A 56,926-nucleotide genomic window follows, 5' to 3' on the forward strand; every position below is an offset into this window, starting at 1 on the left:
AGGACGGCGGCGAGGGCGAGCGAGGCGGCCAGTCCGGCTCCGGTGCGGGTGACGCGGGCGGTGGACTGGGCGTCCGGGGTGCGGTTCGGCATGGCGGTTCTTCTCCTGGTGTGTGCGGATGTGACCGTTTGCATGGCGATGAGGCGTGGGTGATGGGTGGTGAGAGATGAGCGGCAAGTCCCGCGCTATGCGGGCTGAGTGATAGCTACTGCTGCTCGTTAGAGGTTGTAACTCATTGAGTGAGTGAGGGTCAAGCACTTCAGTGATAGCCTCTAACCACCCCAGCCCCACTCCCGTTCCCACTCCCGTTCCCACTCCCGCTCCTACTCCTCCGCGATCCAAGCCCCCCGCTCCGATCGCACCGGCACGGCAGGGAGTCAGACGGCCGTCGGACAGCCGGCAGGCATCGGCAAACAAAGGTGCACCCCATGGACCACACACCCGACGACACCGGCAGGACCCCGCGCGAGCGCTACCGCGCCCAGGTCCGGTCGGAGATCAAGACCCACGCGTGGGAGCAGATCGCCACGGCCGGTACCTCCGCGCTCTCCCTCAACGCCATCGCCAAGCAGATGGGTCTCAGCGGCCCCGCGCTGTACCGGTACTTCGCCAACCGGGACGAACTGATCACCGAGCTGATCAGGGACGCCTACCGCAGCCTCGCGGACACCGTGCGCGGAGCCGCCGATTCCGGTGCCGACCTGACCACGCTGGCGCACACCCTGCGCACCTGGGCGCTGGCTGACCCACAGCGCTACTTCCTGATCTACGGCACGCCCGTGCCCGGGTATCACGCGCCGGACGACATCACCGCGATCTCCGGCGAGATCATGGCCGTACTGCTGGACACCGCCGTCACGCTCGTGGGGCCGGACGCGGGATCAGCGCTCGGGGCGCATCTGGACGGGCATCGGGAGTGGGCCGGCGACCATCCCGCGTCCCCGACGGCGCTGCACAAGGCGCTGGTCTTCTGGACCCGGTTGCATGGTGTGCTGTCCCTGGAACTCGCCGGTCACTTCGGCGGGATGAGGTTCGATCCGGCGGTGCTGTTCGAGGCGGAGGTGGAGAGCCTCCGTATGCCCTTGGCCTGACCGAGGGTTGTTGCCCGACCGAGGGTCTGCGCGGGACCGGGGTCTCTGCGCGACCGGAGACTTGTGCCCGACCGAGGACCTCAGCCTGACCGATGACCTATGCCCGACCAACGACCTCAGCCCGACCGAGGGCCTCAGCCTGACCGATGACCTATGCCCGACCAACGACCTCAGCCCGACCGAGGGCCTCAGCCTGACCGAGGATCAATCCCTCACCAAGGGCCTCCGCCCCTCCCCTACCCCCTCCCCCGACCCCCATCGATCGCCCACCCCACTCGCTCCCCCACTCACTCCCCCCGCTCACTCCCCCCGCTCACTCCCCCGGACTTCCCCCCGCCACCGTCTCCGGCAGGCCGCGCAACGCGTCCAGCACCACCCGTACCGCCGCGCGCGGCGGCGCCCCGCGGCGGATCGCCGCCGTGATCGTCCGGGACACCGGGGTCGCGAGGTCCCGGGTGGTCACCCGGTGGCGGCCGTCCACGGCGAGGCTGGGCAGCAGCATGATGGACAGCCCGGCCTCGACATGCTGGAGGCCGAGCATGTAGTTGCTGAAACGGCAGACGACCCGGGGTTCGAAGCGGGCCTGGCGGCACAGACGCAGGGCCAGGTTGGCCATGTAGGACTGGGGCATGTCGAAGGCCCAGGGCTCGTCGGCGTAGGCCGCGAGGTCGGCGGGGCCGCGGCCCGCCGTGGGATGGTCGGGCGGGAGCACCAGGACGATCCGGTCGCCGGCCAGCGGCACGAGGTCCAGGTCCGGGCCGAGCGGAAGGTCGTCGACGTCCGTCGTGGTGATGATGACGTCCGCGTCACCGACCCGCAGGGCGGGCACGCTCTCGTGCGGCTCCAGTTGCAGCAGTTCGACGTCGAGATGCGGGTACGTCCGCGCGAGCCGGGTCACCGCGGGGACCGCCACCGTATGGATCGCGCTCTGGAAGGCGCCGAGCCGGACCAGTCCGGCGGGCTCCGCGCCGAAACCCCGCAACTCGGTCTCGACGCTGTCCATATGGTCGAGGATCGCCCGCGCGCGGCGGGCGAGGATCAGCCCGGCGGAGGTCAGCCGGACGCGGCGGCCGGTGCGTTCCAGGAGTTGGGTACGGGTCTCGCTCTCCAGAACCGCGAGTTGCTGGGAGACGCTCGACGGACTGAGCCGCGCGGCCTGCGCGACCGCCCGCACCGTACCCAGCGTGTCCAGTTGGACCAGCAGCCGCAGCCTCCAGGGATTCATCACGGGCGCCATTGTCGTGCGGCGCACGATCGTTGTACGGCTCTTCCGAACAGGAGAGCCGGAATCGTGTGATGGACGTGTCGCTGGGCCGGTCCTACGGTCGGGTACATGACCACGACGCCCTCCGTCAGCTCCACCTCCCCCGCACCGGTCTCCTCCCCCGCCGTCTGGGCCGACGCCGAGCGGCATCTCGTGCGCTACGGCGGCGGGATGTTCACGCCGGAGATCATCGAACGCGCGGCGGGCAGTTTCGTGTTCACGACGGACGGCCGGAAGATCCTCGACTTCACCTCCGGGCAGATGAGCGCGATCCTCGGCCACTCGCACCCGGAGATCGTCGCGACGGTCCAGCGGCAGGTGGCCACCCTCGACCATCTCTACAGCGGGATGCTCAGCCGCCCGGTGGTCGATCTCGCCCGGCGGCTGGCGGAGACACTGCCCGCGCCGCTGGAGAAGGCGCTGCTGCTGACCACGGGCGCCGAGTCCAACGAGGCGGCGCTGCGCATGGCCAAACTGGTCACCGGCAAGCACGAGATCGTGTCGTTCGCCCGCTCCTGGCACGGGATGACCCACGCCGCCGCGTCGGCGACGTACAGCGCGGGCCGCAAGGGGTACGGTCCCGTCGCGCCCGGCAACTTCGCGATTCCGGTGCCCGACTCGTACCGTCCCGCCCTCACCACCGCCGACGGTTCGCCGGACTGGCGGCGGCAGCTGGATCTCGCCTTCGATCTGGTCGACGCCCAGTCGACCGGCGCGCTCGCGGCGTGTCTCGTGGAGCCGGTCCTGTCCTCGGGCGGTGTCGTCGAACCGCCGCCCGGCTACCTCGCGGCGCTCCAGGTCAAGTGCCGTGAGCGCGACATGCTGCTGATCCTGGACGAGGCGCAGACGGGGCTGTGCCGGACCGGCACGTGGTACGCCTTCGAACGCGACGGCGTGGTCCCCGACATCCTCACGCTGTCCAAGACGCTCGGCGCCGGGCTCCCGCTCGCGGCGGTCCTCACCAGCGCCGAGATCGAGCAGGAGGCGTACGACCGGGGGTTCCTGTTCTTCACCACGCATGTCTCCGATCCGCTGGTGGCGGCGGTCGGCAACACCGTCCTCGATGTGCTGACCCGCGATCGGCTGGACGAACGCGCCCGTCACCTCGGGACGTTGCTGCGCCAGGGGCTGCTGGAGATCGCCGGGCGGCATCCGGTGGTCGGCGACATCCGGGGACGGGGTCTGCTGGCCGGTCTGGAACTCTCGGCGGAGCGTGCCGACGGGCGTACGTCGGACGAGTTGGGCGCTCAGATCACCCGGCGGTGTCTGGAGCTGGGGCTGCACATGAACATCGTCCAGCTTCCCGGTCTGGGCGGGGTCTTCCGGATCGCGCCACCGCTGACGGCGAGCGAGGAGGAGCTGTCGTTGGGGCTCGCGCTTCTGGACGAGGCGATCGGGGATGTGGTCGCGAGGGTTTGAGGCTCGGTGGTGTGCTGGGGCGACGGGTACCGGGGGCTGGGGCGCGCCGGGGGGGCGGGCTGGGTCCGGGGGTGCTCCTGGGGCTCCGAGCTGGGCCGGAGTCGGGGTGGTTCGGGGTGGTTCGGGGCGGGGCTAGACGGTTCGCGTCCGGTCGGGTCGGGGGCGAGACGGTTCAGGTCGGAGGCGGGGGCGGAGGCGGCCGGGGCGACGGTCAGCCGAGGAAACTGAGGCGCACCTGACGATGTGGATTGTCCCGGTTGGTATCCACCAGGCACACCGACTGCCAGGTCCCCAGCTCCAGTCGGCCACCGACCACCGGCAGTGTCGCGTGCGGCGGCACGAACGCGGGCAGGACGTGGTCGCGACCATGGCCGGGGCTGCCGTGCCGGTGCTGCCAGCGGTCGTCCGCGGGAAGCAGGGTGTGCAGCGCGGCGAGGAGGTCGTCGTCGCTGCCCGCTCCGGTCTCGATGACGGCGATGCCCGCCGTGGCGTGCGGGACGAAGAGGTTGAGAAGTCCGTCCCGCCCCTCGGACACCTCCCGCAGAAAGCTCTCGCAGTCCCGGGTGAGATCGTGGACCGTCTCCCGGGAACCGGTGGAGATGTGCAGGACACGGGTCGTGAAGGCGTCTGGCATGTGCCCATCCTGGCGCATGGGATCGAGGTGGGGCACCGGAGTCTGCCGCCGTCCGGGGTCGACGGCCGTGGATGGCGGCCCCGCCCAGGACGAACCGGCGTCGCCGGGAAGAGCGGCGGGCTCCCCACCGTTGGTAGAAACGTGAACAACACACATGAGGTCGAGGTGGTCGTCATAGGCGCCGGACAGGCCGGACTGTCCAGCGCCTTTCACCTGCGGCGGGTCGGCTTCGAGCCGGGCCGCGACTTCGTGGTGCTGGACCACTCCCCCGGTCCGGGCGGCGCCTGGCAGTTCCGGTGGCCGTCACTGACGTACGGCAAGGTGCACGGGATGCACTCGCTGCCGGGCATGGAACTCACCGACGCCGACCCGACGCGGCCGTCCTCGCAGGTCATCGCCGAGTACTTCACGACGTACGAGGAGACCTTCGGGCTGCGGGTGCGACGGCCGGTGGACGTGACGGCGGTCCGCGCGGGGGACGGGGGACGGCTGCTGGTGGAGACGGCGGGCGAGGGGGGACGGCCGCTGGCCGAGACGGCGGGCGGGGACGGACGGGGGTTGGCGGGGACACTGGGCGGCGACGAACCGGGGCCGGCGGGGGCAGCGGGCGGGGACGGACACGGGCTGGTGCAGACGGTGGGCGGCGCGACCTGGTCCGCGCGGGCGCTGATCAATGCAACCGGCACCTGGGACCGGCCGTTCTGGCCGCGCTTTCCGGGCCAGGAGACCTTCCGGGGGCGCCAGTTGCACACCGCGCAGTACTCGGGGCGGCCCGAGGAGTTCGGTGGGCTGCGGGTCGTCGTGGTCGGCGGGGGCGCGTCCGGGACGCAGCATCTGCTGGAGATCGCCCCGTACGCGGCGGAGACGACCTGGGTGACGCGCCGGCCGCCGGTCTTCCGTGAGGGACCGTTCGACGAGGGCGCCGGGCGTGCGGCGGTCGCGCTGGTGGAGGAGCGGGTCCGGCAGGGGCTGCCGCCGCGCAGTGTGGTGTCGGTCACCGGGCTGCCGCTGAACGACGCCATCCGCCAGGGCATCGCGGACGGGGTCCTGGACCGCCAGCCCATGTTCGAACGGATCACGCCGGACGGGGTGGAGTGGGCCGACGGGCGGCGGGTGGCCGCCGATGTGATCCTCTGGGCGACCGGGTTCCGTCCGGCGATCGACCATCTGGCGCCGCTGCGGCTGCGCGCCCCGGGCGGCGGAATCCAGCTCGACGGCACCCGCGCGGTCGCCGACCCCCGGGTCCATCTGGTCGGCTACGGCCCGTCGGCCAGCACCATCGGGGCCAACCGGGCGGGCCGCGCGGCGGTACGGGACATCCGGCGGCTGCTGGCCGGGGAGCTTCCGGCCGCCGCGTGACGGCCCAAGCGGGCGGGCGGGGTCAGGTCTTGGCCCCGGGCTGCGGGCTGCCGCTCTGCCGTGCCTTGGTGAGCTTGTTGAACTCCGCCACATTGCGCTGGTGCTCGGCGTAGTCGTCGGTGAAGCGGGTGTCGCCCGGCTTGACGGTGACGAAGTACAGCCAGTCCCCCGCCGTCGGGCTGATCGCGGCCCGGACCGCCTCCTCGCCCGGGTTGTCGATCGGCGTCGGCGGCAGCCCCATGCGCTGGTACGAGTTGTAGGGGCTGTCGATCCGGGTGTCGTCCAGCGTGGTGTTGAGGGTGGAACGGTCGAGGGCGTAGTTGATGGTCGAGTCCATCTGGAGCGGCATACCGCGCTCCAGTCGGTTGAAGACGACCCGGGCGACCTTGCCCATGTCCGTGCTGGTGGCGGCCTCGGCCTGGACGATGCTGGCGATGGTGACGGCCTGGTAGACGTTCATGGCGTTGCGCTGGGCCCCCGCGGCGATGGGGGCGCCGTTGAACCTCTGGTTGGCCGTGTCCACCATCTGCCCGAGCAGCGCCTCCGGGGTGGAGGTGTCGGTGAGCGGATAGGTCGCCGGGAAGAGATAGCCCTCGGGGTTGCCGTCGGCGTCGTTCGGCAGTTTCAGCCCGGCCTTGGTGAGGGACTTCTTGGTGGTGCCCGGGGGCAGTTCGAGGGCCTTGTCGACGGCCGGGTAGATCTGGCTCGCGCGGTAGCCCTCCGGGATGACCAGGCTGGTGGGTTTCGCGGGCTCGTCCTCGCCCAGGGTCAGCAGCGGTACCGCCACGGCGGTGCCGGCCACGACGGCCCCGGTCGCGACGAGGGCGATCCGGCCCCTGCGCGTCAGTCGAATCGTGCTCCGTGGCGGAGTGTTCATCTGCATGCGGGCACGGTAACCCGCATATCGTCACAATTCCGGCATATCTTCATCTTGTCGCTCGCGGTCTCACACGTGGGGAGGCGTGGGGGTGTGGGTGGGGTGGGTGTAGGTGTGGCGGGGGTACAGGTGGGGCGGAGGCGTGAACGGGGCCGGGGTCGACGTAGGGCCCGACAGCACGGGTTCCCGAAGGCCCGCTCCAGGGAGTCACCCTCCAGAGGATCGCCATGCACAGGCCCCAGCGGGAACCGGACCCCAGGGGGGCCGTCAGCCCGTCGGTTCGAGCTGTGCGTCCCGGCGGACCAGATCCGCGTACCGGCCGTCGAGGGCCAGCAGTTCGTCGTGCGTCCCGCGCTCCACCGCGCGCCCGGCCTCCAGGACCACGATCTGATCGGCGGCCCGGATGGTGGACAGCCGGTGGGCGATGGTGAGGGTCGTACGGCCCGCCGAGAGGGCGTCGATGGCCTCCTGCACCGCGTACTCGGTGCGGGTGTCCAGCGCGCTGGTGGCCTCGTCGAGCAGAAGCACCGGCGGATCGCGCAGTATCGTGCGGGCGATGGCCAGCCGCTGCTTCTCACCGCCGGAGAAGCGGTGGCCGCGCTCGCCCACGATCGTGTCGTAGCCGTCGGGCAGGGCCGCGATGTGGTCGTGGATCTGGGCCGCGCGGGCGGCGGCGTGCAGTTCCTCGTCGGTCGCGTCGGGCTTGGCGAAGCGCAGGTTGTCGGCGACGGAGGCATGGAACAGATAGGTCTCCTGGGAGACCACGCCGACCCCCCGCGCGAGGGTGTCGAAGTCCAGGTCGCGGACGTCGGTCCCGTCGAGCGTGACCCGGCCGCCCGTGACGTCGTAGAGCCGTGGCACCAGGTGGCCCAGGGTGGACTTGCCCGCGCCGGTCGTGCCGACGATGGCCAGGCTGCCGCCCGCGGGGACGGTGAGGTCGATGCCGTCGAGGACGGGGCCGGAGACGTCGTCGTAGCGGAACTCGACGTTCTCGAAGCGGATCTCGCCCTTGATCTGGTCGAGGTGGACCGGGCGCTCGCGCTCGGTGATGTCGATGGGCAGGTCCAGATACTCGAAGATGCGCTGGAACAGGGCGAGGGACGCCTGGATCTGCACGCCGGTGCCGAGCAGGCTGACGGCCGGGCGGAAAAGGCCCTGCTGGAGCGAGACGAAGGCGACGATCGTGCCGATGGAGACGTCCGGGCCGCCGGTGTGCAGGGCCAGGCCCGCGGTCCAGTAGATGACGGCCGGCATGGCGGCCATCACGATGGTGATGACGGCCATCCGCCAGCGGCCCGCCATGTTGGAGCGGACCTCCAGGTCGACCAGGCGCTCGGACTCGCTCGCGAAGGAGGCGGTGAGCGAGTCGGAGCGGCCCATCGTGCGCCCGAGGAGGATGCCGCTGACCGAGAGCGACTCGGTGACCGTGGCGGCCATCGCCGCCATCTGTTTCTGGCGCTTGGTGGTGATCTTCCGGCGCTCGTCGCCGACCCGGCGGCTGATCCACACGAAGACCGGGAGCAGGACCAGCGAGACGACCGTCAGCCGCCAGTCGAGGGCGACCATCGCGACGACCGTGGCGACCACGCTGGTGACGTTGGAGACCAGGGAGGTCGCGGTGGAGGTGACGGTGGCCTGCATGCTGCCGATGTCATTGGCGATGCGGGACTGCACCTCACCGGTGCGGGTGCGGGTGAAGAAGGCCAGCGACATCCGCTGGAGGCGGCCGTAGACGGCCGTGCGCAGATCATGCATGACGCGCTGGCCGACGGTGGTCGAGATCAGGGTCTGAAGAACGCCGAAGACGCTGGTCAGCACGGCGCTGAGGATCATGCCGAGGGCGAGCAGCGTGAGCAGTCCGGTACGGCCCTGGGGGATCGCGGTGTCGAGGATCGCCTTCAGCAGGAACGGCGTGGCGACGGAGACCAGCGCGGCGGCGCCGACCAGCAGACCGACGACGGCGAGCCGCCCCCGGTAGGGCCGGAAGAGGGCGAGGATACGGCGGACCTGGCGGGGCTGTTCCTGGCTCTCGCCGGGGTCGCCCCGACCGTCCGGGTCTCCCCCGTCACCGGGGCTGCCAGGGGTCGCGGGTTTGGCCCGGCGGCGAGGTTCACCGGCCAGGTCGGGGAAGCGGATCGGGTCCGGACCTCGGTCGGGTCCGCGGCGCGGTCCGCGCTCGGGTGCGTGATCGGGGTGCATGGGCTCCTTCGGAGGGGAGTCGACGTCATCGAACGGAGCATAGCTCATTGTTACCTATATTCACAATGAACAAAGTCCTGATATTGTTCCCGTATGACCTCCCCCGATCCCGACGGGCAGCTCGCCGATCAGCTGCTGCGCTTCACCCGCCGGGTGCACCGCATCCAGAAACGCCATCTGGAGCAGAGCGCGCTGGGCATCACCCCGGCCCAGTCCCGGCTGCTGCGCACCCTCGCGCACTTCTCCGCGCCCCCGCGCATGGCCGATCTCGCCACCCGCCTCGAAGTGGTGCCGCGCGCGGTCACGAGCCTGGTCGACGGCCTGGAGGCACACGACCAGGTGCGGCGCGTCCCGGACCCGGACAACCGCCGGGTGATCCGGATCGAACTGACGGAGGACGGCCGTAAGACCCTGCGGGCACTGCGGGACTCCCGCAGAGCGGCGGCACGGGAGATCCTGGCGCCGCTCACCATCGAACAGCGGGCGGATTTCAGCGGACTTCTGGACCGGCTCATCGACGGCGCGCCGCGACCGGACTGCTGACCAGTTCCTGACCAGCGGGACTCGCGGACTTCGACCGAGGCGCCGGGCGTACGCCGGGCGCCCGGTGTGCGCCGGGTGCAGCAGCGCGCAGAGCAGTGGGCCCAGGACAGTCGGCGCCGGGCAGCGGACACAGGGCAGGCGGTACCGACACCGGGCACCGGGCACCGGGCACCGGGCACCCGGCCTACGCAACGCCACATACGCACGGAACCCCAGCTCAGACGGCGCCGACCGCTGCCCGACGCCACGCGCGCACCCATCCCGGACATCGGCGCACCCACCGGGAAAACCGTTTGCCTTCGACGACGGGACGGAGCGAACCTTGCACGGTTTGCTGCCGACGCGCGCGGCGACCGACCGCCCCTGCCCCTCACTCCCCGTAGTCGACCGCTGCCTGTACGACACCGTCCGCCCTTGATACGAACCACTGGGACACCATGCAGATCCAAGACCTTCCCTACGCCGACCCTGGTGTGCCGGACGCGCGCTCAGGGCCCCGGTTCCTGAGGTGGCTGTTCCGGAACCAGTTGGGCGGTCAGCTCAAGGCACTGGCCTGGGGAGTGCTGCACTTCGTGTCGGTCTCCGCGCTGCCGTTCTGTGTCGGCCTCGCGGTCGAGGCCGTGGTGGACCGCTCCGGCGCGCGGCTCGCCGCCGCGGGCGGACTGCTGGCGCTGGCCGGGGCCGGGATCGCGATCGGCGACACCTTCCTGCACCGCACCGCCGTCACCAACTGGATCACCGCCGCCGCCCGGGTCCAGCAACTGCTGGCCCGCAAGACCGCCCAGCTCGGCTCCGCGCTGACCCGGCGGGTCGCGGCGGGCGAGGTCGTCGCGGTGTCCACGGGCGACGTGGAGAAGATCGGCTGGTTCGTGGAGGCCGTCTCCCGGTTCACCGCGGCCCTGGTGACCGTCGTCGTGGTCGCCGTCGGCCTGGTCGTCTACCAGCCCGCACTGGGCGTCGTGGTCGCCGTCGGACTGCCCGTCCTGGCGCTCTCCGTACTGCCGCTGCTGCCCCGCGCCACCCGGCGCGCCGACTTCCAGCGCGAGAAGGCGGGCCACGCCACCGAACTCGCCTCGGACACCGTGGCCGGACTGCGGGTGCTGCGCGGCATCGGCGGCGAGGAACTCTTCCTCGACCGCTACCGCAGCGCCTCCCAGGAGGTCCGCCACGCGGCCGTGCGCAGCGCCCACATGTGGGCCCTGATAGCCGCGATCCAGATCCTGCTCCCGGGCCTGCTGCTGATCGGCGTGGTCTGGTACGGCATCGGCCTGGCCCGCGAAGGCACCATCACCGTCGGTGAACTGGTCACCGTCTACAGCGCGGTGATGATCCTCAGCTACCCCCTGCGGCACTTCGAGGAGATCGCCATGGCGTACTCCTTCTCACGGCCGTCCGCGCGGCGGGCCGCCCGTGTGCTGGCCCTGGAGCGGGCCACCGACACCCGCGGCTCCCGCGAGGCCGAGACGCCGAGCGGCGACCTGTACGACCCGGAGACCGGGCTGCGGGCGCCGACCGGCGAGCTGACGGCCGTGGTGTGCGGCGATCCGGACGCGGCCGGGCGGCTGGCCGAGCGGCTCGGCGGGCACCCCTCCGAGCAGGGCACGTCCGTGCAGCTGGACGGCGTACCGCTGGACGAGCTGCCGCTCGCCTCGGCGCGTACCGCCGTACTGGTCCAGGACAAGGACCCGGTTCTGCTCTCCGGCACGCTGCGCCATCTGCTGGACGTGCCCGGTTCCGGGCGGATCGCACCGGAGGCGGCGCTGTCCGCGGCGCAGTGCGACGACGTGCTCGCGGCCCTGCTCCAGGGCTCGCTGGACGTGACCGACCCGCTGGACGCCCACCTCACCGAACGCGGACGTTCCCTGTCCGGCGGGCAGCGGCAGCGGCTGGCGCTCGCCCGCTCGCTGATCACCGACCCGGAGGTGCTGGTCCTGGACGAGCCGACCTCGGCCGTCGACTCGCACACCGAGGCCCGGATCGCGCGAGGCGTCCGTGACCTGCGCAAGGGGCGCACGACGGTGGTGTTCACCTCCTCACCGCTGCTGCTCGACCGCGCGGACCGCGTGGTCCTGGTCCATGACGGCACGGTCGCCGCGGTGGGCGTGCACCGCGAGCTGGTCCACAGCGAGCCCCGCTACCGGGCGGTGGTGACCCGCGAGCCGGACGAGGAGGCGGCGACGGCACTCGCCACGCCCGGAACCGGCTCCAGAACGGGCTCCAGGACAGGCGTTCAGAACGACGGCACGTATGACACGCGTACCGAAGAGGGCGGCACAGCCGCCGACGACATCGAGGAGAGCGCATGATCGGCGTGGCGCCCCCGGCGTACGACCCGGCGGCCCCGACGACCGCGAGCACCCTGCCGGTCGGGGCCCCGGCCACCGTGCGCGCGTATGTGAAGGAACTGTTCCGCCGTCACCGCGGGGCCTTCCTGGTGCTGATGGGGGTGAACACGGCCGCCGTCGTCGCCTCGATGGTCGGCCCCTATCTGCTCGGCGGCCTGGTCGAGCGGGTCTCCGACCGCGCCTCCGACCTGCGCCTGGGGCCCACCGTCGGGCTGTTCCTCGCCGCCCTGTTGATCCAGGCCGTGTTCGTGCACCAGGTACGGCTGCGCGGGGCGATGCTCGGCGAGCGGATGCTGGCCGATCTGCGCGAGGACTTCCTCGTGCGGTCGGTCGGGCTGCCGCCCGGCGTCCTGGAGCGCGCCGGGACCGGCGACCTGCTCTCCCGGATCACCACCGACATCGACCGGCTCGCCAACGCCATGCGCGAGGCCGTGCCCCAGCTGGCCATCAGCGTGGTGTGGACCGCGCTGCTGCTCGGCGGCCTGGTCGTCACCGCGCCGCCGCTCGGCGCCGCCGTACTGCTGGCGCTGCCGCTGCTGATCGTGGGCTGCCGCTGGTACTTCCGGCGGGCGCCGTCCGCGTACCGTTCCGAGTCGGCCGGATACGCGGCGGTCGCCGCAGTGCTGGCCGAGAGCGTCGACGCGGGCCGCACCGTCGAGGCGCACCGCCTCGGCGAGCGGCGCACCGCGCTGTCCGACCAGCGGATCAAGGAGTGGACCGCCTGGGAGCGGTACACGCTGTGGCTGCGCTCGGTGCTGTTCCCGGTCATCAACATCACCCATGTGACGGTCCTCGGATCGGTGCTGATGATCGGCGGGGTCTTCGTCCTCCAGGGCTGGATGGACGTCGGCCAGCTCACCACCGGCGCGCTCATCGCCCAGATGCTGGTGGACCCGGTGGGTCTGATCCTGCGCTGGTACGACGAGCTTCAGGTGGCACAGGTGTCGCTGGCGCGGCTGGTCGGTGTCCGCGACATCGAGCCGGGTACCGGGGACGCCTCCCTGGCCCCGGACGGCCGACATGTACAGGCCGACCAGGTGCACTTCGGTTACATCGACGGCGTGGACGTCCTGCGCAAGGTCTCCCTGGAGGTCGCCCCCGGCACCCGGCTGGCCCTGGTGGGCCCGTCCGGCGCGGGCAAGTCCACCCTCGGCAGGCTGCTCGCGGGCATCTACGGCCCCCGCACCGGCCACGTGACCCTGGGCGGCGCCGAACTCTCCGGCATGACCGCCGAGCGGGTGCGCTCCCATGTGGCCCTGGTCAACCAGGAACACCATGTGTTCGTGGGCTCCCTGCGCGACAATCTGCGCCTCGCGCGCGCCGCCGCCGAGGACGCCGAGCTGTGGGCGGCGCTCGGAGCGGTCGACGCCGACGGCTGGGCCCGCGCCCTGGACCAGGGTCTCGACACCGAGGTCGGCTCCGGGAGCCTGGCCCTCACCCCGGCCCAGGCCCAGCAGATCGCCCTCGCCCGCCTGGTCCTGGCCGACCCGCACACCCTGGTGCTGGACGAGGCGACGTCCCTGCTCGACCCGCGCGCGGCCCGGCACCTGGAACGCTCCCTGGCCCGCGTCCTGGACGGCCGCACGGTCGTCGCCATCGCCCACCGCCTGCACACCGCCCATGACGCCGATGTCATCGCCGTCGTCGAGAACGGCCGCATCAGTGAACTGGGCAGCCATCAGGAACTGGTCGCGGCGGACGGGGCGTACGCGGCGCTGTGGAAGTCCTGGCACGGATGAGGCGACGCCGGGGAGGCCGGCAGCCGCTCGGTACGCGGTAGGTTCGCGTACAAGGCGCTCGGTCGCAGTACCCGGCACATGTACAGGGTGCTCAGTGCTCGGTGCTCGTCCCGGGCCGCCTCCGAGCGGTCTGACCACCAGGGCGGCACCGAGGGCCGCCGTTCCTCGGTGCCGTCTGCCCCGCGTACTCTCCGTCACCCCCCATCTCGTGGCGTTGCGCGGTCCCGAAGAGGGGTGGAAGGCTGGATATGGGCAGCGGCAACGGCTCGTTCGCGACGCCGGCCCGCGCTGTGCCGGGAACCGGGAAGCCTCCGGTCCTCTGCCGGGCGGGCGCTCCCCGCGCACGGGGCCGCCGCCGCGCCCGGCGGCCTTGGCGAGGCCCGCTCGACGGGACCGTCCCCACCACCTGGAGGTATCTGTGAACAGCGCCGAGGGATGGGGGGACGACGTCTACCAGCCCGACGGGTCCGAGGTCCAGGACGACGCGGGACTGCTCGATCCCGAGGACACACTCCTGGACGACGGCGTCGAGGACCCCCTCGACCGCGGCTGGTCCCCACCGGAACGCCCCTGGGCGGTGGAGCGCGACGACGTCACCGCCGCCGAACGCCACGCGGGCGAGACCCTGGACCAGCGACTCGCCGAGGAACTGCCCGACCTCGCCGCACCCGACGGCGACGGACTGGGCGACACCGACGGCACCGACGGCGAACTCTGGGACAACGAGGTCGGCGCCGACCGCTCCGGCCGCCTCGTCGCCCCGGACGAAGGAGCGCACGAGGACGAGGAGAGCGCCCTGGTCGCCACGGATGTCGGCATCGACGGCGCGGCGGCTTCGGCGGAGGAGGCGGCGATGCATGTCGTGGACGAGGACTCGCTCGGTTGACGGGGAGGGGGCCCCTCCCCCCCCGCCCCCTCCCTCCCCCACCCGCCCCTCCCCCCACCTCCCTGGTGTCCGCCGTCCCCCCGCCCGCCCGGCCATCGTGCCGCCGCAGTGACAGGAGCCCTCATGCAGCAGGACAAGCACCCCGACTACCACTCCGTCGTCTTCCGCGACCGCGCCGCCGGATATGCCTTCCTCACCCGGTCCACCGCGACCAGCGACACCACCATCGAGTGGGACGACGGCGAGACCTACCCCGTCGTGGATGTCGAGATCTCCTCCGAGAGCCACCCCTTCTACACCGGCAAGGCCCGGACCGTGGACTCCGAGGGCCGGGTCGCCCGGTTCGAGAAGCGCTACGGCACCGGCGACGGACCGTCGTCCGGCTCGGCCTCCTGAGCCGACGCGTCCGTTCCGCCCACCGTCGAGTCCCCGGGCCATCGGGGATTCCGCCGGACGTCATCCCGCCCCGAGCACCGCGAACGCGATCTCCACCGCGCATCGGCAGCGACACGACCGGCCCCCTCGACGCGACGCCTCAGCGCACCGGAAGCCTCGGCACCCACATGCACCGCGTATGCGAATGTGCCTGTTCGACGGAGCCCGCCCAGCCACCGGACGACACTCGGCGTTCCCTGACGCCCCTGGCCGAGTGCCGCGCGCCCTACCAAGCCGTCGCTGATCCAGCTCATCCAGCTCATCCAGCTCATCCAGCTGATCCGGCTGATCCCGCCGATCCCCGTCGCCCCGCCCTCCGCGATGGCCCGGTCGGCGTCACCGCGCCGCCCGGTCCACGCGGCCCGCGCCCCTCCCCCGCCCGGCTCTCCTCCCCGCCCGGCCTTCCGTCCAGGTCAGATGACGTTGAGCGCCGCCGCCCCACCCACTCCGCCGAGCAGTATGAACACCGGCATCAGGACCTTCAGCTCCACCCAGCTGCCCGCCCGGAACCGGAGAGCCTTGGGCGGGCCCAGCGGGTACCAGCGCTTGCGGCCGATGGGGATCGGCCACAGGATCGGGCAGCCGGACACGGTCAGCGCGTCCCCGACGCAGTGCACGAGGGCGCCGAGCACGATCGGCAGGCCCAGCCACAGGTATTCCTGGCCCGGGTCCGTGAACAGCCAGTCGGCTCCGTTGCCCGGCTTGTCCAGGACGCCGGCGAGAATCCAGGCGCTGGTGGCGGCGAGCAGCCAGACCAGGACGTCGCTGCTGGGGCGGGCCGCGCGCCACAGGAGGCCCTCGATGGCCAGCACCATGTGGACGAAGAGGATGGCGAGGACGGCCCAGCGTCCGCCGGTGATGGCCAGGGCGGAGGCCCCGCCGCCGATGAGTACGGCCCAGACCCAGGTGTGGGTGAGGGTGCGGTGGCCGCCGGTGCGCCGTGGGTCGCCTTGTTTCCTGGTGGCCTTGTAGACGGCGAAGGACAGCTTGTCGACGATCTCGCACAGGGCGCGGGAGATCGGCCCGAAGGCCCGCGAGATGGTGGCCGCCTTGTGGTCGAGGTCGGGGGCGAGGGCGGCTCCGGCGCAGATCAGGGTGCCGACGAGGAGGACCGGCCAGGGCATGGTGTGCCCGGCTGCGGCGGAGGCGGCGCCGACGCCGAGCCAGGCGGCGGCTCCCGACAGTGAGTGTGCTGGTCCCATCATCGCCGCTGCCCGCCCCATTCTTCCTGTGCCGCTGTCCAGTTGGCCGTGTGCGCTGACGCCACGTCGGCGACACAGCGTAGCGTTCGCGATCTTCGGGTCGGCAGCCGATTCCCCGCTGGGCGGTCGGGCCAGGCAAGATGGGGGCGTGACGCTCATCGATCAGCTGCCGCCGACCGCCGACCCCGACGCCCTCTATGACGCCTTCGAGTCGTGGGCCCAGGAGCGCGGTCTCACGCTCTATCCGCATCAGGAGGAGGCGCTGATCGAGGCCGTGTCGGGGGCGAACGTGATCGTTTCCACGCCGACCGGTTCCGGGAAGAGCATGATCGCGGCGGGCGCGCATTTCGCGGCGCTGGCCCGGGACGAGGTGACGTTCTACACGGCTCCTATCAAGGCGCTGGTCTCGGAGAAGTTCTTCGAGCTGTGCAAGATCTTCGGTACCGAGAATGTCGGCATGCTCACCGGTGACGCTTCCGTGAACGCGGACGCGCCGGTGATCTGCTGTACGGCGGAGGTGCTCGCGTCGATCGCGTTGCGTGACGGCAAGGGCGCGGATGTCGGTCAGGTGGTGATGGACGAGTTCCATTTCTACGCCGAGCCGGACCGGGGCTGGGCGTGGCAGATCCCGCTGCTGGAGTTGCCGCAGGCGCAGTTCGTGCTGATGTCGGCGACGCTGGGCGATGTCTCGATGTTCGAGAAGGATCTCAAGCGGCGCACGGGTCGGCCGACGTCGGTGGTCCGGTCGGCCACCCGCCCGGTCCCGTTGTCCTACACGTATCGGCGCACGCCGCTGACGGAGACGCTGACCGAGTTGCTGGAGACCCGGCAGGCGCCGGTGTACATCGTGCATTTCACGCAGGCCCAGGCGGTGGAGCGGGCGCAGGCGCTGATGAGCATCAACATGTGTTCGCGTGAGGAGAAGGAGCAGATCGCCGAGCTGATCGGGAACTTCCGTTTCACCACCAAGTTCGGCAGGAATCTGTCCCGTTATGTCCGGCATGGTATCGGGGTGCACCACGCGGGGATGCTGCCCAAGTACCGGCGTCTGGTGGAGAAGCTGGCCCAGGCCGGTCTGCTGAAGGTCATCTGCGGTACGGACACCCTCGGGGTGGGGGTGAATGTCCCGATCCGCACCGTGTTGTTCACGGCGCTGACCAAGTACGACGGCAGCCGGGTCCGTACGCTGCGCGCCCGGGAGTTCCATCAGATCGCCGGGCGGGCGGGCCGTGCGGGATTCGACACGGCGGGTTACGTGGTCGCGCAGGCTCCGGAGCATGTGATCGAGAACGACAAGGCGCTCGCCAAGGCCGGTGACGATCCGAAGAAGCGCCGCAAAGTGGTCCGCAAGAAGGCGCCGGAGGGTTTCGTCGCCTGGAGCGAGGACACCTTCGAGAAGCTGATCGGGTCCGAGCCGGAGCCGCTGACGTCGCGGTTCCGGGTCACGCACACCATGCTGCTGTCGGTGATCGCCCGGCCCGGCAATGCCTTCGACGCCATGCGTCATCTCCTGGAGGACAACCACGAGCCGCGCAAGCAGCAGCTGCGGCACATCCGGCGGGCCATCGCGATCTACCGTTCGCTGCTGGACGGCGGCATCGTCGAGAAGCTGGACCAGCCGGACGCGGAGGGCCGCATCGTGCGCCTCACGGTCGATCTCCAGCAGGACTTCGCGCTGAATCAGCCGCTGTCCACGTTCGCGCTGGCCGCGTTCGAGCTCCTCGACCCGGAGTCGCCGTCCTACGCGCTCGACATGGTGTCCGTGGTGGAGTCCACGCTGGACGATCCCCGTCAGATCCTGGCCGCCCAGCAGAACAAGGCGCGGGGCGAGGCGGTGGCCGCGATGAAAGCGGACGGCGTCGAGTACGAGGAGCGTATGGAGCGGCTCCAGGACGTCACGTACCCCAAGCCGCTGGAGGAGCTGCTCTTCCACGCGTACGACACGTACCGCCGGAGCCACCCCTGGGTCGGGGATCATCCGCTGTCGCCGAAGTCGGTGGTGCGGGACATGTACGAGCGGGCGCTGTCGTTCACGGAGCTGGTCTCGTTGTACGAGCTGGCCCGTACCGAGGGCATCGTGCTGCGCTATCTCGCCAGCGCCTACAAGGCTCTCGACCACAACATCCCCGACGATCTGAAGTCGGAGGACCTCCAGGACCTCATCGAGTGGCTGGGGGAGACGGTCCGCCAGGTCGACTCCAGTCTGCTGGACGAGTGGGAGCAGCTCGCCAACCCGGAGGAGATGACCGCCGAGGAGGCCCAGGAGAAGGCCGACGAGGTGAAGCCGGTCACCACCAACGCGCGTGCCTTCCGTGTGCTGGTCCGCAACGCGCTGTTCCGCCGGGTGGAGCTGGCCGCCCTGGATCATGTGGACGAGCTGGGCGAGCTGGATGCCGAGGCGGGCTGGGACGCGGATGCCTGGGGCGAGGCGATGGACAAGTACTGGGACGAGTACGACGATCTGGGGACGGGTCCCAACGCGCGCGGACCGAAGCTGCTGGTCATCCAGGAGGAGCCGCAGAACGCGCTGTGGCGGGTCCGGCAGATCTTCGACGACCCGCGCGGTGACCACGACTGGGGCATCAGTGCCGAGGTCGATCTCACCGCCTCGGACGCCGAGGGGCGGGCCGTCGTCAAGGTGATCGACGTCGGCCAGTTGTGAGCCCTGGTTCCGGCGCTTTTCCCTCCCTCGCAGGACATCGTTGAGGACGGTCATGACGAACCCGGCTGAACGGCTCGTGGATCTGCTCGACCTGGAGCAGATCGAGGTCAACATCTTCCGTGGCCGCAGCCCCCAGGAGTCGCTCCAGCGGGTCTTCGGCGGGCAGGTGGCGGGGCAGGCGCTGGTGGCGGCCGGCCGCACCACCGAGGGCGACCGCCCGGTGCACTCGCTGCACGCGTACTTCCTGCGTCCGGGGCGCCCGGGGGTGCCGATCGTGTACCAGGTCGAACGGGTGCGGGACGGCAGGTCGTTCACCACCCGCCGGGTCACCGCGGTGCAGCAGGGCCGCACGATCTTCAATCTCACCGCCTCCTTCCACAAGCCTGAACAAGGTTCTTTCGAGCACCAGTTGCCGCCTGCCCGGGTGGTCCCGGATCCGGAGTCGCTGCCGACGGTGTCGGACGAGATCCGGGAGCATCTGGATGCGCTCCCCGAGCGGTGGGAGCGCATGGCGCGCCGTCAGCCCTTCGACATCCGCTATGTGGACCGGCTGCGCTGGACGCCCGAGGAGGTCGAGGGCGCCGAGCCGCGCAGCGCGGTGTGGATGCGCGCGGTCGGTCCGCTCGGTGACGATCCGCTGGTGCACACCTGCGCCCTGACCTACGCCAGCGACATGACGCTGCTGGACGCGGTGCGACTCCCAGTCGAGCCGCTGTGGGGTCCCCGGGGTTTCGACATGGCGTCGCTGGACCACGCGATGTGGTTCCACCGGCCGTTCCGTGCCGATGAGTGGTTCCTGTACGACCAGGAGTCGCCGATCGCGACGGGCGGGCGGGGGCTGGCCCGGGGCCGGATCTATGACCGCGAGGGGCGTCTGCTGGTGTCGGTCGTGCAGGAGGGCCTGTTCCGGGCGCTGTAGGTCAGGGGGTGCGCCTGCGGAACCAGCTCAGCGGGCCTCGGGGTCGGCGTGCGACCCTGCCGGGTCCGGGGCCGGCGGGCCCGGCGGTGGCGGGCGGGTGTGTGAGGGGGCCTCGGGCGGTCGGCCGGGGCGGCGGGGGCGCGTGGTGGGGTCCTGTCGGGTCGGGTGCCGGGTGGGGTGCGGGGTGTGCGGTGCGGGCGTCGGCGAGTGCCTGGGCGAGGTCGGTGCGCAGCCAGTCGATCTCGTCGGTGTCGGTGGCGGTCATCACCCAAGCCGCGGTGTCCGCCGCCGGGGAGCCCGGTGAGCCGTGGACGGGCGGCAGGGGCCGGAACCGGTTGAGGTGGGCTCGTTCGTATGGGTCGCGGACGATGTCGCAGACCAGGGCCCGGTCGAGGAGGGAGGCGATGGCCGCGGCCTGGGCCCAGGGGTCCTCGGTCTGGCGGAGCAGCAGGCCCAGATGGCGTCCGCGCCAGTTGCGGGGGCGTAGATCCAGTCCTTCGTTGACCAGGGTCACCATCGCCTTGGGCAGGCGCTTGGCGAGATGGCGGGCGTTGCGCTCGTCGGCGGCGAAGTCGCGGAGTTCCTCGGCGAGGTACAGCCAGACCAGCGAGCGGTAGCGGTTGACGTAGAAGGACACGGGGACCAGGAGGCCCAGTTTGGCGAGGCGGGTGAGCCGCTCGGGGGTGATGCCCAGCAGTTCGCCGCCGTGGGAGGCGGCGACCGCCCGGACGCTGTCCCTGAGGGTGTCCGGGAAGCCGTCCTGGGCGCGGAGCCGGTCGATCTCGGCGCGGGTGACGCAGCGGCCCGGACCTGTCGGGTCGGCTACGGAGCGGACGCGGCCGAGGCGGACGGCCAGGTCGAGGTCTTTCTGGTGGAGGCCCAGTTCCCGGGCGGTGCGGCCGGTGCTCCAGAATGTGCTGTCGGGCTGGGCGAGCGTGGTGAATGACATGATCGGTCTCCCCCGTGGAGTCGTTCGCTCACGCTGTGTGCGTTCGCGGTCACTCCACGGTAGCCGCCCCGGCCGATCTCGTGTCGAGCCTGTGGATAACTTTCCGCGAGGGGGAGAATCCGCAGGTCAGCTGTCTGCGGTAGGGGTTTTCTCGGGTTGTCTGGCGTCCACGCCGAGGTGTTCGCCGACCCGGTTGACGAGCAGCGTCATCTCGTAGGCGATGCGGCCGATGTCGGCTTCGGCGCCGCTGAGGACGCACAGGCAGCTGCCGCTTCCGGCGGCGGTGACGAACAGCACCGCCTCCTCGAACTCGACCATGGTCTGGCGTACTCCGCCCGCGCCGAAGTGCCGTCCGGAGCCCTTGGCCAGGCTGTGCAGTCCGGAGGCGACGGCGGCGAGATGCTCGGCGTCCTCGCGGCGCAGTCCGGTGCTCGCTCCGGTGACCAGCCCGTCGTTGGACAGGACCAGCGCGTGGCGTACGTGGTCGACGCGTTCGGTCAGATCGTCGAGCAGCCAGCCGAGTCCTCTGCCGGTCCGTGCCATGGTCTCGTCCTCCCCTGGTGGCTTCGCCCCCTGCCGCCGGATCTCCGCGGCACCGGGGGAATCCCCCCGCCAGCCTTCCCCACCCAACGTGCCGCGGGCAAGCAGGATGGAGCGCATGGCACAGAAGATGACTGACGACGAATGGCGGGCGTTCGTCTCGCACGGCACCCGCACCGGGAAGCTGGCGACCGTACGCGCCGACGGAAGCCCCCACGTTGCGCCCATCTGGTTCGTACTGGACGGGGACGAGGTGGTGTTCAACACCGGCAAGGAGACGGTGAAGGGACGGAACCTGCTGCGGGACGGCCGGATCTCGCTGTGTGTGGACGACGACCGGCCGCCGTTCGATTTCGTGATCGTGCAGGGCCGGGCCCGGGTCTCCGAGGATCTGGAGCAGTTGCGGCTCTGGGCCGGCCGGATCGGGGGCCGGTACATGGGTGAGGAGCGGGCCGCGGAGTTCGGCGAGCGCAATGGTGTGGCGGGCGAGTTGCTGGTGCGCGTCACGATCGACAAGGTGCTGGCGCAGAAGGACATCGCCGACTGATCCGGTGGCGTCCGCCCGGGTGCGGCGGGGAGTCCGGTGTGCGGTGCGCCGGCCTGCCCGTGGCATGGGTGGCTGGTGCGGTGGGCGGGACACCCGGCCAGGGGTTTCCCGCCGCACCGGCTCGGGGTGCCGGGTCAGCTGACCGAGTCGAGGAGGCGGGCGGTGTGCATGCGCCCGGCGTACTCGACCAGCCGGATGAGCACCTCCTTGCCCGAGTCGCGGTCGCGGGCGTCGCAGAGGACGACGGGGGTGCCGGAGTCCAGGTCGAGCGCCCGCGAGACGTCCCGGGCGCCGTAGGAACGGGCCCCGGGGAAGCAGTTGACGGCGACCACGAACGGGATGCGGCGGTGCTCGAAGTAGTCCACCGCCGGGAAGCAGTCCTCCAGGCGGCGGGTGTCGGCGAGGACGACGGCACCGAGGGCGCCCAGGGAGAGTTCGTCCCACAGGAACCAGAAGCGGTCCTGGCCCGGCGTGCCGAACAGGTACAGGGACAGGCCGGAGCGGATGGTGATGCGGCCGAAGTCCATGGCGACGGTGGTCGTGACCTTGTGGTCCACGCCGTCGGTGTCGTCCACCAGTTGGCCCGCCTCGCTGAGGAGTTCCTCGGTGCGCAGCGGCCTGATCTCGCTGACGGCGCCGACCAGGGTGGTCTTGCCCACGCCGAACCCACCGGCGACCAGGATCTTCAGCGCCAGGGCGGTCGGGTCGGCGGGGGTGGCGTCGGATGTCTCGGTGACCATCGATCACTTCTCTCGGAGGGGCCGGCGTGGGCGACGCCGAAGGGCGGTTCGGACGTATGTCCCGCTCGGGACTGTGCGACCGGAGGACGGGCGGTTCGGCCGCGTGTGCGAAGGCAGCATCATGGCAACGGCGGAGGGGCGGCGCCGGGAGGGACCGGTATTCGCCCCATGTGACCGATCCGGGCCCTCAAGTTGGCCGGTTGAGCACGTTTGTCGACAAGTCGGTGCCCGATTGGCGGTGCTGCGACGCACCACGCGTCCTGGGCGCCGGGGCTCCGGCATACGGCGCACCGCCGAGTGCCGGCCAGGGCGGGTCTGACCGTTCCCGTCGCGGGCGGGCAGGGTCAGACACCCCCTAGAGGGCTCGCAGTCCCGCGATCACCTCACGCAGAATCCGTTCGTCGGGCAGCTGCGCGGGCGGTACGGGGCGGGTGACGGTCACCTGTCCCCGTTCCAGCAGGTCGCCGAGGAGCACCCGGACGACACCGACCGGAACGTCGGCTCCCGCGGCCAGTTCGGCGAGGGACTGGGTCTCCTCCCGGCACAGGTCGATCAGGGTCCGGTGCTCGGGCCCGAGCACCGGGTCGTCGTCGAGGGCGGGGGCGCCGGGTTCGAGGGTGACCAGGGTGATCAGGTCGAAGTGGACGCCGGCCGGTCCGGACTGGGTACGTCCGCCGGTCATGGCGTACGGACGGACCAGGGGCCCGGCCTCGCCGTCGTACCACTGGCTGCCGGGCGCGTCCTCGCGCGGGGCGTCGTGCGCTGCGTCGTTCACTGGAGGCGTCTTCCGCTCTCATCCGGCGGTGGACGGCAGGCCGCCGACACGCGGGGCGGTGTACAGATGCTCGCCGACACGCCGGACCAGGCGGGCCATCTCGTAGGCGACCAGGCCGATGTCGGCGGTCACGGCGGTGAGCAGGGCGAGGCAGGAGCCGTCGCCCGCGGCGGCCACGAACAGGAAGCCGTCGTCCATCTCCACCATGGTCTGGCGTACCCCGCCGGTGCCGAAGTGGCGGCCGGTGCCCTTGGCGAGGCTGTGGAAGCCGGAGGCGACGGCGGCGAGATGCTCGGCGTCCTCACGGTGCAGACCGCCGGACGCGCCGACGGCGAGCCCGTCGTTGGAGAGCACCACGGCGTGCCGTATCTCGCCCACGCGGGTCACCAGGTCGTCCAGCAGCCAGTCGAGTGCGCCGGACCGCTGTGCGGTGCCGGGGCCGGGGTCCTGGATCATGCGGGATCTCCTTCGGTGCGGGGACTGCCGGGATGGGGTGCGGGGGCGGTGGGGCGGCCCGGGTGACGCCCTCCGCCGCGCGTCCAGCCATCGCGGTAGGCGGCCATGCGGTCCCTCGCGAGTTCGGGGGTGCGTGTGTCGTCGGTGGCCGGGGCGGGGTGCTGCGGGGGCTGCTCGGTGGGCTGGGTGCGCAGTTGCGGGGCGAGGCTGGCCTGGCGGACCCGGCGGGGCAGGTCGTCGTCCTCGGCCGCCGGGGGGTCCTGCGGGGGGCGGTGCAGCCGCAGGGCGGTGACTCCGGGGGGCGGCGGGGCGGCGGGCTCGGGCGTGGCGGGGGCCACGAGGACGGGGCGCCCGCGGTAGCCGTCCGCGGTGTCCGGGGGCGTGGGACCGCCGGGTACGCGCGCGGGGGCGTGTCCCGGTGGACGGGTCCGCCGCGCGGACTCGGTGACCGGCTGACCGGCGGAACGTTCCACCTCGAGGGTCGTCGCCTCAGGGTTCGTCGCTCCAGGGGGCGTCGCCTGCGGGGTCGCGCCGGTGTGCAGCAGGGCCGTCGGGAGCAGGACGACCGCCGTGGTGCCGCCGTAGGGGGAGGTCTTCAGGTGCACCCGGACGCCGTGCCGGGCCGCGAGTCGGCTGACCACGAACAGGCCGAGCCGGTCGCTGTCGAACAGGTCGAGCGCCTCGGACTGGGCGATCCGCCGGTTGGCGTCGGCGAGGGTCTCCTCACCCATGCCCAGGCCGCGGTCCTCGACCTCCAGGGCGTAGCCGTTGCCGACGGGTTCGCCGGTGATCCGGACACGGGTGTGCGGGGGCGAGAACTGGGCCGCGTTCTCGACGAGTTCGGCGAGCAGATGGGTGAGGTCGGCGACGGCCTCGCCCGCGAGGGACGTCTCGGGGAGCCTGCGCACCTCGACGCGCGCGTAGTCCTCGATCTCGGAGACGGCCGCGCGGGCCACGCTGGTCAGGGAGACCGGCGTCCGCCAGGCCCGGCCCGGGGCGGCGCCGGACAGGATGATCAGGCTCTCGGCGTGGCGGCGCATCCGGGTGGTGAGGTGGTCGAGGCGGAAGAGGTCGCTGAGTTCGTCCGGGTCGTCGGAGCGGCGCTCCATGGTGTCCAGCAGGCTCAGCTGGCGGTGCACCAGGACCTGGCTGCGGCGGGCCAGATTGACGAAGACCCCGGAGATCCCGCTGGCGAGTTCGGCGCGTTCCACGGCGGCCCGCAGCGCGGCCCGGTGGACGGTGGTGAGCGCCTCGGCGACCTGTCCGGTCTCGTCCTCGGCGGGCGGTCCTGGCGGGGCCTCCGCGCGGATGTCGATCTCGTCGCCCGAGCGCAGCCTGCGCATGGCCTCGGGGAGCTTGCGGCGGGCGATCTCCAGGGCGCTGTTGCGCAGGCTGACCAGTTCGACCACGAGGGCGCGGCCGATGCCTACGGAGATGACGAGCGAGGCGGCGACGGCGGCCAGGCCGAGCAGCACCGCGGCGCCCGCCGGGGTGAGCAGTCCGCGGCTGAAGGGGTCGGCCCGCTCGGCGACGCCCCGCGCGGCGTCCCGTTCGATGGTCCGCATACCGCCCTGCACGCGCGTGTAGGCGTCGTTCCAGTCGTCTTCGGGGGCGGCGGCCAGGGCACGGGTCCCGGAGCCGCTGGTGAGGATCTTGTCCTCCAGGGTGAGGAGAGCGGCGTGGTCGGTGCCGTCGGCGAGCCGCTGCCATGCGGCGCGTTCGGGGCCGCGCAGGTCGGCCACGGCGGAGCCGGTGAACGCGCGGCGGGTCTCGGTGGCGCCGGTGAACAGGCGCAGCCGCTCGCCCGACAGCCCGTCCGCGCGGCGCGCGCCGGCCAGCAGCGCGTCCTCCTGGGCCAGGGCCTCGCCCGCGCGGGAGAATTCGAGGAGCACGCGCGCGTCGGAGCCGAGTTCGGAGTCCTGGATGCCGGTGAGCGCGCCGCCGACCGCGAAGGCGGCGGAGACGTTGCCGGTGTACGTCCGGTAGGTCTGCTCCCATCCGGTACGGCCGTCGAGGACGGAGGCGCGCAGCGCGGGCAGGCGTTCCGCGCCGCTGACGAAGGCCTCCAGGCGCCGTGCCACTCCGGCGGGCAGTTCCCGGGCGTCGGCGACGGTCGCGTCGTCGCCCAGCCGCAGGGCGGCGATCGCCCGGTCGGTGTTCCCGGCGAGCCGCTTGATGTCGTCCGCGTCGCCGTCGGCGGGGGCCGTGGCGTGGCGTACGGCGGCGGCGCGTTCGGCCTGGAGCGCGACGACGGCGGTGGCCACCGGCGTGCGGACCTCGGCGTCCACGCGCTGCAACTGGCGCAGCCGTGACACGTCCTGGGCGGTGGTGACGGTGGCGTACGCCCACAGGGCGAGGAGCGAGACGACGGGGACCATCAGCAGACAGATGATCTTGGCGCGAACGGTACGGGGGCGCATGCGGCGGCGCCCGGCACGCGGGGACGTGCTCCGGGCCCGGTGTGTGCCGGACGGGCCCGCCTGCGCCGGTGACTCCGCCGGTTCGGGCGGCGCCGGGCTGCCGTCCGCCGCCGTGGCCCCGTCCGGGGACTCGTCGGCCGGGCGCCCGGCATGGGCGCGGCGTCCGCGTACGGGGGGCGTGGGCGGCGGGCCGCCGTCGGCCGTGATGGCTCTGCGGGGTGTACGCATGGCCTCCTCGCTCGTCAGGGGTCTTGGGGGCGGGCCTGTCAGGGGACTTGTCGGAAGGGGGCGGCTGTCCGGCCGCGGGAGGGCTGGCTTGGGGAGTCGACGCTGAGCACCAGGGGCGCTGGGCGGGCTTCCACCGGGCTGTGAGCGGGACATACGGACGGCGCTCAGGTGTCCGGCGTACATGTCCGGCCTCCGGACCCGGCCCGGTGACCGGCTCGTTCGGCGCCGGGCAGCGTCCGCGCCACGCTCCCGGTCCTCCGGAGCCGTGCCGGACGGCGTCCGCGCCGCACTCGCGAGCCCTCCGGACCCGTGCGGGACGGCCTCCGCGCCGAGTCGGGGACGGGCAGGCGTTCAGCGCGCCGCGCCGACGACCGGCCGCTGGGCCGAGGCGGACGCCTCACGCTCGCCCGTGGTGGGCGACAGCGCGACGAAGGCCGAGGTCAGGAAGAGGTACGACCCGAGGCCGACGGCGAGGGGGAAGATGAACTGCATCGCCGTGGCGCCGGGCAGGGCCGCGTCGGAAGGCGTCACCCGCACCTCGACCGCGAACATGCCGGTGTAGTGCATGCTGCTGACCGCCAGGCCCATCACGAGGGAGGCGACGGTGACGGCGACGGGTGAGCTGATGTTGAGCGCCGCCCACAGCGCCGCGGTCGCCGCGACGACCGCGATCACCACGGAGAGCGCGACCAGGGCGGGGTCGTAGCGCACATCCCCGTGGAGCCGGACCGCGGCCATGCCGAGGTAGTGCATGCTCGCGACGCCGAGCCCGGTGGTCAGCCCGCCGAGCAGCAGCGCGCGGTTCCGGTCCCGGCTGTAGCCGACGGCGAACACACCGGCGCAGACGACGACCATGGCGACGGCGAGACTGAGGATGGTCAGCGGCACGTCGTAGCGGATGTCGGTGCCGCTGACGCCGAAACCGAGCATGGCCACGAAGTGCATGGTCCAGATGCCGGTGCCGATGGCGGAGGCGGCGGTGATCAGCCAGTTGCGGCGGACGCGGCCGGTGGTGGCGAGCGCGCGGACGGTGCAGCGCAGTCCGAGCGCGGCGCCTATGCAGGCCATCGCGTACGACAGCGCGGGGGTGAGCCAACCGAAGGTGGCGTGGTCCAGGTGTCCCATGGCCAAGGGACGCTAGTCCGGACAGGGCCGCACAAAGGGAGCGCGTTTCGATAACTGGTGGAATATGACACAGCTATGTACCCGTTCGATCACGTCACGTTCGAACGTGTGCGCACAGTCGTCGTCCCTGTCGGTGAGAGATCATGCGGGCATGAGCGACGACCGTACGCATGTGCAGGAGTTCTTCACCGCCCGCGCGGCCGACTGGGACAGCAAGTTCCCGGACGACGGGCCCGCCTACGCCGCCGCGGCTGCCGCGCTCGGTCTGCGCGAGGGGGGCCGGGTTCTGGACGCCGGATGTGGCACCGGCCGCGCCCTGACGCCGCTGCGTGCCGCCGTGGGCGCCTCCGGGCTGGTCCTCGGGGCGGATCTGACCCCGGCGATGCTGGCCGCCGCCGTACGGGCCGGACGGCACCGCGACGGCCGTCTGCTGCTCACCGACGTCTCCGCGCTGCCGCTGCGCACGGAGTCCCTCGACGCCGTCTTCGCGGCCGGACTGATCGCCCATCTGCCGAACCCGGCGGACAACCTGCGGGAGTTGCACCGCGTCGTCCGGCCCGGCGGTCGGCTCGCCCTCTTCCATCCCATCGGCCGCGCCGCCCTCGCGGCCCGCCAGGGCCGCCGGATCACCCCGGACGACCTGCGCGCGGAACCCAACCTCCGCCCGCTGCTGGCCGCCTCGGGCTGGCGCATGACCTCGTACGTGGACGAGGACGCCCAGTTCCTGGTGCTGGCCCAGCGGGACGGCTGACCCCGGCCACGCGTCGGCGCACCGGGAGTCGGCCGTCGGATTCGCTCTCGGCGCGGTGAGCGCTTCGGCCGCCTGACCATCGACCATCTGGCCCGCGCCCCAGGTGCTTCGGGGCTACGGAGGGTTCCCGCAGGGTGATCCGTCCGGGAGATCCCGTCGTCACGGCGGTCGTCAAGTGGGCTGCGGCTTCCCGCCGTTAAGTTCGTTAAGAGCGGGTGAGCACTGCGCCAGGGACGGAAGGGTCACCTGGTGGGCCCTCGGAGTCGCCTGGCCGGTCATGTCGTTCGGGGTGGTCGATTCGCCCGGTCCAGCCCGATCGTCCCAGCTCCGCGCGGTCGGGAAGTCGTGACAAGGTGCCGCCGGTCGCACTAGGGTGCGCGCGATTGGACGAACCTGGGGAGGCTGGCATGTCCGGGACGGGCGAGAACGCCGTCGCCGCCGAGGACGACGCACTCTATGTGCTCACCGCGGTGCTGCTGACGCCCGCGCAGTTCCCGAGCGTGCTCGGCGACGACTACCCCGCGGCCTGTACGGCGCTCGGGCTCGCACCCCTCGCCGACGGATACGGGCTGGTGCTCGGCCAGGACGGCGAAGGTGCCCGCTGGACCGTGGCGACCGACGACGTCTCACTGGTGGCCGTGGCCGTCGCCGCCTGGGACTGCGGTATGGAGTACGACCTGTCGCCGGACGAGCGGTCGGTCGTGGCCGCGCTGCCGGGCTGGCCGCTCGCGGTGGCCGTGGCCGCCCCCGGGGTGCCCGCGCCGCACGATCCCGCCCCCGAGATCGCCGGTGGCCCCGCCCTGACGCCGCCGGACACCTCGGTGTGGGGTCCCGCTCAGCGACGTCTCGGCGCCGACGAGATCGCACTGCACTGGAGCGTGTGGCGCGAGCAGATCGACGACGCCGACTTCGCCCAGGGCGCCGCCGGGTCCGGAGCCACCACGCCGGGCGGGACGGGCACGCCGGACGAGGCAGGCAAGGCAGGCCCTGCCGACGAGGCGAGCGGCACGACGACCCCCGGCCCGCACGGCGGTCCGGACGCCGGGCGGCCGAAGACCACGGACCCGGCACAGGCAGCGCCCATGACCGCCACGGCAACCGGGACTCCCGGGACGGTCGAAGCACCCGCGGCGTCCCGGCCCCTCACCTCCGACGCGGCCACCTCCGCCGAACCCCGGGCGGCGGCGACCGCGACGGCGACGAGTGCCCCGCCGACCACCGGGCACAGCGGCATACGCCGGGTGCTCGCCGAGGCCCGCGCCTATGTGGACTCCCCGCCGCCCCTGGGCCGGGTCCGCTCCTCCTTCGCCCCGGGCGACGCCCGCACCCTGCGCGCGGACGGTCCCGGCTGGTCGCTGGTGGCCCGCACCGACGACATCGCCTTCGTGCTGCTGGACGAGGAGCCCGGTGAGGTACTGCCCGTGGGCCGCGGCCGGGAACTGCCCGGTCTGCTGGCGGCGCTGGACAGGATGGCCGTACGTCCCAGCTGACGGGGCCGGGGCCGCGCGGCGGCGGGATGTCGGCCCGGCGGTCGGTTCAGCCCGTGGCCGGGCCCCGGCTCAGCGGCCGATCTCCTTGCGAGTGACCCGGCGCAGCCTGCGGCGCTGCGCGGGGTCGAGCGTGAGATACGCGGCGGCCGGTACTCCGAGCACGATCAGCAGCGCCGCCCACCAGGGCAGCCATATCAGCAGGATGATGCCGACCGCCACACCACCGGCGGCGATCTTGGCGTTCTTCGACATGGTGTCGCCTCCTCCGCGGCCCTTGCCGCTCTCTGTTCTGAAAACGGGCCCGCGCTCCCCGCGGTTCCGGACGGCTACCCTGATACGTCCCTGACTCATACCCCTGAGCCGTCCCTGACTGTTCCGGGACCTTTCTGGGGCTGTTCTGGCCGACGCCCCTCCATCAGCGCCTCCGTGACCCGGATCACTGCGCGGTCATGCCAGGAAGCCCCCTTCGATCCTGTACCCTCGGCGACTCCGACGCCACGTAGTCAAATTTGAGGAGCATGGCAGAGCTGTGCAGAGCACGCCGATGGCCACCCCGCCCGAGACCGACGAACTGATCCGCTGCTGCTCCCTGTTCCTTCCCGGTGATCCGGCCCGCGCGGGCACGGTCGCGTTCTGGCACGCCGACGGCGGTGATCCGCCCCTGGTCGGTGCCGGATCGGCCGGGGAACTGACCGTCGTCGTCCCCACGCCCATCGGTGTGGCCGCCGCCGAGGTGCCCGCGGTGCTGCTGCCGGTGCGTGCCGCGCTGCCCGTCCTCACCCGGGCCCGGACCGACCCGGCCGCCCACCGGTCCACCGCGTTCTGGGGCGCGGCCTCCGTGCTGGCGCTGCACCTCACCGCGCGGGGCCTGCTGCTGCCCGGCCTGTCCGCCGAAGACCTGGACGCCTGGCGGGCGGGTCCGCTGCGCGCCGAGGACGCCGAGCGGGTCCGCGCGCTGGCGGCTGCCATGCCGCCCGAGGCACACGCCGTACCGCTGCCCGGCGCCGCTGCCCCGTTGCGGCTGCCCGCGCCGGAACGGCTGCTGCGCGCCTTCCTGGACGCCGTCGCCGACACCCTGCCGCGCTCGCCCGCGGCGACCCTCGTCACCGGAGGCCCGGCCTACGCGGTGCCGCAGCCGCAGCACGTTCCCGGTCACCGCGCGTGGGCCGACGACGTGGCCGCCGGTCATGACGCGGGGGTACGGATCTCGCTGCGGATCGAGGTCGGGACGCCGCCCTGGGAGCCGGAGGGCGGCACCGTGGACAGCGGGGCGGGACCGCGGTTCCGCGCGGTGCCGCAGGTGCACGGTGTCGGTGACCCCACGCTGCTCGCGGACGCCGCCGCCGTATGGGCGGGCGGGGAGGACACGGTCGGGTTCGGTGCGCGCGCCCGGATGGATGTCCTCGTGGCGCTGCGCCGCGCCGCGCGGGCCTGGCCCGCGCTGACCCCGCTGTTGTCGGCCGCCACACCGGACGCGATGGAACTCGCCGACGACGAGGTCGGGGAACTGCTCGGTGAGGGCTCCCGCGCCCTGGCCGCCGCGGGGGTAGAGGTGCACTGGCCCAGGGAGCTGGCCCGGGAACTGACCACCCGCGCGGTGGTCGGCCCGCCCGACGGCGAGGGGCCCGGCCGGGCGGCGTCCGGCACGCCGTCGTTCCTGTCCACCGACGCGCTGCTCGCCTTCAACTGGCGGTTCGCGCTGGGCGGCCAGGAGTTGACGCGCGAGGAACTGGACCGGCTCGCGGAGGCCGGGCGGCCAATGGTGCGGCTGCGCGACCAGTGGGTGCTGGTCGACCCGGAGGCGGTACGGCGGGCCCGCGCCCGGCAGGACGGCAAGATCTCTCCCGTCGCCGCGCTGAGCGCCGCCCTGACGGGCTCAGCGGAGGTGGACGGGCGGCCGGTGGACGTACAGCCCACGGGCTGGCTGGCGGCCCTGCGGGAGCGCCTCACCGACCCCGAGGGCCAGGAGCCGGTGGAGCAGCCCGCCGCGCTGGCCGCCACGCTGCGGGACTACCAGCGGCGCGGGCTGGACTGGCTGGCGCGGATGACGTCCCTGGGGCTGGGCTGCTGTCTGGCCGACGACATGGGCCTCGGTAAGACGATCACGCTGATCGCCCTGCATCTGCACCGGCAGTCCGATCCGGCGTCCGCGGGCGCCACCCTGGTGGTCTGTCCGACGTCCCTGATGAGCAACTGGCAGCGGGAGATCGAGAGGTTCGCGCCCGGGACGCCGGTGCGCCGCTTCCACGGTCCCCGGCGCGATCTGGCCGACCTCGCGGACGGCGAGTTCGTGCTCACGACGTACGGCACGATGCGGCTGGACGCGGCACGGCTCGCCGAGGTGCCGTGGGGGCTGGTCGTCACGGACGAGGCGCAGCACGTGAAGAACCCGTACGCGGCGACCGCGCGGGAGCTGCGCTCCATCGGATCGCGCGCAAGGGTGGCGCTCACCGGCACTCCGGTCGAGAACAACCTGTCGGAGCTGTGGGCGATCCTGGACTGGACGACACCGGGTCTGCTGGGGCGGCTCGGCACCTTCCGCACCCGGTACGCGCAGGCCGTCGAGGGCGGCCGGGACCCGGTGGCCGCGGAGCGGCTGGCCCGGCTGGTGGGCCCGTTCCTGCTGCGCCGCCGCAAGGGCGATCCAGGGATCGCGCCCGAGCTGCCGCCGAAGACGGAGACGGACCGCGCGGTGTCGCTCACCACGGAGCAGACGGGCCTGTACGAGGCCGTGGTGCGCGAGACGCTGGAGCGGATCGCCGCCGCCGACGACATGGCGCGGCGCGGGCTGATCGTGAAGCTGCTGACCGGTCTGAAGCAGATCTGCAACCATCCGGCCCAGTACCTCAAGGAGGAACAGCCGGTCATCGGGGGGCGGTCCGGGAAGCTGGAGCTGCTGGACGAGCTGCTCGGCACGATCCTGGCCGAGGGCGCGAGCGTGCTGGTCTTCACCCAGTACGTCGCCATGGCGCGGATCATCGAGCGGCATCTCGCGGCGCGTGGGGTGGCGTCGCAGTTCCTGCACGGCGGGACGTCGGTGGCCGCGCGGGAGGCCATGGTGCGGCGGTTCCAGGACGGTGCGGTGCCGGTGTTCCTGCTGTCGCTGAAGGCTGCCGGTACGGGCCTCAACCTCACCCGCGCGGAACATGTCGTGCACTACGACCGCTGGTGGAACCCCGCCGTGGAGGCGCAGGCCACCGACCGCGCGTACCGCATCGGGCAGACCCGGCCGGTGCAGGTGCACCGGTTGATCGCCGAGGGCACGGTCGAGGACCGTATCGCCGGGCTGCTGGAGCGCAAGAAGGAGCTGGCGGAGGCGGTGCTCGGTGGCGGTGAGGGGGCGTTCACGGAGCTGACGGACGCGCAACTGGCGGACCTGGTGGAGCTGCGAGGGGGTACCCGATGACCGGATACGACACGTTCGGCGGGGACGCCGACGAGCGGACGTTCTCACCGCTCCCGCCCGCGCACGGGCGCGGCTTCGCGCAGACCTGGTGGGGTCATACGTGGCTCAGGGCGCTGGAGGGCGGGGCGCTGGACAACGGACAGATCAAGTCGGGCCGTCGGCTGGCCCGCGCGGGCGCGGTCGGCGCGGTCTCGGTGCGGCCCGGCCGGATCACGGCCGTGGTCCAGGACCGCGACGGGACGCGGCACCGCGCGGACGTGCTCCTGGAACAGCTCTCCGACGGACAGTGGGACCGGTTCCTGGACATGGCCGTGGAGCGGGCCGGGCATGTGGCGGCGCTGCTGGACCACGACATGCCGCCCGATCTGGTCGAGGACGCGGCGACGGCCGGTGTGGAACTGCTGCCGGGGCTCGGCGAGCTGGAGCCGGAGTGCGACTGCGGCGCCTGGGACCACTGCGGGCACACGGCGGCGCTCTGCTACCAGCTGGCGCGGCTGCTGGACGAGGACCCCTTCGTCCTGCTGCTGATGCGGGGACGCCCCGAACGGGCCCTTCTGGAGGCACTCCAGGAGCGCAGCGCGGCTCCTGCCGTGGCGGCGCCGGAGCCGGAGGGGGTGGACGCCTCCGAGGCGTACGCGGCGGGTGAGGCGCTGCCGCCGCTGCCCGACCCGCCGGACCTGCCCGGCGCGCCCGGCACGCCGCCGTCGCTGGACACCGACACGCCGCCGCCGTCCGGTGTGGACGCGGACGCGCTGGAGTTCCTCGCCGCGCGGGTCGCCGCCGAGGCGCACCGGCTGCTGGCGGAGGCGCTGCGGGCCGCCGACGGCGGTGCCGATGTCCTGGAGCTGACGGTGGCCCAGGACGCCGTGCGCCTCGCCGTGGATGCCGGGCCGGACATGCGGGAGCGGCTGGCGGCCGGGTCGGGGCGCGGTCCCGGGGAGCTGGAACGGGCGGTTCTGGCGTGGCGGTACGGCGGGGCGCCCGCCTTGGCGGTGTGCGAGGAGCGGTGGGACGTGGACGGGGAGACCGCGGCTCGTGCGCGTGCCGCGATCGACTCGGCCTGGGACGAGGACGAACGGCCCGTGCTGCGGACCGAGGCGAACCATTGGACGGTCGTCGGTGAGCCCGCCCAGGTCCGGTGGGGCCGGGACGGCCGCTGGTGGCCGTACCGCGCGGAGGGCGGCCACTGGGTGCCGGCCGGACCGGCCTCCAGGGACCCGGCCGCGGCGCTGGCGACGGCGCGTCCGGTGCCGGAGGAGGACGGCGGCTGAGGCCCGACGAGGCGTCAGGGGCGGGGCGCGACGCGAGGTGCCCTGCCCCGCCGCGAGCCGCCCTGAAGCGTGCCGAACCTCCAGCCGCCCTGGGGGGCCGCGCGGGTCGGCTCGCGGAGGCGGTCCATGGCGCCTCCCCCGCACCCGCGCGGCCGAGTCCACAGCAAGGGCGTCGGTCCGACGAGCGGTCGACGCCCGCCGTTCACGCGTCCGTGATCCGGCGTTCCGCCGCAGGAGATCGAATCTGGCCGCTGTCAGAAATTTGATCCCCTGGAGGACCAGATGTCCCCGCACTCCGCCGGTCGGCGCCGCGTTCGCCGTTCCGTCGCCACCGGTCTCCCGCTGGCCGTTCTGGCCTCCCTCGCGGCGGCCTACCCCGCGTCCGCCGGTCCCCACCACCAGCGGGAGCCCGAGGTCGTGCGCACGGCGACGCTCGGCGAGATCCCGCTGGGCACGTTCAGCAACGGACTGCTGCCGGGCACCGTCGCCGACGACCGCGGGGTGGACCTCGGCGGCATCGGCAGCGACATCTACCCCGCGGGCCGCAAGGACGAGTTCTGGACCGTCACGGACCGTGGCCCCAACGGGCAGATCAAGGTGGACGGCGCCAAGCGCCGCACGTTCCCGGTGGCCGGATTCGACCCGGCGATCGTGAAGATCAAGGTGACCGGCGAGACCGTCAAGGTGCTGGACGCGATCCCGATCACCACCCGTTCCGGCAAGGCAGTCACGGGTCTGTCCAACCAGGCGAGCCGCGACGAGGCGCCGTACGACTTCAACGCGCGGCAGCCGCTGGCGTTCAACCCGAACGGGCTGGACACCGAGGGCATAGTGCGCGCGTCGGACGGCGGTTTCTGGCTGGTCGACGAGTACGGTCCGTCGCTCGTGCGCGTCTCCTCCACGGGCAAGGTGCTCACGCGGTACGTGCCGAAGGGGCTGAACCTCGAGGGCGCGGACTATCCGGTGGTCGAGGCGCTGCCGTCGATCCTGCTCAACCGGAAGATCAACCGGGGCTTCGAGGGGCTCGCCCTGATGCCCGGCGGTGACCTGGTGATGGCCGTGCAGAGCCCGCTGTCGCTGCCGGACCAGGACGCCGGTGAGGAGTCGCTGACCACCCGGCTGCTGCGCTTCTCGCCGAAGAAGAGGGCCGTCACCGCCGAGTACGCCTACCGCTTCGACCCGGTGGGCGTCGTCGACCCGGGCGAGGACGACACGTCCGAGCTGAAGATCTCCTCGGTGGTCGCGATCGGCCGCGAGGAACTGCTGGTGGAGGAGCGCACCGACAAGGCGGCTCGGGTGCACCGGGTGCGTCTGGAGCGCTCCTCGGACATCCTGGGCGACCGCTGGGACGACGCGGCGACCTCGCCGTCCCTGGAGGAGCTGGACGACCCGTCCGCGGCGGGCGTGCCGGTGCTCGGCAAGAGGCTGGTGGCCGACTTCGGCACGGTCGAGGGGGTGCCCGGCAAGATCGAAGGCATCGCGCTCGTGGACGACCGGACCCTCGCCCTGATCAACGACAACGACTTCGGCATGACGGACGGCACCGGGGCGTTCGACGCGCAGGGCCGGCTCGTGGACAGCGGGATCGAGACGCAGGTGACGTACGTGCGGCTGCCGCGCGGCATCTGATCCCGGCCTGGCGGTTCGTGCCCGGAGGGACGGGCGGGCGCGTGTCCCGCGCGGGCCGATCTCCCGGCCACACCGCGCGGGGCGCCTGTCACGCCCCGCGCGGTGCCGTGTCCGCGGACGCCCTTCCTCGGCCGTGCTCCCGTCGCCGCTCTCCGTCCTCTCAGGGCCGGTCGCTGAACTCGAACGACGGGAGGCCGGACGGGAAGAAGGATTCGAGCCCGCTGGGCAGGTTCGTGGGGAAGCCGCTCGGAAACGCGCTGGGGAAGTCGCTCGGGAGGTCGCTTGGCCAGCCGCTCGGGAAGTCGCTGGGCAGGTCGCTGGGGAACCCGGAGGGCTGGGGCGGCACGCCGCTGGGCAGACCCGTCGGAAGGTCCGGCAGGAGGTCGGAGGGCTCCTGGGACGCCCCGCCGGACGCCTCGCCGGAGCCGCCCGCCGGGGGCCCGGGATCGGACGGGCCGTCACCGTCGTTGGCCATGACCACGATCACCACGACGGCCGCGATGGTCACCAGCACCGCGAGGGCCAAGGACAGCGGACCACGGCCCCTGGGGCGGCCTCCAGGCCCGCCGAAGTCGTCGGACGGTGGACCGCCGAAGCCGCCCGAGGGCGGTGTGTCACGCGGCGGCTCGGGCGGCTGAGGCGGTACTGGTGGCGTGGCCATGCCGTCCAGGATCGCCGTCGGCGAATCACCGGGCGCCTCCCGCGCGGGGGTTGCTACGGACCTGTGAAGGTCGGCGGCGGTGCGGCCGTGCGGGTCGAGAACGGCCTGTCTGCTCCGTCCCTGGAGTGGACGCCACCGTGCCGGACACGGCGGTGGCGGGTGTGGCCGTGACAGGTGAAGGAGACCGGTGTGACGCTCTTGCGGATGGACAACGTCCTTGTCGTCGTCGAGGACCTCGACGCGGTGATCGCGTTCTTCGTGGAACTGGGGATGGAGCTGGAGGGCAGGGCGCCTCTTGAGGGCCGGTGGGCGGAGCGGGTCATCGGCCTCCACGATGTCCGGCAGGAGGTGGCCACGCTGCGGGTGCCGGGCGGTTCCGGCCGGATCGAGCTGGCGCGGTTCCAGCGGCCGAGAGCCGTCCGCTCCAAGCCCGCGGACCCTCCGGCGAACACGCTGGGCCTGCGCCGGGTCATGTTCGCCGTCGACGACCTCCAGGACGTCGTCACCCGGCTGCGGGCCCACGGCGCGGACCTCGTCGGCACCGTCGAGCAGTACGAGAATCTCTACCGGCTCTGCTACGTCCGGGGCCCCGAGGGCATTGTCGTCGGCCTGGCCGAACGGATCGGCTGAGGGCAGCCCGACGCCACGGAAGAGACCGGGCGTGTCGGGCTCCTCGCCGGAGCGGGGACACGCGCGAGCCGCGCCACCGGGCCGCCGCCCGCGCGTGCGCCCCCTTCGCCCGGGGCGGGTGCTCAGTCCCGCGCGCCCAGCAGATGGTCCATGGCCAGCTGGTCGAGGTGCTCGAAGGCCATCCCCCGCGCGGCGGCGGCCTCCACGTCGAAGTCCTCGAACGCGGTGCGGTCGGCCAGCAGCGCCTGGAGGCCGTCCTCGGCCGTGGGACGGGCCAGTTCGTCCAGCCGGGAGTCCTTCAGGGCCTGCTGGACGTCCGGATCGGCACGGAAGGCGGCGGCGCGCTCCTTGAGGATGAGGTAGTTGCGCATACAGCCGGCGGCCGACGCCCAGACGCCGTCCAGGTCCTCGGTCCGCGGCGGCTTGAAGTCGAAGTGGCGCGGACCCTCGTAGCCGGCCGTCTCCAGCAGGTCGACCAGCCAGAACGCGGCGCGCAGATCACCGGCGCCGAAACGCAGGTCCTGGTCGTACTTGATGCCGTTCTGGCCGTTGAGGTCGAGGTGGAAGAGCTTGCCCGACCACAGGGCCTGGGCGATGCCGTGCGGGTAGTTGAGCCCGGCCATCTGCTCGTGTCCGACCTCCGGGTTCACGCCGTACAGCTCCGGGCGCTCCAGGCGCTCGATGAAGGCGAGGGCATGGCCGACGGTGGGCAGGAGGATGTCGCCGCGCGGCTCGTTCGGCTTGGGCTCGATGGCGAAGCGCAGGTCGTAGCCCTGGTCGGTGACGTACGCGCCGAGGAGGTCGAACGCCTCCTTCATCCGGTCGAGGGCGGCCCGGACGTCCTTGGCCGCGCCGGATTCGGCGCCTTCCCGGCCGCCCCAGGCGACGTAGATCTTCGCGCCGAGTTCGGCGGCCAGATCGATGTTGCGGATGGTCTTGCGGAGCGCGTAGCGGCGTACGTCGCGGTCGTTGGCGGTGAAGCCGCCGTCCTTGAAGACGGGGTGGGTGAACAGGTTGGTGGTGGCCATGGGGACGGTCATGCCGGTGGCGTCGAGGGCCTGCCGGAAGCGCTTGATGTGGGACTCGCGCTCGGCCTCGGACGCGCCGAACGGGATCAGGTCGTCGTCGTGGAACGTCACCCCGTGCGCCCCCAGCCCGGCCAGGCGGCGGACGGTCTCGGCCGGGTCGAGCGCCGCGCGGGTGGCGTCGCCGAATGGGTCCCTTCCCTGCCAGCCGACGGTCCACAGGCCGAAGGTGAACCTGTCCTCGGGGGTGGGCTGGTAGTTCATGCCGCGGCTCCCTTGCTCGCTGTCATGGTCCTGGCGCCGTACCGGTGGATGGTGTCCGGCGCCGGGCCGGTACGCGGCGGCTGCCCGCACCGGCGTGCGTACCCGGGTACGCGTGGTCGCCGACCGCTATTTCGTCATGGCGCTTTACAAATTAGTATGCCGTCGCGTTCCTGGGAAGAGAGACAGGTGTCCCGGGGCCGGGAAACAGGTCGCTGCCGGGCGGCCGACCGGGAGAGCCGGTCGTGTGGCGCGGCACGCGACCCGCCGACGTCAGAGCGCGCCGTACAGCCGGGTAAGGGCCGTACGCGCCGTACCAGAGGGAGAGCCCATGTCAGCAGCCGATGGTCCGCTCGTCGTCGGCGTGGACACATCCACCCAGTCGACGAAGGCGCTGGTGGTGGACGCGGCGACCGGCCAGGTCGTGGCGAGCGGGCAGGCCCCGCACGACGTGAGCGCGGGAGCGGGCCGCGAGAGTGATCCGCGGCAGTGGTGGGACGCGCTGGGCGAGGCGCTGCGCCAGTGCGGGGACGCCGCGCGGGAGGCGTCCGCGGTGTCGATCGGCGGTCAGCAGCACGGGCTGGTCACGCTGGACGCCGCCGGGGAGCCGGTCCGACCCGCGCTGCTGTGGAACGACGTGCGGTCGGCGCCCCAGGCCCGGCGGCTGACCGAGGAACTGGGCGGCGCGAAGTTCTGGGCCGAGCGCACCGGGTCGGTGCCCACCGCGTCCTTCACGGTCACCAAGTGGGCCTGGCTCACCGAGCACGAACCGGAGGCGGCCCGCGCGGTGCGGGCCGTACGCCTGCCCCACGACTACCTCACCGAGCGCCTCACCGGCGTGGGCACCACGGACCGCGGGGACGCCTCCGGCACCGGGTGGTGGGCGTCGGCGACCGAGTCGTACGACGAGGAGATCCTCACCCATGTGGGGCTGGACCCCGCGCTGCTCCCCCGGGTAGCCCGGCCCGGCGAGGTCGTCGGCACCGTCCGCGACGGCCATGGGCTGCCGTTCGCCAGGGGCACCCTGGTCGCGCCGGGGACCGGCGACAACGCTGCGGCGGCGCTGGGACTGGGACTGCGGCCCGGCACGGCGGTGCTCAGCCTCGGCACGTCGGGCACCGTGTACGGCGTGTCGCAGCACCGTCCCACGGACCCGACCGGGACGGTGGCCGGCTTCGCCGACGCTCGGGGCGACTGGCTGCCGCTGGCCTGCACGCTGAACTGCACCCTCGCCGTCGACCGGGTGGCCGCCCTGCTGGGCCGGGACCGCGAGGCGGTCGAACCGGGCACGTCCGTGACCTTGCTGCCGTACCTGGACGGCGAGCGCACCCCCGATCTCCCGAACGCCTCGGGGCTGCTGCACGGTCTGCGCCACGACACCACCGGGGGCCAGCTCCTCCAGGCCGCCTACGACGGGGCCGTGCACGCCCTGCTGGGCGCCCTGGACCTGGTCCTGGAGCGGGACGCGGACCCGTCCGCGCCGCTGCTGCTGATCGGCGGCGGGGCCCGCGGGAGGGCCTGGCAGCAGACCGTACGGCGGCTGTCGGGACGCCCGGTGCAGGTGCCGGACGCGAAGGAACTCGTCGCCCTCGGCGCGGCGGCCCAGGCGGCCGGTGTGCTCACCGGCGAGGACCCGGCGGCGGTCGCCCGGCGCTGGAACACCGCGCGGGGACCGGTCCTGGAGGCCGTCCCGCGCGACGAGGCGACGCTGACCAGGATCTCCGGGGTACTCTCCGACGCGGCGCCGCTGCTGGAGCGGCGTCCGGAGAGCGGCTGACCGGGGCGCGGGCGGCTCCCGCACACCCGGGGTGGGGACCCGGCGTCCGAACGAACCACCGGACACGCCGCCGACAGGCCGCCGGACCGCCCCCAGGAGACGTCCGGCGGGGCACCTGGCCCGCCCTACGGGCGCCGCTCCGACCGGGCGTCCGTCAAGGACATCGGCCGGGCAGAGGAGGACGGCGTACGGATGGCGACCTGGCGTCGTCGTCGAGAAACCCGCCCGCGCGTGTGCGCGGGCGGCCGGAGCCAGCAAGGACTGACGAAGGCATGACCGCACCGCTGCACGAGGCACACTCAGCCGGTCCCGGACGCGCCCTGCCGGACACCCAGCAGGGCATGCGGCGGCGCAATCTCGCGCGGGTGATGCACACCGTGCGCGCGGAGGGCCCGCTCTCGCGTGCCGCGGTCGCCTCCCGCATCGGGCTGACCCGCGCGGCGGTCTCCACGCTGGTCGACGAACTCGTCCGCGCCGGACTGCTCGACGAGCTGGGCCCCGAGCGCCCCGGGCGGGTCGGCCGCCCCGGCTCGGCGCTGGCCGTCAGCGGACGCGGGCCCGCCGGTATCGGCGCGGAGATCGGCGTCGACCACCTCGCGGTCTGTGCCGTGGACCTGCGCGGCCGGGTGCGCGCGCGGGCCGTACGCCAGGGCACCAACCGCGGGCGTGCGCCGGAGCCCGTGGCCGGGGAACTCACCGAACTGCTCCACCGGGTCGTCGCCGACGCGGAGCGCGAGGGGCTGTGGGCGGCGGGGCTCGCCGTGGCCGTACCGGGTCTGGTCGCCGGGGACGCCCGTACGGTCGTCCGCGCGCCGAACCTGGACTGGCGCGACACCGACCTGGCCGCCCTGTTCCCGCAGGAGCTGCCGCCCGTCGTCGACAACGAGGCGAACTTCGGCGGCCTGGCCGAACTCTGGCTCGGCGACGACACCCCGCGCGACTTCCTCCATGTCTCCGCGGAGATCGGCATCGGCGCGGCCGTGGTCGTGGACGGCCGGCTGCTGCGCGGCACACGGGGGTTCGCCGGTGAGCTGGGCCATGTGCCGGTACGGCCCGACGGACCGGCGTGCGCCTGCGGCGGGCGGGGCTGTCTGGAGCAGTACGCGGGCGAGGAGGCGGTGCTGCGCGCCGCGGGTCTCGAACCCGGCGAGAGCCGTGTGGAGTTGCTCGCCGAGCGGGCCGAACGCGGCGACGCCTATGTGCGCCGGGCGCTGCGCGAGGCGGGCCAGGCCCTCGGCATCGCCCTGACCGGCGCGGTCAACCTCCTCGATCCCGGGAGCGTGGTCCTGGGGGGCGCCCTGGCGGCCCTGGCCCCGTGGCTGCTGCCGGCGCTCCGCGAGGAGCTGGAGGGACGCACGGCGGGCCGGGCCTGCCCGGTCACGGTGTCGCGGCTGGGCTCGCAGGGTCCACTGCTGGGGGCGGCGCACTCGGTGGTACGCGGGGTGCTGGACGATCCGGGAGCGGTGGCGGGGCGGGCGTAGCCGCGGTGAGGGGAGATCTGGGCGTCGGAGCATCTGGTCCGGCCGTCCGGCCCGGCCTCCCAACCGTCTGACCCAGCCGCCCCCGTCTGCTCCGGCCACTCGACCGACAGGTTCGACCGCCGGTGGACCGCTCCCCCGGTCCTGGCGGGAAGCCTTCCCATTCCCCGGCAGCCCGCTCACCGAGCCCCCGCGATCCGCAGCCGACCGTCACCGAGCCCCCGCGCATTCCTTCCGCCGCGCCGCAGGCACGCACGCAGACACGCAGACACGCAGACACGCAGACACGCACGCACCAGAAGCGGAACCCCGGCAACCGTCAACCCCTCCCCACTCGTCACCCCTTCAGGTGACCGAGTTATCCACAACCCACCGCCTGTCCACGGATCTCAAGCCGTCCCGCCACTCGCCCACCAGGCCATCTACCGTGAATCGCACGCGGCGCGCACCGGCCCGGTACGCGACCGAACCGCCCTGGCCACGACCCGCCTGACCACGCCACGACCCGGCCGACCCGGGCCGCAAGCACGAGGAGCAGCGCAGTGACGAGCAACCGGCGACATCCCGCCGTACGACCCGAGCCCCATCCTCCGCCGACCCCCGACCCCGGCCCCGGCCGGCCGCGCAGCCGTCGGCATCTCCTCAAGGGCGCCGCCCTCGCCGCTGTCCCCTATGCCCTGTTGCCCGCCCCGCGAGCCGGTGCGCTCGCCCAGGCGCCCGACTACCCGCCCGGCGAGTGGCAGCCCGCGCATCCCGCCCACTCCACCCCGGCCGACCGTCCCACGGACCACCCCGTCGACTTCGTGGTCATCCACGTGGCCCAGGCGAGCTATGCCACCACGCTCTCCGTCTTCCAGCGCCCGGACAAGGCCGTCTCCGCCCACTACGTGGTCCGCTCCCACGACGGTCATGTGGCCCAGTGCGTCCGCGAGTCCGACATCGGCTGGCACGCGGGGAACTGGGAGTACAACACCCGCAGCATCGGCATCGAGCACGAGGGCTGGGTGGACCGCCCGGCCTACTTCACGGACACCATGTACGACAGCTCCGCGCGTCTGACGGCCGCCATATGCACCCGGTACGCGATCCCCCGGGACCGTGCCCACGTCATCGCCCACTACGAGATACCGGGCACGGACCACACGGACCCGGGACGGCTGTGGGACTGGGAGCGCTACATGAGACTGGTCCAGCGCTACTAGGGGGTGTCGGATGGATCTCCGTGGCGTCGCGACGCCCGGCACGCACTCTCGCCGCACCGGACAAAAGCCCTAGTAGCTCCGCTACGAGCCCCGGCCGCCCCCGGTTTCCGGTCCGTTCGTGCGCGGGCGACGCGTCGGCATACCGGTGGCCACGGCCGTCTGCTTCACTCCCTCTGATTCCCAGGACAGTTGACGGGACCTCAGGGGGTTCGATGACACGTCGGCGGCGATCCACGGTGTGCGGCAGAGCGGTCTTCGCGGTGGTCACGGCGTTCGGTGCCCTGGTCGGCACGGTCGTGGTGGGAGCGGCACCGGCCAGTGCACGGCCGAGCACGGTCACCGCGGTCGCCCCCGGTGTCACCTACGAGTCCCGGGACCTACAGGTCGCCAAGGGTCCCACCCGGGTCCATCTCCTCAGCGTCGACCTGCGCGCGCCCGGTGTCCGGCTCGGGCTGCTGTACCCGGGGAAGGTCGCCTCGCGGGCCGCGGTGTCGGTGATGGCGGACGGACAGGGGGCCGTCGCCGGGGTCAACGGGGACTTCTTCAACATCAGTGAGACCCAGCATCCGGGGGTCGAGGCGACGGGAGCGAGTGTCGGGCCCGCGATCGCGGACGGGAAGGTGCTCAAGAGCGCGGTGCCGGACGGGCAGCGGTTCGGGCCCGCGCTGCCGCCCGGCACCGGGACCGAGGACGTGCTCACGGTCGGCTGGGACCGGCGGGCGCGGCTGGAGCGGCTGACGCTGAAGGGGTGGGCCGGCGGCGGCAGGGACAGGATGGCGCTCGGCGGGCTCAACCAGTACGCCCTGCCCGTCGGTTCCATCGGGGCGTTCACGGCGGACTGGGGCAGCGCGTCGCGGGTGCGGGCGACCTGCGGCACGGACAGCGACCGGGGTGCGCCCTGCACCACCGACACCTACGAGGTGACGGTGCGCGGCGGACGTGTGGTGAGCACCGCCGAGCGGCCCGGCGGCGGGGCCATCGCCGCCGGGAGCACCGTGCTGGTGGGCCGGGAGGCGGGCGCGCGCCGGCTGCGGGCGTACGAGGTGGGCGAGCGGCTGCGGGTCGGGCACCGGCTGGTGGCCACGGGGCGCCGGCAGCCCTACCGGCTGGCCGTCGGCGGGTATCCGGTGCTGCGGGACGGCCGGCCGCTGCCCGGGCTCGACGACCGGACGGCGGCGGTGCGGACGGGCGCCGGGATCGCGGACGGCGGACGGCGGCTGCTCCTGTTCGCCGTGGACGGGTCGCCCGGGTACGCGGGGCTGACCATCGCCGAGGTCGCCGGGCTGCTGCGGCAGTGGGGGGCCGTACAGGGGTTCAGCCTGGACGGTGGGGGGTCCTCCACACTGGTCGCCCGGGACGCGGGGAGCGCCTCGGTGACCGTGCGGAACCATCCGAGCGGTGGGGCGGAGCGGGCCGTTCCCAATGGGATCGGGGTCTTCTCGGCCACGGCATCCGCATCGGCGGGCTAGGTTTCGCCCCGTCCACCGCCCCGGGCGCCAGGCGTCGGGCGCAGAACGTCGGGGGCGCAGGACGTCTGGGGCGCAGGGCGTCAGGGGCGCAGGCTGCTCACGATGTCCGCCGTGGCCGTCATCCCGCTGTAGATGGTCGGCGCGACGCTCGTCCCCGCGAGGGAGAAGCCGAGCAGCGCGCAGACCACCGCGTGGGTGAGCTTGAGGCCCCCGTTGCGCAGGAAGACCGCGGCGAGGATCAGCAGCAGCAGCGTCGCAGAGATGGAAATGGCCATGGTGAACCTCCTCCGCCACGTCCCGTTCGCGGCGTTCGGCCGCAAGTGTGGCGTAGCGGAGGGTTCGTCCGTGCGGCTGGCCTGTCCGCCGAACGTGTGGTGTTGCCCGGGGCCCTCCCGGGTCAGCGCCGGGCGTCGAGGAACGCCTCCAGGCCCAGCAGGTCGTCGGTGTTGATGAAGTCGACGTCCGCGGCGAGCAGTTCGGTCCAGAGGGCGTCCCGCGCGGGACCCGCCAGGTCGGGGGTCGCCCAGAAGCGGATCTGCTGGCCGCGCGCGTGCGCCGCGCCGGTGATCGCGTGCAGCTTCCGCCGTTCGGCGGCGGGGAACGCGCCGACGCCCCGCCAGGTGAAGTGCAGCGTCCAGTTGTCGCTGATGAGCGGGACGAAGGAGGCGGGGGCCGACGTGCCGAGGTCGGCCAGCCGGCCGTCGTAGAAGGCGCGGCGGCTGGTCTGGGCCTCCATCGGGCCCCGGGCCGCGCGGTCGCCGGAGATCACGGCGGTGACGGGGCCGGGCCGCACCCGGCCGTCCCGGTAGGTGGTGAAGAGGTTCTTGTAGCGCTGGAGGTGACGGTCGAGTTCGCGGTACGTCGAGGCGCCCTCCGTCTTGATGTCGACAAGCAGTTGGAGGGAGCCTCGGTGACCCCGGTACACGGACCCCTTGTTGGCCTTGACGCGCGCGGCGAGCGTGTCCAGGTAGAGGGACTCAAGAGTGCGGGCCGGGTCGAGGTCCTCGGGGTCGTGGGCCACGAGGAGCTGGTCGCCGACGAGGTAGATGTCCGCCTCGACACTGCCGAAGCGATGGTCGAGCGCGTCGAGCAGGGGACGGGGGTGTTCGTAGTCGTTGTGGGCGTGGGCCCGCCACAGGGGACGCGGGCCGCGGTGCTTGTTCTCGCCCGCGAGCGCGGTCGCGCCGGGCAGGGCGACCGTGCCCGCGAGGGCGGCGCCGAGGGTCGTGAGGGCTCTGCGACGAGTGGTGAGGGCCATGCGCTGCCTCCCTGGTGGGCCGGACGGAACCGCAAGGAGTATGCGGTTCCGGGGCCGCCAAGGGGCAGAGCCGGGCGGCGAGTTGGCCGGACCGCCGCCGGACGTTCACTTCATCCGCGCGGCGCACACCGGGCGGTCCGCCCCTGGTGGGACGGGCGTCGCCCGCGCGTCGCCCCGACTTCCGCGGAACGTACCCTCGTGAAGATCGGCGGACGGACACCGCTGGAAACGCCCGGGACTCCGGGCCCCGGGGGTCCTGGGGTCCTGGGGTCCAGAGGTCCAGAGGTCCTGGGGTCCAGAGGTCCAGGGGTCCGGGGGTCCAGGGGTCCAGACCCCAGCACCGGCTGCGCCGCGTGCCCTCGGCGATCCCGACGCCCCGAGTCTTCGACGCCCCCCACGTCGCGAGCGCCCGGCGCTCCCGACGCCGCAAACCCCCGGCGCTCCGGACACCCCAAACCCAGTGCGCTCCCGACGACCGACCACTCCCGCACTCCACGCCAGCCCACGCCAGCCCACACCCACCGCAAACCAGCGCACCCGACGCGACACCGACGCCGCCGACGCACACCTGCACCGCCGCCTCAGACGCGGGACGTCGCCGAGCACGGAATCGGCACCCCGGGCGGCGACCCGCACCCCCCAAGCCCCTCAGCCCCACACCACCACCTAGCCCCCAAGCCCCGCATCACCACATCGCCCGCAAACCCCTCAACCCCGCACCACCACCTCGCCCCCACCCCCCGGCCCCACAAGATCCGCCAACCCGCCCACCCACTCCCGATGCGCTCCCGCCGTCCCATAGGCGATCGAGTCCGCCTTGGCCCTCTTCAGATAGAGATGCACCGGATGCTCCCACGTCATCCCGATCCCCCCATGCAACTGAAGCGCCTCCTCGGTCGCCCGCACGGCGACCCCCGCCGCGTACGCCTGCGCCACGGCGACCGCGAGATCCGGTTCGACCCCCGTCGCCAACGCGTCCGCCGCTGCGCGTGCCGCGGCCCGCAGATGCGCGATCTCCAGCCACAGCTGCGCCAACCGGTGCTTGAGCGCCTGGAACCCTCCGACCGGACGGTTGAACTGCGTGCGCTCCTTCAGATACCGCACGGTCTCGGTCAGCGCCCAGTCCGCGACCCCCAGTTGCTCGGACGCCAGCAGCCCGGCCCCGGCTCGCAGCGCCCGTCGTACGGCGGGAGCGGCCTCGCCGAGCCGTCGCCCGGCCGCGCCGTCCAGCACCACGGTCGCCACCGGCCGCGTCAGGTCCAGCGACACCCGCGGTACGACGGTGACGTCCGCCGCGGCGACCGCGTAGAGGCCGCCGTCGTCCGCCGGGACCAGCAGCACATCGGCGGCCACCGCGTCGGCGACGCCGGTCAGTTCCCCGCGCAGGGTCCCGTTCTCGACGCGTACGGTCCGCAGGCCGGCGGTCGGCGCGGTGTGCAGGCCGACGCAGAGCACGCCCACCGAGGCCGCGGACGCCAGTTCCGCGAGGAGGTCGTCCGCCCCGCAGGCCAGCAGCGCCTCGGTCGCGACCACGGCACTGGTCAGATACGGCACGGGCGCCACGGCCCGCCCCAGTTCCTCCAGGACGACGGCGGCCTCCCGGTGCGAGGCGCCCTGGCCGCCCCGTTCCTCGGGGATCAGCAGGCCCGCGAGGCCCATCTCCCCGGCGAGGGTCTTCCAGAGGCGGGGGTCGTGGACCGGTCCGGCGGACTCGGCGCGGGCGAGCACGGACGCCGGGTCGCCGCGGTCGGCCAGCAGACCACGGACCGCCGCCCGCAGCGCGTCCTCCTCCTCGGAGTAGAGCAGATCGGTCATCGGGCGAGGTCCTTCCAGGCGACGTCCTTGTCGGTGCGGGGCTCGGCGGGCAGCCCGAGAACCCGCTCGGCGACGATGTTCAGCAGGATCTCGCTGGTGCCGCCCTCGATGCTGTTGCCCTTGGCGCGCAGATAGCGGTATCCGGCGTCGCGGCCGGTGAAGTCGACGAGTTCCGGGCGGCGCAGGGTCCAGTCGTCGTACAGGAGGCCCTCCTCGCCGCGGAGTTCCACCTCCAGACCGCTGATCTGCTGGTTGAGCCGGGCGAAGGCGAGTTTCATCCCGGCGCCCTCGGGGCCGGGCTGTCCGACGGCGAGTTGCTGGCGCAGCCGTTCCCCGGTGAGGCGGGCGACCTCGGCCTCCACCCACAGGGTCAGCAGCCGCTGGTGCAGTTCATGGGTGCGCAGTTCGGGGCGTTCGCGCCAGGTCCGGGCGACGGGGCCGATCATGCCGCCCTCGCGCGGCAGCCGCATCCCGCCGATGGCGACCCGTTCGTTGTTGAGGGTGGTCTGGGCGACCCGCCAGCCGTCGCCGACGGCGCCGAGCCGCCGTGTGTCGGGGATGCGGACGCCGGTCAGGAACACCTCGTTGAACTCGGCCTCCCCGGTGAGCTGCCGCAGCGGGCGGACCTCCACTCCCGGGTCGGTCATGTCGCAGAGGAAGTAGGTGATGCCCGCGTGCTTGGGCACGTCCGGGTCGGTGCGGGCGATGAGGATGGCCCAGCGGGCGAGATGCGCGCTGGACGTCCACACCTTCTGCCCGTTCACCACCCAGTCGTCGCCCTCACGGACGGCCCGGGTGCCGAGCGCGGCGAGGTCGGACCCGGCGCCCGGCTCGCTGAACAGCTGGCACCACACCTCCTCGCCCACCCACAACGGCCGCAGATAGCGCTGCCGCTGCTCGGGCGTGCCGTACTTCAGGATGGTCGGCGCGGCCATGCCGAGGCCGATGCCGATCCGCCGGGGATCGTTGTCGGGGGCGCCCGCGGCGGCGAGTTCGGCGTCCACCACGGCCTGGAGGGAGCGGGACAGACCGAGCCCGCCGAGCCCCTCCGGGAAGTGCACCCAGGCGAGCCCGGCGTCGAACCGGGCCCGCAGGAAGTCGAGCGGCGCGGTGGCGGCGGGCGGATACGCGGCCAGCAGCGCGGCGGTACGGCGCCGCAGCTCATCGGCACCGGCGGGCGACGCCCCTTCAGCACCGGCGGCGGGCGACGCCTCTTCAGCACCGGTCACCGTCGACACCCCGTCCGTACCCGCCGCAAAGGGCACTCTCTCGGCGGCAGTCTCCGAGGACCCCCCGCTGCTACTCCCCACGGCGACCCGTCCCTCCAAGTCGCTCATACGACGGCTCCCTTCTCCGGTACGACCACGATCCGCCCGGTCGTCGTCCCGTCGGCGACCCGCTGCACCGCGTCCGCCGCCGCGCCGAGCGGCACCCGCTCGCTCACCAGCGGCTTGACGGCTCCGCGCGCGGCCAGCTCGGTCAGCTCGTCGTGGCAGTGCCGGACCAGGGCCGGGTTCTTGGTGTTGTAGAGGCCCCAGTGCAGGCCGAGGATCGCGTAGTTCTTCACCAGTGCGTGGTTCAGCGCGGGCCGCGGTATCGAACCGCCCGCGAAGCCGACGACCACGATCCGGCCCTCGAAGGCGACGACCTTGGTGGACTGCTCGTACGCCGTCCCGCCCACCGGGTCGTAGATCACATCGGCGCCCCGGCCGCCCGTCGCCTCCTTGACGGCCGCTATCACGTCCTCCGTACGCCGGTCGATCACCACGTCGCAGCCCAGTTCCCGGGCGACGGCCGCCTTGGCGGCACCGCCGACGACCCCGACGACCCGCGCCCCGGCCGCCTTCCCGAGTTGGACGGCGGCGCTGCCGACCCCGCCCGCCGCGGCGTGCACGAGCAGGGTCTCGCCCTCGCGCAGCGCGGCCCGGCGGTGCAGCCCGAACCAGCCGGTCTGGTAGCCGATGTGCAGCGCGGCGGCCTCGGCGTCGTCCAGCGACTCCGGCGCGGGCAGCAGCGCGGCGGCCTCGGCGACGGCGTACTCGGCGAACCCGCCGTACGGCAGCACGGGGTTGGCGAGCATCCGGCGGCCGTCCTCGGTCTCCCCGCAGATCTCCAGGCCGGGGGTGAATGGCAGCGGCGGGCGCACCTGGTACTGGCCCCGGCACAGCAGCGCGTCCGGGAAGTTGACATCGGCGGCGCGCACCCGCAGCAGGACCTGACCCTCGCCCGGAGTGGGCGGCGCCACGTCGGTGCACCGCATCACCTCGCCGGGCTCACCGTTCTCGTGCACCTGCCATGCCTGCATGAGGGGCCTCCAGCGAAACTGCTCGGTCAACACCGGTTCACTCGACTGCACCGCATACTAAGCGGTCGCTTGCCCCAAGGGAACCACCTCCCCGGATCATCACCCGTCCGCGGATCATCACCCCCTCCCCAGCCGAACCGCTCCAGGAACACCCGCCGCGTCACTTCCGGCCATCGCCCCCGCCACCACTCGACGGCCGCCACTCCCCCGGCCATCACTCCCCGCCATCACCCCCGGCCGTCACTCCCCGCCATCAATCCCCCGCCCGCTTCGGCCGAGCCCGCACATGAATCCGCTCGCCCTGCGGCCCGAACAGACTCAGGAACTCCGCGGCCCCCTCCCCCGTAGACCCGAACCAGTGCGGCACCCGCGTGTCGAACTCCGCCGCCTCCCCCGCCGTGAGCACCACATCGTGCTCCCCCAGCACCAGCCGCACCCGCCCGGAGAGCACGTACAGCCATTCGTACCCCTCGTGGGTGCGCGGCTCGGGCTCGCCCGCGCGGGCCGGCAGCAGCACCTTGAACGCCTGGAGCCCGCCCGGCTGGCGGGTGAGCGGGATGTAGGTCCGCCCATGCCGGTGGATGGGCTCGGCCCGCACCCGGGGGTCGCCGACGGCGGGCGCTCCCACGAGTTCGTCCAGCGGCACCTGGTGGGCCTGCGCGATCGGCAGCAGCAGTTCCAGACTGGGTTTACGCAGCCCCGACTCCAGCCGGGACAGCGTGCTCACCGAGATGCCGGTCGCCTCGGACAGCGCGGACAGCGTCACCTCGCGCTCCTTGCGCATCTGCCGCAGCCGCGGTCCGACTCCGGCCAGGACTTCTTCCGTACTCATCCGGCCATTGCAGTTTCAGCAAAGAGATTTGTCAATACGGCACCGGACCGTGGACGGTCACTCATGGAGGTGGTCACCCATGACCGACACATTCGAGACACCCGCCGACCCCCGGACCGATCGGCCCGGCCCGCCCGACCTCGCCCGCCCCTACGAGGTGATCGTCGTCGGTGGCGGCGCGGCCGGTCTCTCCGCCGCCCTCGTCCTCGGCCGCGCCCGGCGCCGGACCCTGGTCGTGGACGCGGGCGAGCCGCGCAACGCCCCGTCCCCGCACATGCAGGGCTACCTCACCCGGGACGGGATGCCCCCGGCGGAGTTCCTGGCGCTCGGCCGCGCGGAGGTCGCCCACTACGACGACGTGGACCAGCTCAAGGACCGAGCCGTGGACATCACCCGGAACGACGGCCCCACCACCGGCACCCGCAACCACGGCGCCACCACCGGCACAGCGACCGCCACAGCAACCGGCTTCACCGTGACCCTGGAGAGCGGACGAACCGCCTCCGCCCGCCGCCTGATCATCACCACCGGCCTCAAGGACCAGCTCCCACCGCTGCCGGGACTCGCCGCACGGTTCGGCAAGGACGTACTGCACTGCCCGTACTGCCACGGCTGGGAGGTCCGCGACCGCGCGTTCGGCGTGCTGGCGACCAGCGCGCTCAGCGTGCACCAGGCGCTGATGGTCACCCAGTGGTCCCCGGACGTGACCTTCTTCCTGCACACCGTCGACGAGACCGAGCTGTCCGACCAGGATCTGCGGCGGCTCGCGGCGGCCGGGGTCAAGGTGGTGCCCGGCGAGGTGGCCGAGGTCCTCACGGCCGACGACGGGCCCACCGGCGTCCGGCTGACCGGGGTGAGGCTGGCCGACGGGACGGTCCACGACCGCGAGGTCCTGTTCACCGCGCCCCGCCCGGTCCCGCGGACCGGTCTCCTGGAGCGGCTCGGCGCCCGGCTGACCGAGACCCCCTTCGGCGCGTACGCCGAGGTCGACCCGACCGGTCTCACCTCGGTCCCCGGGGTGTACGCGGCGGGCAACGCCATGGGCTTCGGCGAACAGGTCCCGCACGCGGTCAGCGGCGGCTACCGGGCCGCCGCCGCGCTCAACGGAGAGCTGCTGATGACGGACCTGGACACAAAGATCACCACGTAACCCACACCCACCCACACCCACACCCACCCACACCCGCACCCGCCCCCTCGGGGACCGCCCGGCAAGAAATCCCCGCCACCCCGTAGCACCATGACCCCATGCTGCTGTCCCGGCTCGCCCAGGTCTCCCGCGAGGTCGCCGCCACATCGGCCCGCTCCCGCAAGACCGCCCTGCTCGCCGACCTGTTCCGGGAGACGGACGCGGACGACGTCCCGATCGTCATCCCGTATCTCGCCGGACGGCTCCCGCAGGGCCGTCTCGGCGTCGGCTGGAAACTGCTCGGCCGCCCGGTGCCCCCGGCGGCCACGCCCACGCTGACCGTCCGTGACGTGGACGCCCGGCTCACCGAGCTGGGCGCGGTCACGGGCGCGGGCTCGCAGACGGAGCGGGCCCGGCTGCTGGACGCGCTGCGCGCCGCCGCCACCGAGGACGAGCAGCGGTTCCTGTTCGGGCTGATCACCGGCGAGGTACGGCAGGGGGCGCTGGACGCGCTGGCGGTGGAGGCGCTGGCCGGGGCGACCGGCGCGCCGCCCGCCGACGTCCGCCGCGCGGTGATGCTCGCGGGCTCCCTCCAGCCGGTCGCCCAGGCCCTGCTGGGCGAGGGTCCGGACGCGCTGGCCCGCTTCCGGCTGACGGTCGGCAGCCCCGTACAGCCGATGCTGGCGCAGAGCGCGTCCTCGGTCGCCGAGGCCGTGGAACGGCTGACCAGACCAGGCGAGCCGAACACACAAGACGAACCGAACGAACCGAACGAACCGAACGAACCGAACGAGCTGAACGGCTGCGCGGTGGAGGAGAAACTCGACGGCATCCGTGTCCAGGCGCACCGCGACGGCCCGCACGTCCACCTCTACACCCGCACCCTGCACGACATCACCGAACGCCTCCCCGAGGTCACCGCGGCGGTCCTGGCGCTGCCCAGCGACCGGTTCGTCCTGGACGGCGAGGTGATCGCGCTCGGCCCGGACGGTCGGCCGCGTGCCTTCCAGGAGACCGCCGGACGGGTCGGTTCCCGGCTGGACGTGGCGGGCGCGGCCGGCACGACCCGGGTCTCCCCGGTGTTCTTCGACGCGCTCAGCGCCGACGGCCGTGACCTCCTCGACCTCCCCTTCGCCGAGCGGCACGCGGCGCTGGCCGCGCTGGTCCCGGAGCCGATGCGGGTCCGCCGGACACTGGTCGCGGGCCCGGCGGACACGCCCAAGGCGGAGGCGTTCCTCGCCGAGACCCTCGCCCGGGGCCACGAGGGCGTGGTCGTCAAGTCGCTGGCGGCACCGTACGGCGCCGGGCGGCGGGGCGCGTCCTGGCTGAAGGTGAAGCCCGTGCACACCCTGGACCTGGTGGTGCTGGCCGCCGAGTGGGGCCACGGCCGCCGCACCGGCAGGCTCTCCAACCTGCATCTGGGCGCCCGCGCGGCGGACGGCTCGTTCACGATGCTCGGCAAGACGTTCAAGGGCATGACGGACGCGATGCTGAGCCGGCAGACCGAGCGGCTTCAGGAGCTGGCCCTGTCGGACGACGGCCGGGTGGTCACCGTACGCCCGGAGCTGGTCGTGGAGATCGCCTACGACGGTCTCCAGCGCTCCACCCGCTATCCCGCCGGGGTCACGCTGCGCTTCGCCCGTGTGGTGCGCTACCGCGAGGACAAGGACCCGTCGGAGGCGGACACCGTGGCGGACCTGCTCGCCGCGCACCCGGAGGTCACGCCGTGACCGGGCGGCGCAGTGCCGGGCTGCTGCTGTTCCGGGACACCGGCGGCGGCCGTGAGGTGCTGCTCGGCCACATGGGCGGCCCGTTCTTCGCGACGAGGGACGCGGGCGCGTGGACCGTGCCGAAGGGCGAGTACGAGGACGGCGAGACCGCCTGGGACGCGGCCCGGCGCGAGTTCCGGGAGGAACTGGGTCTGGCGCCGCCCGACGGGGAGCCCGTACCGCTCGGGGAGGTGCGGCAGCGCGGCGGCAAGGTGGTCACGGTGTGGGCGGTGGAGGCGGATCTCGACCCGGCGGACGTGGTGCCGGGCACCTTCACCCTGGAGTGGCCACCCCGCTCGGGCCGCGTCCAGGAGTTCCCGGAGCTGGACCGGGTGGCGTGGCTGCCCGTGGAGCGGGCCCGGGAGCTGCTGGTGACGGCCCAGCGCGCGTTCCTGGACCGCCTGGCCGAACACCCACACTGAGCGCACCGCACAACCAGACCCAAGCAGAGCCGACCACACCCGAGCTGAGCCCCCGCACCCGCACCCGCACCCGCACCCGCACCCGCACCCGCCGGGACCCTCCCGCCCACGCGTTGCGCTCCCCCGCACCGCGCGGGAAGGTCGTAGCACAGCCGTATGTCAGGAGGTCGGTCATGCCCATCGCGACGGTGAACCCGGCGAACGGCGAGACACTCAGGACGTACGAGGCCATGGGCGAGGACGAGATCGAGCGTCGGCTGCAACTGGCCGAGGCCACCTTCCGTACGTATCGCGACGGGTCGTTCACCGATCGCTCACGGCTGCTGGTCCGGGCCGCGAACCTGCTGGACGAGGACCGCGAGGACATCGCCCGGGTGATGACCACCGAGATGGGCAAGCCGCTCGCCCAGGCGCGGGCGGAGGCGGCGAAGTGCGCGCGGGCGATGCGCTGGTACGCCGGGCACGCGGAGGCGCTGCTCGCGGACGAGGTGCCGGACCCGACGGACGTGGCGGACTCCGGGGCGTCCCGGGTGCGGGTCACATACCGGCCGCTGGGTCCGGTGCTCGCGGTGATGCCGTGGAACTTCCCGCTGTGGCAGGTGGTGCGGTTCGCCGCGCCCGCGCTGATGGCGGGGAACGTGGGGCTGCTCAAACATGCCTCGAACGTCCCGCAGACCGCCCTCTACCTGGAGGATCTCTTCCTCCGCGCGGGCTACCCGGCCGGCTGCTTCCAGACCCTGCTGATCGGCTCGGGCGCGGTGGACGAGATCCTGCGCGACGAGCGGGTCAGGGCGGCCACCCTGACCGGCAGCGAGCCCGCCGGGCGGGCGGTGGCCGCCACCTGCGGCGAGATGATCAAGAAGACGGTGCTGGAGCTGGGCGGCAGCGATCCGTTCGTGGTGATGCCGTCGGCCGACCTGGAGCGGGCGGCGGAGGTCGCGGTGACCGCCCGGGTGCAGAACAACGGGCAGTCGTGCATCGCCGCGAAGCGGTTCATCGTGCACACGGACGTCCATGACGCCTTCGCCGAGCGGTTCGCCGCCGGGATGCGGGCGCTCACGGTGGGCGATCCGACGGCGGCGGACACCGATGTGGGGCCGCTGGCCACCGAGCGGGGGCGGGCCGATCTGGAGGAGCTGGTGGACGACGCCCGGCGCGGCGGCGCGACCGTGCTGTGCGGGGGCGAGCGGCCCGAGGGGGACGGCTGGTACTACCCGCCGACCGTGCTGACCGGCATCGACCGGGAGATGCGCATCCACCGCGAGGAGGCGTTCGGGCCGGTGGCGACGGTGTACCGGGCCGGTGACCTGGACGAGGCGCTGCTGATCGCGAACGATTCACCGTTCGGGCTGAGTTCCAGCGTATGGACGCGGGACGAGGCGGAGACGGACCGGTTCAGCCGGGATCTGGAGGCGGGAGGCGTGTTCTTCAACGGGATGACGGCCTCGCATCCGGCGTTCCCGTTCGGCGGGGTCAAGCGGTCCGGGTACGGGCGTGAGCTGTCCGGGCACGGAATCCGGGAGTTCTGCAACATCACCACGGTTTGGCACGGTCGGTGAGGGGGGCGCGGTTACCATCCCATTTGTGAACCGCGAAGTGACCCTGCCGCTGATTGTCGACGACCGCGGGACCTTGCAGGTGGCTGCCGCCGATGTGAGCAAGTTGCTGCGGACCTTGGGGGGGCGGTGGCTGCGGCTTGTCGAGACCGGGGTCGGGGAGCTGGACGAGGATACGGTCGCGGCGTTGACCATTGAGTTGGCGAAGTTGGCGGATCGTATTGATGTGGCCTGTATTGCGCATAGCAGCGGGCAGCGGGAGTAGCGGGCGGTTCGTCGCGAAGTGCGGCCCGGTGGGGGCTGTTCGCACAGTTCCTCCCCCAGAGGGGGTACCCCCAGCGCCCATAGGGGGCTGTCATGACCCGGGGTTTAAAAATGGCCGTCCCCGAGACGGAGTAGTTCCGCGCGAAGTCGTCGGGCCGTGGGGTGATCGTGGGGTCATCACCTCTGGTGGACCACCCTCCGGGTGCACCACCTTCTGACCGGGGGCGCGAGCCTTCCGGACGGCGAAAGCAGGCACGGTTCATGGCGACTTTGTGCAGACCCACGGTGTCCGTTCCAGAGCATGTGATCACGATGGAGGAGACGCTGGAGCTGGCGCGCTCCCGCCACGCCGACCACCCCCAACTGCCGCTGGCCCTCCGGCTGATCGAGAACACCGGGGTCCGTACCCGGCACCTGGTCCAGCCGATCGAGGAGACCCTGAAGCACCCGGGGTTCGAGCACCGCAACAAGCTCTACGAGGCGGAGGCCAAGGCGCGTGTGCCGGCCGTGGTGCAGCGGGCGCTGGACGACGCGGAGCTGCTCACCTCCGACATCGACGTGATCATCTACGTCTCGTGCACCGGTTTCATGATGCCCTCGCTCACCGCGTGGCTGATCAACGAGATGGACTTCGACAGCACCACCCGGCAGCTGCCGATAGCCCAGCTGGGCTGCGCGGCGGGCGGCGCGGCCATCAACCGGGCGCACGACTTCTGCCTTGCCTACCCGCAGGGCAACGCGCTGATCGTGGCCTGCGAGTTCTGCTCGCTGTGCTACCAGCCCACCGACATCGGGATCGGCTCGCTGCTCTCCAACGGTCTCTTCGGCGACGGTGTCGCCGCGGCCGTGGTGCGCGGCCGGGGCGGCACGGGCGTCCGGCTGGAGCGCAACGCCTCGTACCTGATCCCGAAGACCGAGGACTGGATCTCGTACGACGTACGGTCCACCGGGTTCCACTTCCTGCTGGACAAGCGGGTGCCCGGGACCATGGAGCCGCTGGCCCCGGCGCTCCAGGACCTCGCGGGGCTGCACGGCTGGGACGCCGCCGACCTGGACTTCTACATAGTCCACGCGGGTGGTCCCCGCATCCTCGACGACCTCAGCAAGTATCTCCAGGTCGAGCCGCACGCCTTCCGCTTCAGCCGGGCGACGCTCACGGAGTACGGCAACAT

At 72.9% G+C, this 56,926-nt stretch carries 49 protein-coding genes (2 of these 49 only partly in view); 27 read left to right on the forward strand and 22 right to left on the reverse strand.

Features of this window, described 5'->3' with window-relative positions; all coding sequences use genetic code 11:
* Positions 1–92: the beginning of an SRPBCC family protein gene (locus tag AB0D49_RS23780; RefSeq protein ID WP_362760745.1), read on the reverse strand. It extends 568 nt beyond the left edge of the window; 92 of the gene's 660 nt are visible here — the first part of the coding sequence; its start codon is at positions 90–92; the stop codon falls past the left edge of the window.
* A 336-nt stretch (positions 93–428) separates the two neighbouring features.
* Here AB0D49_RS23780 and AB0D49_RS23785 point away from each other — a divergent pair, with 336 nt between their 5' ends.
* Positions 429–1,091 carry a TetR/AcrR family transcriptional regulator gene (locus AB0D49_RS23785; protein WP_362760748.1) on the forward strand — a complete coding sequence of 221 codons (663 nt, stop codon included), beginning with the start codon at positions 429–431 and terminating at the stop codon, positions 1,089–1,091.
* Between the two features lie 313 nt (positions 1,092–1,404).
* Here AB0D49_RS23785 and AB0D49_RS23790 read toward each other — a convergent pair whose 3' ends face one another.
* Positions 1,405–2,316 carry a LysR substrate-binding domain-containing protein gene (locus tag AB0D49_RS23790; RefSeq protein ID WP_362760878.1) on the reverse strand — a complete coding sequence of 304 codons (912 nt, stop codon included), beginning with the start codon at positions 2,314–2,316 and terminating at the stop codon, positions 1,405–1,407.
* A 108-nt stretch (positions 2,317–2,424) separates the two neighbouring features.
* On the opposite strand from AB0D49_RS23790, the gene AB0D49_RS23795 reads away from it, so the two are divergent.
* Complete coding sequence (locus AB0D49_RS23795) at positions 2,425–3,774, forward strand: aspartate aminotransferase family protein (protein ID WP_362760751.1); 1,350 nt, start codon at positions 2,425–2,427, stop codon at positions 3,772–3,774.
* A 211-nt stretch (positions 3,775–3,985) separates the two neighbouring features.
* Here the strand turns inward: AB0D49_RS23795 and AB0D49_RS23800 are convergent, their stop codons facing one another.
* Positions 3,986–4,408: a secondary thiamine-phosphate synthase enzyme YjbQ gene (locus AB0D49_RS23800; protein WP_362760754.1), complete on the reverse strand. Its 423-nt coding sequence runs from the start codon at positions 4,406–4,408 to the stop codon at positions 3,986–3,988.
* Between the two features lie 141 nt (positions 4,409–4,549).
* Here AB0D49_RS23800 and AB0D49_RS23805 point away from each other — a divergent pair, with 141 nt between their 5' ends.
* Complete coding sequence (locus tag AB0D49_RS23805; protein ID WP_362760757.1) at positions 4,550–5,767, forward strand: FAD-dependent oxidoreductase; 1,218 nt, start codon at positions 4,550–4,552, stop codon at positions 5,765–5,767.
* A 22-nt stretch (positions 5,768–5,789) separates the two neighbouring features.
* Here AB0D49_RS23805 and mltG read toward each other — a convergent pair whose 3' ends face one another.
* Together mltG and AB0D49_RS23815 are read right to left on the reverse strand one after the other, a co-directional pair.
* On the reverse strand, positions 5,790–6,650 hold the full coding sequence (gene mltG, locus AB0D49_RS23810; protein ID WP_362760759.1) for an endolytic transglycosylase MltG: 861 nt from the start codon (positions 6,648–6,650) through the stop codon (positions 5,790–5,792).
* Positions 6,651–6,911: 261 nt separating this feature from the next.
* Positions 6,912–8,843 (reverse strand): ABC transporter ATP-binding protein, encoded by a 1,932-nt coding sequence (locus AB0D49_RS23815; RefSeq protein ID WP_362760761.1) that lies wholly within the window; start codon positions 8,841–8,843, stop codon positions 6,912–6,914.
* A gap of 93 nt (positions 8,844–8,936) precedes the next feature.
* Between AB0D49_RS23815 and AB0D49_RS23820 the strand changes: the two genes are divergently transcribed.
* The 5 genes from AB0D49_RS23820 to AB0D49_RS23840 all read left to right on the forward strand — a co-directional run bounded on the left by AB0D49_RS23820 (position 8,937) and on the right by AB0D49_RS23840 (position 14,752).
* Entirely contained in the window at positions 8,937–9,386 is a 450-nt protein-coding gene (locus AB0D49_RS23820) for a MarR family transcriptional regulator (protein ID WP_362760763.1), read from the forward strand.
* 437 nt (positions 9,387–9,823) lie between these two features.
* Positions 9,824–11,692, forward strand: a complete 1,869-nt coding sequence (locus tag AB0D49_RS23825; protein WP_362760765.1) for an ABC transporter ATP-binding protein — start codon at positions 9,824–9,826, stop codon at positions 11,690–11,692.
* A complete protein-coding gene (locus tag AB0D49_RS23830) occupies positions 11,689–13,470 on the forward strand; it encodes an ABC transporter ATP-binding protein (RefSeq protein WP_362760768.1) in 1,782 nt (593 codons plus the stop codon). The genes AB0D49_RS23825 and AB0D49_RS23830 overlap by 4 nt, the downstream gene beginning before the upstream one ends.
* Positions 13,471–13,888: 418 nt before the next feature.
* Complete coding sequence (locus AB0D49_RS23835) at positions 13,889–14,356, forward strand: DUF5709 domain-containing protein (protein ID WP_362760771.1); 468 nt, start codon at positions 13,889–13,891, stop codon at positions 14,354–14,356.
* Positions 14,357–14,479: 123 nt separating this feature from the next.
* A complete protein-coding gene (locus AB0D49_RS23840; protein ID WP_362760774.1) occupies positions 14,480–14,752 on the forward strand; it encodes a type B 50S ribosomal protein L31 in 273 nt (90 codons plus the stop codon).
* A 452-nt stretch (positions 14,753–15,204) separates the two neighbouring features.
* Here AB0D49_RS23840 and AB0D49_RS23845 read toward each other — a convergent pair whose 3' ends face one another.
* A complete protein-coding gene (locus AB0D49_RS23845; protein WP_362760880.1) occupies positions 15,205–15,996 on the reverse strand; it encodes a metal-dependent hydrolase in 792 nt (263 codons plus the stop codon).
* 145 nt (positions 15,997–16,141) lie between these two features.
* On the opposite strand from AB0D49_RS23845, the gene AB0D49_RS23850 reads away from it, so the two are divergent.
* On the forward strand, positions 16,142–18,655 hold the full coding sequence (locus AB0D49_RS23850; RefSeq protein ID WP_362760775.1) for a DUF3516 domain-containing protein: 2,514 nt from the start codon (positions 16,142–16,144) through the stop codon (positions 18,653–18,655).
* A gap of 52 nt (positions 18,656–18,707) precedes the next feature.
* The gene (locus AB0D49_RS23855; protein WP_362760777.1) at positions 18,708–19,574 is read left to right on the forward strand and encodes an acyl-CoA thioesterase II; all 867 of its coding nucleotides are present in this window, start codon (positions 18,708–18,710) and stop codon (positions 19,572–19,574) included.
* 1 nt (position 19,575) lies between these two features.
* Here AB0D49_RS23855 and AB0D49_RS23860 read toward each other — a convergent pair whose 3' ends face one another.
* The gene (locus tag AB0D49_RS23860; RefSeq protein WP_362760778.1) at positions 19,576–20,523 is read right to left on the reverse strand and encodes a DUF6397 family protein; all 948 of its coding nucleotides are present in this window, start codon (positions 20,521–20,523) and stop codon (positions 19,576–19,578) included.
* A 126-nt stretch (positions 20,524–20,649) separates the two neighbouring features.
* Complete coding sequence (locus AB0D49_RS23865) at positions 20,650–21,066, reverse strand: roadblock/LC7 domain-containing protein (protein WP_362760780.1); 417 nt, start codon at positions 21,064–21,066, stop codon at positions 20,650–20,652.
* Positions 21,067–21,181: 115 nt separating this feature from the next.
* Here AB0D49_RS23865 and AB0D49_RS23870 point away from each other — a divergent pair, with 115 nt between their 5' ends.
* Entirely contained in the window at positions 21,182–21,610 is a 429-nt protein-coding gene (locus AB0D49_RS23870; RefSeq protein ID WP_362760782.1) for a PPOX class F420-dependent oxidoreductase, read from the forward strand.
* 134 nt (positions 21,611–21,744) lie between these two features.
* On the opposite strand, the gene AB0D49_RS23875 is transcribed toward AB0D49_RS23870, so the two are convergent.
* The 5 genes from AB0D49_RS23875 to AB0D49_RS23895 form a co-directional block, all read right to left on the reverse strand.
* A complete protein-coding gene (locus AB0D49_RS23875) occupies positions 21,745–22,350 on the reverse strand; it encodes an ATP/GTP-binding protein (RefSeq protein WP_362760784.1) in 606 nt (201 codons plus the stop codon).
* A gap of 355 nt (positions 22,351–22,705) precedes the next feature.
* Positions 22,706–23,125 (reverse strand): DUF742 domain-containing protein, encoded by a 420-nt coding sequence (locus AB0D49_RS23880; protein ID WP_362760786.1) that lies wholly within the window; start codon positions 23,123–23,125, stop codon positions 22,706–22,708.
* Positions 23,126–23,143: 18 nt separating this feature from the next.
* On the reverse strand, positions 23,144–23,581 hold the full coding sequence (locus AB0D49_RS23885; protein ID WP_362760788.1) for a roadblock/LC7 domain-containing protein: 438 nt from the start codon (positions 23,579–23,581) through the stop codon (positions 23,144–23,146).
* Positions 23,578–26,229: a nitrate- and nitrite sensing domain-containing protein gene (locus AB0D49_RS23890; protein WP_362760790.1), complete on the reverse strand. Its 2,652-nt coding sequence runs from the start codon at positions 26,227–26,229 to the stop codon at positions 23,578–23,580. Before AB0D49_RS23890 ends, AB0D49_RS23885 begins: the two co-directional genes overlap by 4 nt.
* A gap of 351 nt (positions 26,230–26,580) precedes the next feature.
* The gene (locus AB0D49_RS23895; protein ID WP_362760792.1) at positions 26,581–27,354 is read right to left on the reverse strand and encodes an MHYT domain-containing protein; all 774 of its coding nucleotides are present in this window, start codon (positions 27,352–27,354) and stop codon (positions 26,581–26,583) included.
* 151 nt (positions 27,355–27,505) lie between these two features.
* On the opposite strand from AB0D49_RS23895, the gene AB0D49_RS23900 reads away from it, so the two are divergent.
* Together AB0D49_RS23900 and AB0D49_RS23905 are read left to right on the forward strand one after the other, a co-directional pair.
* Complete coding sequence (locus AB0D49_RS23900; protein ID WP_362760794.1) at positions 27,506–28,105, forward strand: methyltransferase domain-containing protein; 600 nt, start codon at positions 27,506–27,508, stop codon at positions 28,103–28,105.
* A 407-nt stretch (positions 28,106–28,512) separates the two neighbouring features.
* Positions 28,513–29,595 (forward strand): hypothetical protein, encoded by a 1,083-nt coding sequence (locus tag AB0D49_RS23905; protein ID WP_362760796.1) that lies wholly within the window; start codon positions 28,513–28,515, stop codon positions 29,593–29,595.
* Positions 29,596–29,664: 69 nt separating this feature from the next.
* On the opposite strand, the gene AB0D49_RS23910 is transcribed toward AB0D49_RS23905, so the two are convergent.
* Complete coding sequence (locus tag AB0D49_RS23910) at positions 29,665–29,847, reverse strand: hypothetical protein (RefSeq protein WP_362760798.1); 183 nt, start codon at positions 29,845–29,847, stop codon at positions 29,665–29,667.
* Between the two features lie 277 nt (positions 29,848–30,124).
* On the opposite strand from AB0D49_RS23910, the gene AB0D49_RS23915 reads away from it, so the two are divergent.
* From AB0D49_RS23915 to AB0D49_RS23925, 3 genes are all read left to right on the forward strand, one after another.
* Positions 30,125–33,001, forward strand: a complete 2,877-nt coding sequence (locus AB0D49_RS23915; protein WP_362760801.1) for an SNF2-related protein — start codon at positions 30,125–30,127, stop codon at positions 32,999–33,001.
* A complete protein-coding gene (locus tag AB0D49_RS23920; RefSeq protein WP_362760803.1) occupies positions 32,998–34,272 on the forward strand; it encodes an SWF or SNF family helicase in 1,275 nt (424 codons plus the stop codon). Before AB0D49_RS23915 ends, AB0D49_RS23920 begins: the two co-directional genes overlap by 4 nt.
* A gap of 282 nt (positions 34,273–34,554) precedes the next feature.
* The gene (locus tag AB0D49_RS23925; protein WP_362760805.1) at positions 34,555–35,901 is read left to right on the forward strand and encodes an esterase-like activity of phytase family protein; all 1,347 of its coding nucleotides are present in this window, start codon (positions 34,555–34,557) and stop codon (positions 35,899–35,901) included.
* Between the two features lie 160 nt (positions 35,902–36,061).
* On the opposite strand, the gene AB0D49_RS23930 is transcribed toward AB0D49_RS23925, so the two are convergent.
* Entirely contained in the window at positions 36,062–36,562 is a 501-nt protein-coding gene (locus AB0D49_RS23930; RefSeq protein WP_362760807.1) for a hypothetical protein, read from the reverse strand.
* A gap of 189 nt (positions 36,563–36,751) precedes the next feature.
* Between AB0D49_RS23930 and AB0D49_RS23935 the strand changes: the two genes are divergently transcribed.
* Positions 36,752–37,192 carry a VOC family protein gene (locus AB0D49_RS23935; protein ID WP_362760809.1) on the forward strand — a complete coding sequence of 147 codons (441 nt, stop codon included), beginning with the start codon at positions 36,752–36,754 and terminating at the stop codon, positions 37,190–37,192.
* 122 nt (positions 37,193–37,314) lie between these two features.
* Here the strand turns inward: AB0D49_RS23935 and xylA are convergent, their stop codons facing one another.
* Positions 37,315–38,481 (reverse strand): xylose isomerase, encoded by a 1,167-nt coding sequence (gene xylA, locus AB0D49_RS23940; RefSeq protein ID WP_362760811.1) that lies wholly within the window; start codon positions 38,479–38,481, stop codon positions 37,315–37,317.
* A gap of 328 nt (positions 38,482–38,809) precedes the next feature.
* Here xylA and xylB point away from each other — a divergent pair, with 328 nt between their 5' ends.
* The 4 genes from xylB to AB0D49_RS23960 all read left to right on the forward strand — a co-directional run bounded on the left by xylB (position 38,810) and on the right by AB0D49_RS23960 (position 44,404).
* Entirely contained in the window at positions 38,810–40,255 is a 1,446-nt protein-coding gene (xylB, locus tag AB0D49_RS23945; protein ID WP_362760813.1) for a xylulokinase, read from the forward strand.
* 272 nt (positions 40,256–40,527) lie between these two features.
* Positions 40,528–41,736: an ROK family transcriptional regulator gene (locus tag AB0D49_RS23950; RefSeq protein ID WP_362760815.1), complete on the forward strand. Its 1,209-nt coding sequence runs from the start codon at positions 40,528–40,530 to the stop codon at positions 41,734–41,736.
* A 539-nt stretch (positions 41,737–42,275) separates the two neighbouring features.
* Complete coding sequence (locus tag AB0D49_RS23955) at positions 42,276–42,935, forward strand: N-acetylmuramoyl-L-alanine amidase (protein WP_362760816.1); 660 nt, start codon at positions 42,276–42,278, stop codon at positions 42,933–42,935.
* 212 nt (positions 42,936–43,147) lie between these two features.
* Positions 43,148–44,404: a phosphodiester glycosidase family protein gene (locus tag AB0D49_RS23960; RefSeq protein ID WP_362760818.1), complete on the forward strand. Its 1,257-nt coding sequence runs from the start codon at positions 43,148–43,150 to the stop codon at positions 44,402–44,404.
* A gap of 80 nt (positions 44,405–44,484) precedes the next feature.
* Here the strand turns inward: AB0D49_RS23960 and AB0D49_RS23965 are convergent, their stop codons facing one another.
* The 6 genes from AB0D49_RS23965 to AB0D49_RS23990 form a co-directional block, all read right to left on the reverse strand.
* Positions 44,485–44,679, reverse strand: a complete 195-nt coding sequence (locus AB0D49_RS23965) for a hypothetical protein (RefSeq protein ID WP_362760820.1) — start codon at positions 44,677–44,679, stop codon at positions 44,485–44,487.
* Between the two features lie 122 nt (positions 44,680–44,801).
* Positions 44,802–45,662, reverse strand: a complete 861-nt coding sequence (locus tag AB0D49_RS23970) for a phosphatidylinositol-specific phospholipase C/glycerophosphodiester phosphodiesterase family protein (RefSeq protein WP_362760822.1) — start codon at positions 45,660–45,662, stop codon at positions 44,802–44,804.
* A 708-nt stretch (positions 45,663–46,370) separates the two neighbouring features.
* Positions 46,371–47,477 (reverse strand): acyl-CoA dehydrogenase family protein, encoded by a 1,107-nt coding sequence (locus tag AB0D49_RS23975; protein ID WP_362760824.1) that lies wholly within the window; start codon positions 47,475–47,477, stop codon positions 46,371–46,373.
* Positions 47,474–48,637 carry an acyl-CoA dehydrogenase family protein gene (locus tag AB0D49_RS23980; protein WP_362760882.1) on the reverse strand — a complete coding sequence of 388 codons (1,164 nt, stop codon included), beginning with the start codon at positions 48,635–48,637 and terminating at the stop codon, positions 47,474–47,476. The genes AB0D49_RS23975 and AB0D49_RS23980 overlap by 4 nt, the downstream gene beginning before the upstream one ends.
* Positions 48,638–48,810: 173 nt before the next feature.
* Positions 48,811–49,782 carry an NADPH:quinone oxidoreductase family protein gene (locus AB0D49_RS23985; protein ID WP_362760826.1) on the reverse strand — a complete coding sequence of 324 codons (972 nt, stop codon included), beginning with the start codon at positions 49,780–49,782 and terminating at the stop codon, positions 48,811–48,813.
* Between the two features lie 253 nt (positions 49,783–50,035).
* Positions 50,036–50,614 (reverse strand): XRE family transcriptional regulator, encoded by a 579-nt coding sequence (locus AB0D49_RS23990; RefSeq protein WP_362760828.1) that lies wholly within the window; start codon positions 50,612–50,614, stop codon positions 50,036–50,038.
* 79 nt (positions 50,615–50,693) lie between these two features.
* Here AB0D49_RS23990 and AB0D49_RS23995 point away from each other — a divergent pair, with 79 nt between their 5' ends.
* The 6 genes from AB0D49_RS23995 to AB0D49_RS24020 all read left to right on the forward strand — a co-directional run.
* Positions 50,694–51,764, forward strand: coding sequence for an NAD(P)/FAD-dependent oxidoreductase (locus tag AB0D49_RS23995; RefSeq protein WP_362760830.1), 1,071 nt, complete (start codon positions 50,694–50,696; stop codon positions 51,762–51,764).
* A 98-nt stretch (positions 51,765–51,862) separates the two neighbouring features.
* Entirely contained in the window at positions 51,863–53,473 is a 1,611-nt protein-coding gene (locus AB0D49_RS24000; RefSeq protein ID WP_362760832.1) for an ATP-dependent DNA ligase, read from the forward strand.
* Positions 53,470–53,934: an NUDIX domain-containing protein gene (locus tag AB0D49_RS24005; RefSeq protein WP_362760834.1), complete on the forward strand. Its 465-nt coding sequence runs from the start codon at positions 53,470–53,472 to the stop codon at positions 53,932–53,934. Before AB0D49_RS24000 ends, AB0D49_RS24005 begins: the two co-directional genes overlap by 4 nt.
* A gap of 173 nt (positions 53,935–54,107) precedes the next feature.
* Positions 54,108–55,493: an NADP-dependent succinic semialdehyde dehydrogenase gene (locus tag AB0D49_RS24010; protein ID WP_362760836.1), complete on the forward strand. Its 1,386-nt coding sequence runs from the start codon at positions 54,108–54,110 to the stop codon at positions 55,491–55,493.
* 25 nt (positions 55,494–55,518) lie between these two features.
* Positions 55,519–55,755: a DUF6213 family protein gene (locus AB0D49_RS24015; RefSeq protein WP_362760838.1), complete on the forward strand. Its 237-nt coding sequence runs from the start codon at positions 55,519–55,521 to the stop codon at positions 55,753–55,755.
* A 185-nt stretch (positions 55,756–55,940) separates the two neighbouring features.
* Positions 55,941–56,926, forward strand: partial view of a type III polyketide synthase gene (locus AB0D49_RS24020; RefSeq protein WP_362760840.1) — the 5' portion only. Its footprint extends 151 nt past the window's final position; the window shows 986 of its 1,137 coding nt (coding positions 1–986); it begins with the start codon at positions 55,941–55,943; its stop codon lies beyond the right edge, outside the window.

The sequence above is a fragment of the Streptomyces sp. NPDC048290 genome (genome assembly GCF_040652095.1).
In the GTDB taxonomy this organism is placed as follows: Bacteria; Actinomycetota; Actinomycetes; order Streptomycetales; family Streptomycetaceae; genus Streptomyces.

Bases quoted from the DNA above. Each gene is read 5' to 3' on its own strand.
- AB0D49_RS23785 (WP_362760748.1), top strand. From the start codon at position 429: ATGGACCACACACCCGACGACACCGGCAGGACCCCGCGCGAGCGCTAC.
- AB0D49_RS23875 (WP_362760784.1), bottom strand. From the start codon at position 22,350: ATGGTCACCGAGACATCCGACGCCACCCCCGCCGACCCGACCGCCCTG.
- AB0D49_RS23995 (WP_362760830.1), top strand. From the start codon at position 50,694: ATGACCGACACATTCGAGACACCCGCCGACCCCCGGACCGATCGGCCC.
- AB0D49_RS23865 (WP_362760780.1), bottom strand. From the start codon at position 21,066: ATGGCACGGACCGGCAGAGGACTCGGCTGGCTGCTCGACGATCTGACC.
- AB0D49_RS23860 (WP_362760778.1), bottom strand. From the start codon at position 20,523: ATGTCATTCACCACGCTCGCCCAGCCCGACAGCACATTCTGGAGCACC.
- AB0D49_RS23840 (WP_362760774.1), top strand. From the start codon at position 14,480: ATGCAGCAGGACAAGCACCCCGACTACCACTCCGTCGTCTTCCGCGAC.
- AB0D49_RS23965 (WP_362760820.1), bottom strand. From the start codon at position 44,679: ATGGCCATTTCCATCTCTGCGACGCTGCTGCTGCTGATCCTCGCCGCG.
- AB0D49_RS23925 (WP_362760805.1), top strand. From the start codon at position 34,555: ATGTCCCCGCACTCCGCCGGTCGGCGCCGCGTTCGCCGTTCCGTCGCC.
- AB0D49_RS23910 (WP_362760798.1), bottom strand. From the start codon at position 29,847: ATGTCGAAGAACGCCAAGATCGCCGCCGGTGGTGTGGCGGTCGGCATC.
- AB0D49_RS23830 (WP_362760768.1), top strand. From the start codon at position 11,689: ATGATCGGCGTGGCGCCCCCGGCGTACGACCCGGCGGCCCCGACGACC.
- AB0D49_RS23790 (WP_362760878.1), bottom strand. From the start codon at position 2,316: ATGAATCCCTGGAGGCTGCGGCTGCTGGTCCAACTGGACACGCTGGGT.
- AB0D49_RS23920 (WP_362760803.1), top strand. From the start codon at position 32,998: ATGACCGGATACGACACGTTCGGCGGGGACGCCGACGAGCGGACGTTC.
- AB0D49_RS23815 (WP_362760761.1), bottom strand. From the start codon at position 8,843: ATGCACCCCGATCACGCACCCGAGCGCGGACCGCGCCGCGGACCCGAC.
- AB0D49_RS23800 (WP_362760754.1), bottom strand. From the start codon at position 4,408: ATGCCAGACGCCTTCACGACCCGTGTCCTGCACATCTCCACCGGTTCC.
- AB0D49_RS23820 (WP_362760763.1), top strand. From the start codon at position 8,937: ATGACCTCCCCCGATCCCGACGGGCAGCTCGCCGATCAGCTGCTGCGC.
- AB0D49_RS23975 (WP_362760824.1), bottom strand. From the start codon at position 47,477: ATGACCGATCTGCTCTACTCCGAGGAGGAGGACGCGCTGCGGGCGGCG.
- AB0D49_RS23950 (WP_362760815.1), top strand. From the start codon at position 40,528: ATGACCGCACCGCTGCACGAGGCACACTCAGCCGGTCCCGGACGCGCC.
- AB0D49_RS24010 (WP_362760836.1), top strand. From the start codon at position 54,108: ATGCCCATCGCGACGGTGAACCCGGCGAACGGCGAGACACTCAGGACG.
- xylA (WP_362760811.1), bottom strand. From the start codon at position 38,481: ATGAACTACCAGCCCACCCCCGAGGACAGGTTCACCTTCGGCCTGTGG.
- AB0D49_RS23990 (WP_362760828.1), bottom strand. From the start codon at position 50,614: ATGAGTACGGAAGAAGTCCTGGCCGGAGTCGGACCGCGGCTGCGGCAG.
- AB0D49_RS23845 (WP_362760880.1), bottom strand. From the start codon at position 15,996: ATGATGGGACCAGCACACTCACTGTCGGGAGCCGCCGCCTGGCTCGGC.
- AB0D49_RS23825 (WP_362760765.1), top strand. From the start codon at position 9,824: ATGCAGATCCAAGACCTTCCCTACGCCGACCCTGGTGTGCCGGACGCG.
- AB0D49_RS23930 (WP_362760807.1), bottom strand. From the start codon at position 36,562: ATGGCCACGCCACCAGTACCGCCTCAGCCGCCCGAGCCGCCGCGTGAC.
- AB0D49_RS23985 (WP_362760826.1), bottom strand. From the start codon at position 49,782: ATGCAGGCATGGCAGGTGCACGAGAACGGTGAGCCCGGCGAGGTGATG.
- AB0D49_RS23795 (WP_362760751.1), top strand. From the start codon at position 2,425: ATGACCACGACGCCCTCCGTCAGCTCCACCTCCCCCGCACCGGTCTCC.
- mltG (WP_362760759.1), bottom strand. From the start codon at position 6,650: ATGCAGATGAACACTCCGCCACGGAGCACGATTCGACTGACGCGCAGG.
- AB0D49_RS23905 (WP_362760796.1), top strand. From the start codon at position 28,513: ATGTCCGGGACGGGCGAGAACGCCGTCGCCGCCGAGGACGACGCACTC.
- AB0D49_RS23900 (WP_362760794.1), top strand. From the start codon at position 27,506: ATGAGCGACGACCGTACGCATGTGCAGGAGTTCTTCACCGCCCGCGCG.
- AB0D49_RS23890 (WP_362760790.1), bottom strand. From the start codon at position 26,229: ATGCGTACACCCCGCAGAGCCATCACGGCCGACGGCGGCCCGCCGCCC.
- xylB (WP_362760813.1), top strand. From the start codon at position 38,810: ATGTCAGCAGCCGATGGTCCGCTCGTCGTCGGCGTGGACACATCCACC.
- AB0D49_RS23885 (WP_362760788.1), bottom strand. From the start codon at position 23,581: ATGATCCAGGACCCCGGCCCCGGCACCGCACAGCGGTCCGGCGCACTC.
- AB0D49_RS24000 (WP_362760832.1), top strand. From the start codon at position 51,863: ATGCTGCTGTCCCGGCTCGCCCAGGTCTCCCGCGAGGTCGCCGCCACA.
- AB0D49_RS23870 (WP_362760782.1), top strand. From the start codon at position 21,182: ATGGCACAGAAGATGACTGACGACGAATGGCGGGCGTTCGTCTCGCAC.
- AB0D49_RS23970 (WP_362760822.1), bottom strand. From the start codon at position 45,662: ATGGCCCTCACCACTCGTCGCAGAGCCCTCACGACCCTCGGCGCCGCC.
- AB0D49_RS23895 (WP_362760792.1), bottom strand. From the start codon at position 27,354: ATGGGACACCTGGACCACGCCACCTTCGGTTGGCTCACCCCCGCGCTG.
- AB0D49_RS23960 (WP_362760818.1), top strand. From the start codon at position 43,148: ATGACACGTCGGCGGCGATCCACGGTGTGCGGCAGAGCGGTCTTCGCG.
- AB0D49_RS23855 (WP_362760777.1), top strand. From the start codon at position 18,708: ATGACGAACCCGGCTGAACGGCTCGTGGATCTGCTCGACCTGGAGCAG.